The organism is Streptomyces sp. CA-146814 (assembly GCF_050942385.1).
Taxonomy (GTDB): Bacteria; Actinomycetota; Actinomycetes; order Streptomycetales; family Streptomycetaceae; genus Streptomyces.
Genome location: NZ_CP192068.1, coordinates 2,445,917 through 2,503,414, shown reverse-complemented (window position 1 = coordinate 2,503,414; position 57,498 = coordinate 2,445,917). Strand labels below are relative to the sequence as shown.

The following is a 57,498-nucleotide window of genomic DNA, read 5'->3' as shown; positions in this document are numbered from 1 at the left end:
GAGGAGGTCCGCTGGCCGGGGATTCGCTCACCCGCGGAAGTCTTGCATCCGGCACTGACAATCGGGGACTTCACGGGCTCGGAGGCGGTACGCACGGTGGCGTAGGCGGTCCGCAGCCGCCCCTTCACCCGGTCGGCCAGCCGGATGACCGGCCTGGTCAGCAGGGCTCCGAGCCCCATCACGGCGGCGCCGGCCACCGCGTCCAGGAAATAGTGGTTGGCGGTGCCCATGACGACGATCGTGGTGATCAGCGGGTACGCGACGCCGGCGGCCCGGAGCAGCGGGTGCTTGGCGTGGCGCCACAGCAGGACGCCGCACCACAGGGACCAGCCGACGTGCAGGCTCGGCATGGCCGCGTACTGGTTGGTCATCCCGCTCAGCCCGCGCGGGGCGCTCGCGCCGGCGCCCCACCACCCGTACGCGCTGTACTGCGCCATCGTGTCCACGAAGCCGTGACCGGCGTCCAGCAGCCGGGGCGGGCAGGTCGGCACCAGGGTGAAGCCGATCAGACCGAGCAGGGTCGAGTTCATCAGCCAGACCCGGGCCGCCCGGTACGCGGCCGACCTGCGCCGGAACATCCAGATGAGGATCGCCGGAGTGACCAGGTAGTGCAGGGACGCGTACGCGAAGTCGGCGGGTATGCCGATGGACGGGGTGCTGGTGAAGAGACGGTTCAGCGGGTGTTCGGCGTTGAGGTACAGCGCCTGTTCGAAGCGGAGGATCGCCAGGCCGTTGTCGACGGCCGTCGACACGTCTCCGCGCACCAGGAGGCGGCCCAGCGAGTACAGGCCGTAGACCACCGCGATGAGTGGGAGCTCCGTCCACCAGCGGGGCCGGTGACCGGTCGCGGGCAGGGCGGTGGCGTGCGGCATCCGGTGGCTCCCCCATGTTCATGCGGCCGACGGCGGACGTTCAACCGTAAGGCGGCGGTCGGCCGCCCGCTCCCCCGGGGCCCCCTTGCCGGACGCCCTCCACGCAGCCTGCCCCGTCACGGCTCCGGTACCGCGGCGGAGGGCTGCGCAGAGAGGGACGCCGGCCTGGCCCCGGAGGTTGCCTGCCGGTGCGGTACGGGATGATGGACGGCCCAGCACCACCGTTCCAGGGAGAGCCTCCATGGCACCGCGCATCCTGCTCGCTCGGCATGGCCAGACCCAGTGGTCGGTCCAGGGCAACCACACCGGCAGGACGGACATCCCGCTCCTGGACACCGGTCGTGAGGGCGCGAAGCTGCTCGGCGAACGGCTGCACCGGGCGCCGTGGGCCGGACTGCCCGGCGTCGAGGTTCGCACCAGTCCGCTGGTCCGGGCCTCCGAGACCTGCGAGCTGGCCGGGTTCGGGGAGCGGGCCGAGGCGTGGGACGCGCTGATGGAGTGGGACTACGGGGCGTACGAGGGGCTGACCCCGGCGCAGATCAAGGCGGACCGGCCGGACTGGCTGATCTGGCGCGACGGGGTCCCGGAGGGGGAGTCCCTCGCCGAGGTCACCGCCCGGGCGGACGAGGTGGTCGCCTGGGCGCGCTCGGCCGACCGTGACGTGCTGGTCTTCGCCCACGGCCACATCCTGCGCGTGCTCGCGGCGCGCTGGCTGGGCGAGGACATCGCCTTCGGCGCCCGCCTGCGCCTGGAGCCGACGTCGCTGTCGGTGCTGGGGTGGGCGTACGGCGCGCCGGCGATGGAACGCTGGAACGACACGGGGCACCTGGAACGCTGACCCGCGCCTACCTCAGCCCGTCCGGTGCTCCTGTATGCGGCGAAGGCCGTGCACTATGCCAGCCCGTCCGGTGGTCCTGTACGCGGCGGAGGCCGTGCACTATGCCAGCCCGTCCGGCGTTTGAGGACGGAACCGTCGAGCACGTTCCGGGTGCAGGCATGGGTCTCCCGCGCCACGGGATCCGAAAGGGTGCCCACTCACCCGGGCAAGGGTTCCGTCCTCAAACGCCGGACGGGCTGAAGATGCGCACCCGGGCAAGGGTTCCGTCCTCAGACGCCGGACGGGCTGAAGATGCCCACCCCGGCAAGGGTTCCGTCCTCAGACGCCGGACCGGCTGGGGGCGCCCCCGGACTCCCGGTGGCGGGCCAGGAAGGTCGATGCCGCCGACCCCCCACCCGGCCGGGCCCCCAGCACCCGTGCCGCCCCCGCCACCATCCCCCGGATCCGCGAGGACTGGACCCGGTCCAGCAGGTCCAGCACCTGGTGGCCCGTGGCCGCCGCCTCCTCCACCCGCCCCGCCCGCGCCAGATCCCCCGTCAGCTGTGCCCGGTACAGCGCCAGGTTCCGGGTGAAGTGCGCGTCCTGGAGCGCCGCCGCCCGCCGCCCGTGCCGCGCCGCCCGGGACCAGTCGCCCAGCGCCGACCAGCACTGCGCCTCCAGCAGCTCCAGCTCCGCCTCCCGGAAGAAGCTCATCCACTCCGGGTCGCCACCCGCCGGCCCCCGCTCGAACGCCGCCCGCGCCCGCCCGATCGCCCGGTCGCACCCCGTACGGTCCCCGAGCCCCGCCCGGCCCCCCGCCTCCCGCAGCGCGAGCAGCGCCAGCAGCCGGGGCGAGCCGAGCGTGCGGGCCGCCCGCTGTCCGGCCTCGGCCGCCCGTACCGCCTCACGCGGCCGCCCCGCGTCCCGGGCCAGGAACGACGTGTTGCAGAAGGCGTGCGCCTCAAGACCCGCGTCGCCCGCCAGCCGCGCCGTCGCCAGCGCCTCCGCGTAGTGCGAGCGGGCGTCGTCGAACCGCCCGGAGTCATGGGCCAGCCATCCCACCGAGATGGCCAGCTCGCCCGCGCCCGCGTGCAGCCGGTCCGCCGTCGCCCGGCGCGTCGTGGTCCCGGCGTCCAGCAGCTCGTACGCCGCCTTCAACGGCCGCGCCGCCTGCCGGTAGAGCCCGTCTCCGCCGTGCCGGTCGTCCAGTACGCGGATCCGCCGTACCGCCTGCTCGACGGCGTCCACCTCGCTCTCGCCGACCCGGCGCTGCGCGGGCAGGGAGATCCTGGCGGCGGAGGCGGGCGTTCCGCCGAGCCCCAGGGAAGCGGCGGCCACCGTGGCCGTACCGCCCATCATGAACACGCGACGCAGCACGTCGCTCTCCTCGTCGGTGTGGTGGGACCCGTCAGGCGCAGGGGGCACGGCGGGCTCGGAGACGACCCGCGCCCCCCGTCCCCGTACGCTCTCGCGGGCCGAGAACCCCAGGTCGGCCAGGGAGGTGCCGGGGAACATGTGCAGGAAGACCCGTTCGTACGCGTAGTTGGGACAGCGGATCTCGCCGGACTCCACGCGTCCGATGTACCGGGCGTCGCACGCGACCTGCTCACCGATCTCGCGCGCCGCTCTGCGGACGGCGGCGGCGAACTCTCCCGCCGAGCGCTGTCCGCGCAGCTGGCGGAAGACGAGGTTGGGAACTGCCCCTGTCGACACCATGGCCGGCCCCTCTCTGGTGCAAGCGGTGCAAGTGGTGCATGCGGTGCAAGCTGTGCGAGTCGCGCGAGCCGGGTCCTGCTCTCCGGTGTCCCGGCGGAGCAAGAACGTACCTGCTGTGACCGGGAACACACGCGGCGATTCCTCGCATATATGTACATCTCGCCCGCGATCCGCCATGAACTGCCACCCTTTGCGGCGGTCCGTTCCCGTAGCCCTTGACGCTCCGCCACCGTTGGTCCATGTGGAGACGGAGTGTGGCTCCGTTCGGCGATGAGAGGAGGGGTTCCCTTGCTGCACATCGGCATGGAGACCGGCTCACGGACGACCGCGACGAACCCGACGACGACCACGACCCCCACCCCCACCAAGGACCTGGCACCGGCGCCCGCGCCGGTCGAGCAGTCCTGCGACCTCGTCACCGTCCCCGCCCGCCAGGGGCTGGAGGCCGTCGACATCCTCCGCCGCGGCCGGGACCAGGAGGCCGTCGGCCCGGTCCTGCACAACGGCGCCTGCGACACCCTCGGCTTCCTCGTCCCGCCCGGCACCGCCGACGCCTGGGACGTGCCGGGCAGCGCCTGTACGCGGACCGACGGCCGAGGCCTGCGCCTCCCGGCGGGCCCGCCGCCCGCCGCCGGTTCCGGCTGGCTGCTCCCACCCGCCGAGGACGCCCCGGTCACCGACCCCGCCGCACTCCGCGCCGCCCTCGACCTGGCGGCCCGCCTGCTGGAGGCGGCCGACGGCTGCAACTGAGCCGGCACCCGCCACCGGAGCCCATAATGGCCGTACGGGCGGAACCTCCGCCGCTGCCGGTATCCCGGGCCCCCACCAGCAAGGACCAGCGCACGTGGCACGTCGAGGAGCGCCGGCCGGAGGCAGGAAGCAGCAGCAGGACCGCCGAGGCGGCCGGAGCGAGCGGGAACCTTTCTCCGGCCCCGTCGACAGTGGCCGCGCCGAGCTCGTACCGGACCGGGAGCGGCCCGACGGCTGGGCGTTGCTGCTCGACGGTGCCCCGCAGTCCCACGTGGACCTCGGCGACCCGGCGCACCTCTCCTTCGCCTACCAGCGCCGGCTCGGCCACAGCATCGACCTCGCCGCGCCCCCGCTCCAGCCCCTGCACGTCCTGCACCTCGGCGGTGGCGCCTTCACCCTCGCCCGGTACACCGCCGCCACCCGCCCCCGCTCCACCCAGCAGGTCGTGGAGGTCGACGCGGCGCTCGTCCAGCTCGTCCGCGACCGGCTCCCGCTGGACCCGCAGGCCCGCGTCCGGGTCCGGGCGATGGACGCCCGCGCGGGGCTCGCCAAGCTGCCGGACGGCTGGGCGGACCTGGTCATCGCGGACGTCTTCAGCGGCGCCCGCACTCCGGCGCACCTGACCACCGCCGAATTCCTCACCGACGTACGCCGGGTGCTGAAGCCGAGCGGCCAGTACGCCGCCAACCTCGCCGACGGTCCGCCGCTGGCCCATCTGCGCGGCCAGGTGGCCACCGCCGCCGCCGTCTTCCCGGAACTGGCGCTCGCCGCCGACCCCGTGGTCTGGCGCGGCCGCCGCTTCGGCAACGCGGTCCTGCTCGCCTCCGCGCTGCCGCTACCCGTCGCCGAGTTCACCCGCCGGGTGGCGAGCGACCCACACCCGGGCCGGGTCGAACACGGGCGGGCGCTCACGGACTTCACCGGCGGCGCGGCGGTCGTCACGGACGCGGCGGCCAAACCGTCACCGGCACCGCCGCCGTCCGTCTTCGAGAACCCCTGAGCGAACGGCTTACGGCTCCACGACCTGCACCGTCGGCGGCGTCCCGTTCCAGGTGCAGAAGACCGAGTACGTCTTCCCGTCCACTCCGCCACCGTCGCTGAAGTCGACCCGGATCCAGGCGTCGTTCGTCCACACCTGCATCGACCAGCCCGGCTCCGGCGTCGCCGAGACCAGCTTCGCCGAGCTCTTCCCCAGCTCGAACACCACCCGGCCGCCGTCGGTCCGGTATCCCTTCACCTCACCGGAGCTCGCGGCCGCCGTGGAGGGCGCGGGCTGCTTCGGCGGGGCGCTCGACGGCGTGGGGGAGGGGCGCGCGGCGGACGGTGAAGGGCTCGGACTGCTGCTGCGCGCCGAGGGGGAGGGCGAGGGGGAGGGCGGTGGCGGGGTGCGGTACGTGGACGAGACGAGCGGCTCCTCGGTGGACTGCCCGATCCGCTGCGGGGCGCCGCCGCCCACCGAGATCGGCACGGCCCGCGGCGGGTCGTACGCCGTCCCCGTCATGACCGTGTGCACACCCCACCACGACAGCGTGACCGCCGCGCCGGTGGCGAGCGACCACGCGAGCGCGTGTACGAGTCCTCGTTGCATCGGGCACATCCTGCACCACGCGCCCCTGGACTGTCCCCCTCCGGTACCCCTTGTTCCGTTTCCGTTCCGGCCTTTGCGGAGGATTCCGGCGAGGTGGGACGGGGCGGGGACCGGGCCCGGCCGGATGGCGTACGGTGCCGCCCATGGCAAGTGTGCTCGTGGTCGAGGACGACCAGTTCGTACGTTCCGCCCTCATCCGGCACCTCAGTGAGGCCTCCCACACGGTACGGAGCGTGGGCACCGCGCTCGAAGCGCTGCGCGAGGTCGCGCACTTCCGCTTCGACGTGGTCATCCTCGATCTCGGGCTGCCCGACCTGGACGGCGCCGAGGCACTCAAGATGCTGCGGTCCATCACCGACGTCCCGGTCATCATCGCCACGGCCCGGGACGACGAGAGCGAGATCGTCCGGCTCCTCAACGACGGCGCCGACGACTACCTGACCAAACCTTTCTCCGTCGAGCACCTCTCCGCCCGCATGGCCGCCGTGCTGCGCCGCTCGCGCGCGGCCGGGGACCAGGCGCCGCCGCCCCGGGTCATCCGCGTCGGCGGCCTCGCCATCGACCCGCTGCGCCGCCGCGCCGAACTGGACGGCGCCGAACTCGATCTGACCCGCCGCGAGTTCGACCTGCTGACCTTCCTCGCCGGACGCCCCGGCGTGGTCGTCGCCCGCAAGGAGCTGCTGGCCGAGGTCTGGCAGCAGTCGTACGGCGACGACCAGACCATCGACGTCCACCTCTCCTGGCTCCGCCGCAAGCTCGGTGAGACCGCCGCCCGGCCGCGCTATCTGCACACCCTGCGCGGCGTCGGCGTGAAGCTCCAGCCGCCCGCCGAAGCCCCGGCCGTGGAGCCACCCGCATGAGATGGGCCCTGGTCAAGGTGTGTCTGGCGGTCACCGCGATGGTCGTCATCGCCTTCGCCGTACCGCTCGGGCTCGTGATCCGGGAGATGGCCAGCGACCGGGCCTTCTCCGATGCCGAACGTCAGGCCGCGATGATCGCCCCGGCGCTCTCCATCACCACCGACCGCGAGGAGCTGACCCGGGCCGTCCTCTCCACCGAACCGGGGGACCAGGGCCGGCTCGCCGTCCACGTCCCGGCGCCGGACAAGGCGGCGGACGGAACCGTGGGCGAGGCGCTGGACATCGGCACCCGGCGGGCGAGCCCGAAGGACGTCGAGACCGTACGGAAGGCCGGCCGCGCCTCGATCACCGAGGCCACCGGCGGCTTCGCGCTGCTCCAGCCCACCGCGCTCTCCACCGGTGACATCGCGGTGGTGGAGGTCTTCGTCCCAGAGGGCGAGGTCTCCAACGGGGTCGCCACCGCCTGGCTGATCCTGGCGGGCGTCGGTGTGGCGCTGATCGTCGGCTCGGTGGCGGTCGCGGACCGGCTCGGCGTACGGATGGTCCAGCCCGCCCAGCGCCTCGCGGGCGCCGCCCAGGACCTGGGGGAGGGGCGGCTGGCCACCCGGGTGCCGGAGGAGGGCCCCACCGAACTCCGGTCCGCCGCCGTCGCGTTCAACTCCATGGCCGACCAGGTCGTCCAGCTCCTGGCCAACGAGCGCGAGCTGGCCGCCGACCTCTCGCACCGCCTGCGCACCCCGCTCACCGTCCTCCGGCTCAACGCGGCGTCGCTCGGCGAGGGCCCGGCGGCCGACCAGACCCGGGCGGCGGTCGAGCAGCTGGAGCACGAGGTGGACACGATCATCCGGACCGCCCGGGAACAGCGCCCGCAGACCCAGGGCGTGCAGACGGGCGCCGGATGCGACGCCTCCGAGGTGATCCGGGAGCGCATGGGCTTCTGGTCGGCGCTGGCGGAGGACGAGGGCCGGAAGGTGCGGCTCGCGGGAGTGGACCGTACGGTACGCATCCCCGTCGCCCGACCCGAACTGGCCGCCGCCCTGGACGCGTTGCTCGGCAACGTCTTCCGCCACACCCCCGAGGGCACCGCCTTCGCGGTCGACGTCCACCACAGCGGCGACGCGGTCATCGTCCTCGTCTCGGACGCGGGCCCCGGCATCGCCGACCCGGAGGCGGCCCTGGCCCGAGGCGCCACCAAGCCGGGCGCGGTCGGCTCCACCGGCCTCGGCCTGGACATCGTGCGCCGGGTCGCCGAGTCCACCGGCGGCGACCTGCGCATCGGCCGCTCCGTGCTCGGCGGCACGGAGGTCCGGATCTGGATCGGCCTGCACGGCAGCAGCCCGGAACGCGGCCGCCGCGGCCACGGCCGCCGGGTCACCCGCCGCTTCGGCCGCCCCCGCCGCAAGGAGCCCCGCACGGCGGCCGGCCCCGCCACCTCAGGGCCCTCTTAGCCGCACCTTAAGCGCGCCCTAAGAACATCAACTCCGGTCCGTAAAGCCCGCTTTGCCCGTTCCGCTGCCGCTAGCGTGCTCCTCGCAACCCCGAAAGAGATCCGGCAGGACTCGGCAGGGCACAGAGCACGTACACAGAGGCAGGCAGGGCACGTTGATGGGTTCCCGTACACACCGCCGCACGGCGAGCGCGCGCACCAAGACGGTCGGTGCGATCGTTGCCGCGGCCGTCATCGGCGGGACGGTCTTCGCCCTGACCGGTACGGCGCAGGCGGCGGCGGTCGGGGCCGCGTACACCCGGACCAGTGACTGGACCGGCGGCTACACGGGCCAGTACGTCGTCACCAACGAGACCGACAAGACCCTCACCGACTGGACGCTCCAGTTCGAGCTTCCGGCCGGCACGAAGATCGGCTCGCTCTGGAACGGCGAGCACACGGTGCGGGGCAACCGCGTCACCGTGAAGCCCGCGAGCTGGGACAAGGAGCTGGCCCCCGGCGCGTTCGTGACCGTCGGCTTCGTCACCTCGGCCACCTCCGCCACCGGCACCGCGGGCGACCCGGCCTCCTGTCTCATCAACAACGCCACCTGCTCCGCCGGCGGCCCGGCCCCCACCCCCAGCGGCCGCCCGACGGATTCCCCCACGACCGGACCCACGCCCACCCCCACCTCCTCCGCCTCTCCCACCGCGTCCGCGTCCCCCAGTGCGAGCGCATCGACCCCCACGCCGGCCCCCACCGCCACCGGTCGCCCCGGTGGCGGCGGGGAAACCGGCTCCCGATTCGCCCCCTACATCGACACCTCGCTCTACCCGGCCTACGACCTCCTCGACACCGCCACCAAGACCGGGGTCGACGAGTTCCACCTCGCCTTCATCACCTCCGGCGGCAGCTGCGCCCCGCTCTGGGGCGGCGTCACCGGGCTCGGTGACGACCAAGTGGCCAAGCAGATAGGCGCGTTGAGGGCCAAGGGAGGTGACGTCCGGGTCTCCTTCGGTGGCGCGGCCGGTGCCGAACTCGCCCTGAACTGCGCCTCGTCCGCCGATCTCGCCGCCGCGTACGGCAAGGTCGTCGACGCCTACGACCTCACCAAGGTCGACTTCGACATCGAAGGCGCCGCGCTCCCCGACGCGGCCGCCAACACCCGCCGCGCCCAGGCCATCGCGCAGCTCCAGAAGACGTACCCGGACCTGGATGTCGCCTTCACCCTGCCCGTCATGCCCGAAGGGCTGACCCAGCCCGGCATCGACCTGCTCGCCGACGCGAAGAAGAACGGCGTCCGGGTCGACGCGGTCAACATCATGGCCATGGACTACGGGCCCGCCTACAGCGACGACATGGGCGCGTACGCCATCCAGGCGGCGACCGCCACGCAGGCCCAGATCAAGGGCGTGCTCGGGCTCTCCGAGGCCGCCGCGTGGCAGGCCGTCGCCGTCACCCCGATGATCGGCGTGAACGACGTGGTCACCGAGATCTTCACGGTCGAGGACGCCACCCAGGTCGTGAAGTTCGCCCAGGAGAAGGGCATCGGCCGCCTGGCCATGTGGTCCGGCACCCGGGACAAGGCGTGCCCGGGTGGACCGAAGCCGGCCGCCGACGCCACGTGCAGCTCGATCGACCAGGAGCCGCTGGCCTTCACGAAGGCGTTCGCCGCCTTCGGATAGCCCCGCAGACCACCCCGTACCCCCCACACGCGCGCCCCGGCCTGGTCACCCCACCACTGGCCGGGGCGTGCCCCTTTCCGTGCCGAAAAGACGTCCTCACACGCCGGACGGGCTGGTGGATGTGTCACCCGCCCGCCACTCCTCCGCGTACGCGTCGAAGATCGCCCGCAGATGGTGGCCGATCTTCAGGTAGTCCAGGTCGTCCAGGTTGGCCAGCGACACCCGCACCGACCACTCCGGTCCGTCGAAGCCGCCGCCGTTCAGCAGGACCACCGACGTCTGCTCGGCCAGCCGGAACAGCGGGTCCACCGGCTCGTAGTTCGCCTCCAGGAAGTCGGCGAACGGCTTCCCGTGCACGCGTTCCGCCTCGGCCAGCAGGTCCAGCTCGATGTAGTACGCGGCCCGCTTCGGGTCCTCCGAGACCTTCATGTGGACGCCCTCCAGCAGGAGTTCGAGCCGCTGCTGCACGATGGCCCGGATGCGGTGCTTGTACGCCTGGCCCTCGTCCAGCATGTCGAAGAGCGAGAACAGCGCCATCATCACCTGCTGCGGCAGCGAGAGCCCGGCGGTGTGGTTCAGCGCCACCTGCCGGGAGTCGGCCACCATGCGGTCGATGAACCTCATCTTCTCCGGCTCCAACGACAGCGTTCCGTAACGCCGGTTGAGCCGCTCCTTCGTCTCCGCGTCCTGCTCCTTCAGCATCGCGTCGATCACGTTGTCGTCGTGCAGCGCGATCACCCCGAGCCGCCAGCCGGTTGCCCCGTAGTGCTTGGAGTAGGAGTAGACGAGCAGCGTGTTGCGCGGCAGGTCGGCGGCGAGCGAACGGAAGCCCTCGACGAACGTCCCGTACACGTCGTCGGTCACGATGACCAGGTTCGGGTTCTGCTCGGCGACGATGGAGGCGATCTGCTCGCTGACCCGTGAAGAGAGCGCCAGCGAGGGCGGGTTGCTCGGGTTGACGCAGCAGACCATCTTCACCGACGGGTCCGCCAGCTTGGCGACCTCCTCCTCCGGGTAGCGCCACTGCCGCACCCCGGTCTCGGTGAACAGGTTCGCCTCCACATGGACCACGTCGAAGCCGTACGTGTCCAGCTCGGGGATCTCCAGGTACGGGGTGAACACCGGGACCATCAGGGCGATCCGGTCGCCCTTCTTCAGGATCCCGTTCCTCATCAGCGAGTCGAAGATGTAGCACATCGCCGCCGTGCCGCCCTCGGTCGCGAACAGGCTCAGCGTCTGCCCCTCCGGCGGCCGGTGGTCGAACATCTCGTCCGCGAGGTAGCCGCGCACGATCTCCTCGGTGTGGCGCAGGATCCGGTCCGGTACCGGGTAGTTGTCGCCGATCGAGGAGTCCGCCAGCTCGTGCACGAACGCGTCCCGGTCGAAGCCGAACCGCTTCACCGCCAGGTCCACGCTCGCCTTCAGCAGCTCGATGCCGGGCAGCTCCGGGTGCGTACGGACGAAGTGCTCGAACCGCTCCGCGCACCCGGCCTCCTCCGGCATCCCGCCGAGGTTGTCCGCCGTCCAGACCCGGCGGGACTCGGAGATCGCGAAGTAGCCGAGCGCGTGGTACGCCTCACGCGGGCCGGTGGCGGTCCAATTGGGGTTGCCCCGGCCCGCGTTGAGCATCGCCCGGGTCGTCTTCCCCTTCTGGCCCGGCTTGTCGCTCTGCGCCTCCGTCGCGATCTGGATGAACTTGTCCTTCAGCTCGAAGGGCGAGAGCTGGGCGAAGGACCGGATCTCTTCCCGGCTGAGCTTGGTCTTGGGCATGGTGGTGTCCGCTCCCGTGCAGGGTCAGTGGTTGAGGATGACGATCACGGCGCCCCACACCGTCAGCAGGACGTTGCCGACGGCGTACGGAATCGTGTAACCGAGGGTGGGGATCTGCGACTTCGAGGTCTCGTTGACGGCGCCGATCGCCGCCGTGGTGGTCTGGCCGCCCGCCAGGACGCCCATCAGGACCGGGAACCGGATCTTCTGGACGTAGTGGCCGACGAGGAACCCCACGATCAGCGGGACCACGGTGGCGACCGCGCCGAAGACCAGCAGCCCCCAGCCGGCCGTGGAGAGGCCGCTGGTGAAGCTCGGGCCCGCGTTGATGCCGACGACGGCGACGAAGAGGCAGAGGCCGAGGGTGTCCATGAACCACTGGGCGCCCGGCGGCACGTTCCCGTACGTCGGGTATTTCCCGCGGATCCAGCCGAAGACCAGACCCATGATCAGCCCGCCGCCCGAGGTGGAGAGCGAGATCGGCACCCCGCCCGCCGTCAGCGCCGGGATGCCGATGCAGCCGCCGAGGAAGATGCCGAGCCCCACCCAGACCATGTCGGTCGCGAAACTGGTCGGTACCGGTTTGCCGAGCGTCTTCGCCGCCGGACCGACCAGGCGCTCCGGGCCGGTGAGGATCAACGTGTCGCCGCGCTCCAGCGGGGTGGAGAGCCGGTACGGGAACTCCGCGCCCGCCCGGTACAGCTTGTCGATGTAGACGCCGACCATGAACGGCTCCCGGCGCACCTCCGCGACCGTCCGCCCGAGGTGCGCCTTCTCCGAGGCGACGACGTGCAGCGTCTCGGTGCGGTAGCCCAGCAACTCGACGTCGTCGGCCTCGGCGCCGATGTGCGTGACGGGGTCGAAGTCGACCAGGTCGCCACGGATCGCGCTGACCGCGACGGTGTCGCCGAGGCGGAGCGTACGGGACTGGTCGTGCTCCAGGACCGTCCCGTCCCGGCGCACGCCGGTGAGGTAGACCCGGCGGCCCAACCCCCTCTGCTGCTCCTCGAAGTCCGCCACCGAGCGGCCCACCAGGTCCGGGCGGTCCACGCGGTAGGCGCGCAGCACCACCTCGTAGTAGCCCGCCCCCTCGTCCGGGCTCTCGTCCGGCGCGTCCAGCTCGGCGGCGAGGGCGGCGCTCTCCTTCGCCAGGTCCCTGCGGTACAGCTTGGGCAGCACGTTGGCCAGGAGCATCGCGCAGAGGATGGTGCCGAGCGGGTACGTCACCGCGTAGCCGACGGCCACCAGGTTCGCCTGGGTCTTCGCCTCGTCGGCCGACAGCCCCGGCAGCGTACCGATGGCGTCCTGCGCGACCCCGATCGCGGCCGACTGGGTGAGGGCCCCGCTCATCAGGCCGGCGCCGAGCCCGGGACCGTAACCGAGCAGGCTCGCGAAGAGCCAGGAGACCAGCAGCCCGGTCACACAGACCACGACCGCGTTGACCACCTGCGGCAGGCCGTCCTTCTTCAGCCCCCGGAAGAACTGCGGTCCCACCCGGTAGCCCAGCGCGAACAGGAACATGATGAAGAACAGGTTCTTCACCGTGTCGTCGATCTCCACCTTGAACTGCGCGCCCAGCACCAGCCCCGCCACCAGGCACCCCGTCACCGCGCCCAGCGCGATCGCCCGGTAGCGGACCTTGCCCAGCAGGAAGCCGAGCGCGATGACGAGGAAGACGAGCAGTTCGGGGTGGGGCTGGAAGATGTTCCGGTTGAGGAAGTCGATCACGTCAGGCCCCCAGTACGCCGACGAGGATGGGGCCGGTCAGCGGGAGCAGGAAGTTGGAGAGCGTGTACGTGATCGTGTAGCCGAGCAGCGGTACGGAGCTCTGGGCCACCTGGGTGATGGAGGTGATCGCCGGGGTCGAGCACTGCTGTCCGGCGATGGCGCCGATCAGCAGCGGCTTCTCGATCTTCAGCAGCTTGCGCCCGACGATCAGGGAGATCGTGGCGGGCACCAGGACCATGGCGATCCCGGCGAACGGCAGCAGCGCCCCGTACTCCTTGAGCAGCGGCCAGGCCTGCGGTCCCGCCGCCAGTCCCGTACAGGCGATGAAGACGGCCAGGCCCATGTCCTTGAGCGTGCTCGCGGCCTGCGGCGGGAAGGCGCCGAAGGTCTGTTTGCGGGAGCGGAACCAGCCGAAGAGCAGGCCGGAGATCAGGCAGCCGCCGCCGGTGCCGAGCGACATCGGGACGTCGCCGAGCTTGACCACGATCTGGCCGAGCAGTGAGCCGGCGACGATGCCGAAGCCGATGTAGACGAAGTCGGTGGAGTCGTTCTTCACGACCGCGCCGATCTTGGCGACCAGCTTGTTCAGCCCGCCGCGCGCGCCGACCAGGGTGAGGACGTCGCCGCGCTGGAGGACGGTCTCGCCGCTGGCCGGGAGGTGCTGGTCGTTGCGGAGGACGTCGGTGATGTAGACGCCGTCCGCGCGGAACTCCGGGTGGTTCTTCTCCAGCCGGTCGATGGTCGAACCGGCGGTGGCCTTCTCGGTGACGGCGACCTGGCTGGTGGCCAGCGGCGCGTCGAGCCCCGGGACGGCCGGGGTCTCCGGGCCGATCTCCCGGCCCGCCTCGATGATCGCCGAGCGCCGGCCGACGACCTGGATCAGGTCGCTGAGCGTCAGTTCCAGCTCCGGGGAGGGCGTCAGCAGCTTGCTGCCGCGCTTGACGCCCTCGACCGTGATGTGGCCGCCGAGCGCGTTCTCCAGGTCGCCGACCGTACGTCCGTCGGCATGGGTGACCAGGTAGGTGCGGCCGACCATGCCCGGCAGCGCCTCACGCTCGTCGGACTCCAGACCGGCCTGGCCGCCGCGCATCTTCTCCCACAGCTCGCGGGAGGCGTCGGCCAGGTTGATGCGGAGCAGCATCGGCATGATCTGGCTGGTGAAGAGGACGATGGTGATCAGGCCGAACAGGTAGCAGACCGTGTAGGCGGTCGCCACGTGCCCCTGGTACTGGGTGATCTGCTCGGAGGTCAGGTCGCTGAGCTTGCCGATCGCCTCGGTGGCCGTACCCACGACGGCGGACTCGGTGGCCGCGCCCGCCAGGATGCCGGACGCCGTGCCGACGTCCAGGTCGAAGGCCTTGGCGAGCCCGTAGGCGATCCCGAGGACACAGACCAGCTCGATCAGGCAGAGCGTGAAGAAGCGCAGGCTGGAGCGGTTGAGGTTGGCGAAGAACTGCGGCCCGGCCATGTAGCCGAGCGAGAAGATGAACAGCGCGAAGAAGACGGTCTTGACGTCGTCGTCGACGCTGACGTTCCGGGTGCCGATCAGCAGCGACACGATCAGCGTGCCGCAGATACCGCCGAGCGTGATCGGGCCGACGCGGAGCTTGCCGACCAGGTAGCCGGCGGCGAGACAGAAGAAGAGGGCCAGTTCGGGATGGTCGCGCAGTACGCCCATCCCGCGTCACCCACCGGTTCCGGTGTCGACGGCACGCGTGATCAAAGGGGACATAAGGGCGAAATTAACAGGGGTGGGACCTCCCGGCACTTCACCCCGCTCCGGCAACCCCCGTTCACCTCTCGACGGGTGGCCGGGTCCGGAGCCCTCGCGTGACGCGCTGGACATCCTTCGGCAACGGAATCGTCTTCAACTCTTGACACCCACCCCCTTGAGGCAGGAACCTTCCGGCATCGGCGCATGGGAGCGCTCCCACGAATACGGGGAGGGGATCCCGCGCGCTTCCTTCCCGCAGGACTTCCCTGTCCTTTCACCAGGACTTCCCCGCACCAAGGAGCAGTGGAATGCGCATCACCCGCAGCGTTGCCGGTCGACGCCGGAGAACCGCGATCGTGGCCACCTCGGGCCTCACGGTCACCGCCCTGCTGCTCACCGGCTGCGGCGGCTCGTCCGACTCCGGAAGCAAGGGAGCCGACGCCGACGGCAACATCACGCTGACCGTGGCCGACTTCGGCCAGTTCGGGTACAAGGAGGCCGGGCTCTTCGAGAAGTACCACGAGCTCAACCCGAAGATCACGGTCAAGGAGGACACCACCGCCGAGGAGAAGAACTACTACCCGAAGCTGCTCCAGCAGCTGAACTCGGGCAGTGGCCTCGCCGACGTCCACGGCATCGAGGTCGGCCGGATCAAGGAGATCGTCGACACCAAGGCGGACTCGTTCGCCGACCTCTCCAAGGTGATCGACGTCGACCAGTGGGTCTCCTGGAAGGCCAAGCAGGCCACCGCCCCCAGCGGCGCGGTGATCGGCGCGGGCACCGACATCGGCCCCATGTCGCTCTGCTACAACCGTGAGCTGTTCGAGAAGGCCGGCCTGCCCACCGACCGCGCCGAGGTCGCCAAGCGGACGGCCGGCGGCTGGGAGGACTTCCTCGCGCTCGGCGAGGAGTACAAGAAGAAGGCGCCCCAAGGCACGTACTTCATGGACTCCGCCAGCGCCATGTTCAACGCGGTCGTCAGCTCCAGCCCCGAGCAGTACTACGACGCGAGCGGCAAGCCGGTCTACAAGGAGAGCGCCAGCGTCAGCAAGGGCTGGGACCTGGCCGCCGAGGCCGCGTCCAAGAAGCTGACGCAGGGCCTGGCCCAGTTCGAGGACCAGTGGCAGGCGGCCCTGCGCAAGAGCACCGTCGCCACCGTGGTCTGCCCGGCCTGGATGGCCGGCCAGATCTCCACGTACGCCGGTGACGCCAACAAGGGCAAGTGGGACATCACCAGCGCACCCGGCGCCACCTCCGCCAACTGGGGCGGCTCCTTCCTCGCCGTACCGAAGTCCGGCAAGAACGTGGACGAGGCCACCAAGCTCGTCAAGTGGCTGACCGCGCCCGAGCAGCAGGCCGCCGTCTTCAAGGCGATCGGGGTCTTCCCGTCCAACCAGGGCGCCTACGAGCTGCCGGACGTGAAGAGCGCCACCCTGCCGTACTTCAACAACGCGCCCATCGGCCAGATCTACGCGGACGGCGCGAAGTCCATCCCCGAGGCGGTGCTCGGCCCGAAGGACGGCGTGATCAAGGACTCGATCTCCACGCAGATCAACAACATGGAGCAGCGCGGTACGAAGCCGGACGCGGCCTGGGACGTCGCGGTCCGCACGATCGACAAGGCGATCGGCTGAGCTGAACCGGCCGCCCGCGGCGCGACCTGAACCGACGCCGCGCGGACCCGGCGCCGGGGCGGGCGGGCGACTCCTGCCGCGCCCGCCCGCCCCGGCCGCCCGTCACCGGCCCGCCCACTCCATGACTCAGCCGCCCGCCGGCGCCCCCAGGGAAGGACTCCCGCCCGTGGCAACCTCGACCCCCACCCGGGACGCGTACGCATCCCCGCCCCGCGAACCGCAGAAGGAACCACCGTCCGAGCGGCGGCAGTTGTGGCGCAGCCGGCTGTGGCGGTTCGACGACAAGGCGTCCCCGTACGCCTACATAGCGCCGTTCTTCCTGATCTTCGGGGCCTTCGGCCTCTACCCGCTCCTCTACACCGGCTGGATCGCCCTGCACCGGGTCTCGATGACCGGCCTGGACTCGATGGAGTGGGTGGGCTGGGAGAACTTCGACAAGATCCTGCACGACCCGGAGTTCTGGACCTCGGTCAGCAACACCTTCCTGATCGGTGTCATCTCGACCGTCCCGCAGCTCCTGGTGGCGCTCGGCCTCGCGCATCTGCTCAACTACCGCCTGCGCGCCAGCACGTTCTGGCGCACGATCATCCTCACGCCGTACGCGACCTCCGTCGCCTCCGCCGCCCTCGTCTTCGCGCTGGTCTTCAGGGCGGACGGCGGACTGCTCAACTGGACGCTCGGCCTCGTCGGCTTCGACCCGGTCAACTGGGCGAACGGACACTGGACTTCGAAGCTCGCCATCTCGATCATCGTGATCTGGCGGTGGACCGGCTACAACGCGCTGATCTACCTCGCGGCCATGCAGGCGGTCCCCAACGACCTCTACGAAGCAGCCTCGTTGGACGGCGCCTCGCGCTGGCAGCAGTTCCGCAAGGTGACCATCCCCTCGCTGCGGCCGACGATCCTGTTCACCATCGTCATCTCGACGATCGGGTCCATGCAGCTGTTCGGTGAGCCGCTGCTGCTGGAGGGCGGCGCGATGGGCGCCACCGGCGGCAACGAGAACCAGTACGAGACGCTCAGCATCTACCTCTACAACTACGGCTGGAACCTCGGACATCTGGGTCCGGCGGCCGCCGTGGCCTGGGCGATGCTCGCGCTCCTGCTCATCATCGCCGCGGTCAACTGGTTCATCGGCCGCTACGTCCGCAAGTCCGCGGTCTGACCGGGAGCGATTCCATGACCATGACCAGCACCACACCCACCGCCCCGGTGAAGCCCGCACCGTCGCCGAAGGGCAGCGCCCCGCACCGCCCCAGCCGCTTCAGGATGGGCGCGGGCCAGCAGATGAAGGGCGGCCCGTTCGCGTACATCGCGCTCGCCGTCGTCGGCTTCGGCTCGCTGCTGCCGCTGTACTGGACCCTGGTGGCGGCCTCCCGCACCCAGGACGAAGTCCTCGCCTCCACACCGCCGTTCCTGCCGGGCGGCAGGCTGGTGGAGAACCTCCAGACGGCCTGGGAGCAGGCCAGCCTCGGCAAGGCGATCGTCAACAGCATCATCGTCTCGTCGTCCATCACCGCCGCGACGCTCTTCTTCTGCACGCTCGCCGGCTACGCGTTCGCCAAGATGCGCTTCCGGGGCCGGGGCTGGCTGATGACCGCCGTCATCGCCACGCTCACGATCCCGCCGCAGCTCAGCGTGGTCCCGCTCTTCATGATGATGTCCGGCCTCGGCTGGGGCGGGCAGCTCGAATCGGTGATCTTCCCGACGCTGGTGAGCGCGTTCGGCGTGTTCTTCATGCGCCAGTACCTGATCGAGGCGCTGCCGTACGAGCTGATCGAGGCGGCCAAGATCGACGGGGCGAACAACTTCCGCATCGTGGTGAGCGTGGTGCTGCCGGTCGCCCGCCCCGCGATGATGGTGCTCGGGATGCTCACCTTCGTCCAGGCGTGGAACGACTTCTTCTGGCCCTACCTCGCCCTCAACCAGCAGAACCCGACCCTTCAGGTGGCGCTCGGCCAGCTCAGCGCCTCGTACACGCCCGACCAGTCCATCGTCATGGCGGGCGCGCTGATCAGCACGCTGCCGCTGCTGGTGGTGTTCGTGGTCTTCGGCAAGAAGATCGTGGGCGGGATCATGTCGGGCGCGGTCAAGGGCTGACGTCATCCGCGGTGCGGCCGGCCCCGGCCGCGCCGCCCCTCCACCTCATCCTCCACTACCCCCATGGGAGCGCTCCCGCATGACTGTCGTACGATCCGACACCGCCCCGCAGCAGGCCCCCACGGCCCCCGCCCCCTTCCCGACGGGCTTCGTCTGGGGCGCCGCCACCGCCGCGTACCAGGTGGAAGGGGCAGCCGCCGAGAACGGCCGCACCCCCTCCATCTGGGACACCTTCAGCCACACCCCCGGCAAGGTCCTGAACGGCGACACCGGAGACGTGGCCGCCGACCACTTCCACCGCTACCGCGACGACGTGGCGCTGATGAAGCGGCTCGGCCTCCAGGCGTACCGCTTCTCCGTCTCCTGGTCCCGCGTCCAGCCCACCGGCCGCGGCCCCGCCGTCGAACGCGGCCTGGACTTCTACCGCTCGCTCGTCGACGAGCTGCTCGCGGCCGGCATCACGCCCGTCGCCACGCTCTACCACTGGGACCTGCCCCAGGAGTTGGAGGACGCGGGCGGCTGGCCCGAGCGCGCGACGGCCGAGCGGTTCGCCGACTACGCGGCCATCATGGCGCGCGCGCTCGGCGACCGGGTCGGGATGTGGACGACGCTCAACGAGCCCTGGTGCACGGCCTTCCTCGGTTACGGCTCCGGGGTCCACGCCCCCGGCCGCACCGAACCGGCCGCCGCGCTGCGGGCCGCCCACCATCTCAACCTGGCCCACGGCCGGGCGACCGAGGCGCTGCGCGCCAACCTCCCCGCCGCCGCGCAGACCTCGGTCACCCTCAACCTCCACCAGGTGCGCCCGCTCACCGGCAGCGACGCGGACGCGGACGCGGCGCGCCGGATCGACGCGGTGGGCAACCGGATCTTCACCGGCCCGATGCTGCGGGGCGCGTACCCGGAAGACCTGCTCGCCGACACCGAACGCATCGTGAGCTGGCCGGAGTTGATCCGCGAAGGCGACCTCGCCGCCATCGCCGCCCCGATCGACGTGCTCGGCGTCAACTACTACACGCCCACGATCGTCTCCACGCCCGCCTCCGGCGCCGGGGACACCCGCAACGACGGCCACGGCAGCAGCGACCACTCCCCGTGGCCGGGCTCGGAGCACGTCGCCTTCCACCTCGCCGAAGGCAAGCCGCGTACGGCCATGAACTGGTCGGTCGACCCGAACGGCCTGTACGCCCTCCTCATGGACGTCGCCCGCGAGAACCCGGGCCTCCCGCTGATGGTCACCGAGAACGGCGCGGCCTTCGAGGACACCGTCGACGCGGACGGCCAGGTCCACGACCCGGAGCGGATCGCCTACCTGCACGGCCATCTCGCCGCCGTACAGCGGGCGGTGGCCGACGGCGCCGACGTACGCGGCTACTTCCTCTGGTCGCTGATGGACAACTTCGAGTGGGGATACGGCTACTCGAAGCGGTTCGGCGCGGTCCACATCGACTACGCGACCCAGCTCCGCACCCCCAAGGCGAGCGCGCACTGGTACGGCGAGGTGATCGCACGCCACGGACTGCCGCCGGAGGCGTGACGCGCTGAGCGCCGTGGGCCCCGGTGGCGACAGACCGGGGCCCACACCTCGACCCGGCTTTGGGAGCGCTCCCAATACACTGTCCGTACGCTCGTCGGAGTGATCGATCCAGGACTTGGATTGACTGTACGGCTGTGAGAAATTGACCGGGAACGGGGAGGCAGCCATGGCGGCAGCGCGAGTACGGAACGGCGGGCGGCCCACGCTCGAAGAGGTGGCGGCCCGGGCCGGAGTCGGCCGCGGCACCGCCTCCCGCGTCATCAACGGCTCACCCCGGGTCAGCGAAGCGACCCGCGAGGCGGTCGAGGCGGCCGTCGCCGAACTGGGCTACGTCCCCAACCGCGCCGCCCGCGCCCTCGCCGGCAACCGCACCGACGCCATCGCGCTGGTGGTGCCGGAGCCGGAGACCCGCTTCTTCGCCGAACCGTACTTCTCCGCCATAGTGCGCGGCGTGGGAGCGGCCCTGGCCGACACCGAGATGCAGCTTCTCCTCACCCTCGCGGGCAACGACCGCGAGCGCCGCCGGCTGGCGCAGTACCTGACCGCGCACCGGGTCGACGGCGTCCTGCTGGTCGCGGTGCACGCCGACGACCCGCTGCCGGAGCTGCTGGAACAGCTCGGCATGCCGTGCGTGATCAGCGGCGCGAGGCACGCGAACGAGCCTCTCGCCTCGGTCGACTCGGACAACTTCGAAGGCGCGCGGGCCGCCGTCGACCACCTGATCACCCGGGGCCGCCGGTCGATCGCCACGATCACCGGCCGCCTGGAGGTCTACGGTGCCCAGCGCCGCCTGGACGGCTACCGCGCCGCCCTCGCCGCCGCGGGCCTGCCCCCGGACGAACGCCTCATCGCCCCGGCCGACTTCACCGAGGAGGGCGGCGCGCGGGCCATGCGCGAACTCCTCGCCCGCCGCCCCGACCTGGACGCGGTCTTCGCGGCCTCCGACGTGATGGCGGCCGGCGCCCGCCAGGTCCTGCGCGAGGCCGACCGCCGCATCCCCGAGGACGTGGCCCTGATCGGCTTCGACGACTCGGTGGTCGCCCGCCACATGCACCCGGCCCTCACCAGCGTCCGCCAGCCGATCGAGGAGATGGGCCGCCGGATGGCCGAACTGCTCCTGGAGGAGATCGCGGGACGCGTGGGCGAGGAGCGGCCGTCGGTGGTGCTGCCGACGCAGCTGGTGGTGCGCGACTCGTCGTGACGGCCCTCGCGGCACGTCGTTGCGGTAGCCGGGCCTCCGGATTTCACCAGTTCTTCACGCGTCTCCGCTCCGACGGCTAATGTTCGCTGCGTACGACGAATGTGTGACGCACCACACACGTCACGCAGCGGGCTGCCGGGTGCGCTCCGAGCGGCCGTGCATCTGGGGGGCCTCGTGCACGAGATGGTCAAGGGCGCCAACGTCGGTCTCACGGCGCTGAGCGAGAACGTCGGCTCGGTGATGGTGGGCCTGGGCTGGAGCAGCGCTACGGGGGAGGGCGACGCGGACGTCTCCGTCCTCCTGCTCGACGGCGACGGCAAGGTCCGCAGCGACGACGACTTCTGCTTCTACAACAACCCCGTGGCCGGCAACGGAAGCGTGCAGTTGCTCGGCAAGACGCCCACGGCCGACGGCAGCGAGGACCGGATCAGCTTCGATCTGGACGCCGTGCCGCAGGAGATCGACACGGTGGTCGTCGCCGCCAGCCGCTACGGCGGATCCCGCTTCGGCGAGCTGGACGACCTCCGCCTCACCCTCGCGGACGGCGCGGGCGACGGCCTGGTCCGGTTCGCGGTCGAAGAGGCCGACGAGGTCAGCGCGGTGATCTTCGGTGAGCTGTACCGGCGTTCGGGGGAGTGGAAGTTCCGGGCCGTCGGCCAGGGGTACGCGTCGGGGCTCGCCGGGCTGGCGACCGACTACGGCGTCGACATCGACGACGACGCGGCGGAGGAGGCGGAGGAGGAGGCGGAGGGCCTGGTCGAAGAGGCGCCGAGCGCCGAAGCGGAGCCGCCGCCGCAGCCCGCCGCCGCCCCGAAGGCCCGGGTCCCCGCCCACGCCACCGCCGACCGCGCCGACGACGCGGCTCCCGCCGCCCCGGCCCCGGACCCGGTCACCCCGCCCAAGCCCGCACGCCGTCCCCGTACCGCCAAGAAGAAGGTCACCCTCCCCCGTACGGTCAGGAAGAGCCTCGCCGACAACGAGTCCTGGCGCTCCGCCCGGCTGTTCCCGGTGTCCGCGCTCAAGAGCGACCGCGAGCGCGAGACGCGGGCCACCTCCGTCGTCCTGTCCGTGATGGCGCAGGTGCCGGAGTTCGGCCGCCGCCTCACCGCCGGGTTCGGCGCGCCGGCCGGCCGGATGGAGACGTACACCGAGGTGACGCTGCCGCACGGCGAGTCGCCGCGGCGGCCGGACGGGGTGATCCGGGTCGAGCGGGCGGGCAAGCTGTGGACGGCGCTCGTCGAGACCAAGACCAACGGGAACGCGCTCAAGCCCGACCAGGTGCAGGCGTACATGGACATCGCCGCCCGGCGCGGGTACGAGGCGGTGATCACGCTCTCCAACGACGTGGCGCTGGAGGGCAGCCCGCTCGTCGACGTACGGATCGACGGCCGCCGCAAGCACAAGGTGGCCCTCTGGCACCTGTCCTGGGCCGAGGTCGTGCACCAGGCGCAGATGCTGATCCGCCACGAGGGCGTCGGCAACGCGGCCCACGCCTGGCTGCTCCAGGAACTGCTGCACTACCTCCAGCACGAGAACTCCGGCTGCCACGGCTTCCAGAACATGGGCGCCGCCTGGGTCCCGGTCCGCCGGGGCATCGACGACGAGACCCTGTGCCAGGGCGACGCCCGGGCCCTGGAGGTCATCGAGAACTGGGAGCGCCTGGTCCGCCAGGTCTGCCTGCGCCTCGGCGGTGAGCTGGGACAGAAGGTCCTGCCGGTCCAGCGCACCCGGCGCGGCTCCGACCCGCGGACCCGCCGCACCGAGCTCGCCGACCACCTCTGCGAGCAGGGGCGGCTCAACGCGGAGATCCGGATCGAGGGCACGCCGGGCGTCCTGGCCATCACCGCCGACCTGCGCACCGGCAAGCTCCGTACGTCGATCGAGATCCCGTCCGCCGAGCCCGGCTACCCCCTCAGCCGGGTCAAGCGGCTGATCCGGCGGCTGGCCGAGGCACCGGCCGACCTGCACATCGAGACGCTCGTCGACGGCCCGTCCCCCGGCCCGCGCGGCACGCTGGAGCGGCTGCGCCCGGAGCCCGCCGACATCGTCCCGAAGGGCGGGGCGCAGATCACCGGCTTCCGGCTCTCGCTGTTCAAGGGCATGGGCAACGGCCGGGGCGCCGCCGAGACGGGCTTCATCCGCAGCGTCGACGAGGCCGTGGACCGCTTCCACGCCCAGGTCGTCGCCCAGGTGGAGGCCCCGGCCCGCCGCTCCCGGAGCGAGGAGCCGGCCGGCTGACGGCCTCCGCACACGAAGGCTGACCGGCCTCCGCACACGAAGAAGGGCCCCGGTCCGAAGACCGGGGCCCTTCTGTCAGGGTGAGTAACGGGACTTGAACCCGCGACATCCTGGACCACAACCAGGTGCTCTGCCAGCTGAGCTATACCCACCATGTCGCCCGGTCGTTTCCGACCGGCCGAGAAAAAGTGTACAGGGTCCGGGAGGGTGCTCGCGCCCCCGTTTCCCGGGGCCGGTCAGCAGCCGCTCGCACGGCCCTGACCAGCGGTTTTCTCCGGTGTGACGCGGACGGTTCGCTCCAGTGGGGCGGACGGTTCGCCACGGTGCGGCGCGGACGGTTCCTACGGTGCGGCGCGGATCACGTGACGCGCCGCGATCTCCTTGGCGCGCTCCGAGTCCGGGCCGGGCTGCGGAACGAAGACCGCCTCCCGGTAGTAGCGGAGCTCCGCGATGGAGTCGCGGATGTCCGCCAGCGCCCGGTGGTTGCCGTTCTTCTCCGGGCTGTTGAAGTACGCCCGCGGGTACCAGCGGCGGGCCAGCTCCTTGACCGAGGACACGTCCACGATCCGGTAGTGGAGGTAGCCCTCCAGCTCCCGCATGTCCCGCGCCAGGAAGCCGCGGTCGGTACCGACCGAGTTTCCGCAGAGCGGGGCCTTGCCCGGCTCCTTCACATGCTCGCGGACGTACGCCAAGACCTGCTCCTCGGCGTCGGCCAGGGTGGTGCCCCCGGCCAGCTCGTCGAGGAGGCCCGAGGCGGTGTGCATCTGCCGCACCACCTCGGGCATCGTCTCCAGGGCCGCGTCCGGCGGGCGGATCACGATGTCCACCCCGTCGCCGAGCACGTTCAACTCCGAGTCGGTGACCAGGGCGGCCACCTCGATCAGTGCGTCGTCCGTCAACGAGAGCCCGGTCATCTCGCAGTCGATCCACACCATGCGGTCGTTCATGCGCCCCACCCTACGGGGCGCTCCGCTGTCCCGGCAGGGCCGGGCGCCCGGGAGCGTACGCGTCGGGGACCGGCAGCGAGTGCTCCGAGGAGCCCGCCGAGGCCGACACGGAGACCGGAGTCGATGAGCCCATCGGGGCGCCCCTGCGGCCGGACGGCGAGCCCTGGCTGGGCACGACCGTCTCCAGCACCGTCGCGGCGCTCTCCGCCACCCCCTGCGGACGACGGGCCCGGTAGGCGGCCCGGTACGCGGCGGGGGAGGAGCCGAGCTGGCGGCGGAAGTGCCCGCGCAGCGCGACCGGTGAGCGGAAGCCGCAGCGTCCGGCGACCTCGTCGACCGAGTAGTCGGAGGTCTCCAGCAGCCGCTGTGCCTGGAGCACCCGCTGGGTGATCAGCCACTGGAGCGGTGCGCTCCCCGTGAGCGAGCGGAACCTGCGGTCGAAGGTCCGCCTGCTCATGTAGGCGCGCGCCGCGAGCGTCTCCACGTCGAACTGCTCGTGCAGATGCTCCAGCGCCCAGGCCACGACCTCGGCGAGCGGGTCGGAGCCGATCTCCTCGGGCAGCGACCTGTCCAGGTAGCGCTCCTGTCCGCCACTGCGCCGCGGCGGTACGACGAGCCTGCGGGCCAGTGCGCCCGCCGCCTCGGTGCCGTGGTCGGTGCGGACTATGTGGAGGCAGAGGTCGATACCCGCCGCCGTACCGGCGGAGGTCAGCACATCGCCGTCGTCCACGAAGAGTTCGCGCGGATCGACGTGCACCGACGGATAGCGCTTGGCCAGCGTCGGCGCGTACATCCAGTGCGTGGTGGCCGGCCGGCCGTCCAGCAGGCCGGCCGCCGCGAGCACGAAGGCTCCCGTGCACAGGCCGACGATGCGGGCGCCCTCCTCATGGGCGCGCCGCAGCGCGTCCAAGGCCTCGGCGGGCGGTGGTGAGGTGATCGAACGCCAGGCGGGCACCACCACGGTGCCTGCCCTGCTGATCGCCTCCAGGCCGTACGGCGTGGTCAGTTCGAGTCCACCCGTCGTGCGCAGCGGTCCGTCCTCGCCGCCGCAGACCAGCAGGCGGTAGCGGGGAACTCCCGCGTCCTGCCGGTCGATTCCGAAAACGGAGAGCGGGATGGAGCTCTCGAAGATAGGGCCGCCGCTGAACAGCAGCACGGCAACGACTTCCCGGCGTCGCCGCCCGGTCAGCTTGCGTGCGGCCTCCGTCGCGGTGGCGGAGTCCTGGCTCATGACGCTAAGCCCCCCTCGGTGTTCGCGTCTCCCTGGTCCTTACGGGCCTGCCGCTCCTGCACGTTTCCCCTCGGTTTCGCACGGTTCCCCAGCCCCCCGATTTTCAAGATCGAATCTACTTCGTCGCGTGGCCCCGCCGTGACACCTTCCCCCACCGGCTTTAAGTCGATAAGGAAACGTGGCGTGAAGCGTTCGATCACGAAGCGTTTCACCCGCGAAGCGCACAGGGAAGTGCCCTTCGCGAAGGTGGCCCGTCCGCGTCGGGTGAAAGCGTACCGCGCGGTCTCTTCCTGCCTGGTGGGCGGTGGGCTCTCCGGCCATTCCGCGAAGGGTTCGGCCAGGATGTGAAGTTGGCTGAAAATGAACGGTTGCGTGCGCGGGTTCCAGTCACGCCGGGCGCACAACTTCCGCCTGACGGCCGCCCCGGTGCGCTCCCTCGGTCCGGTGGCACGCGGCGGGTTCGGGCCACCGGTGCGGAACATGACGGTCTGACGGGGCTGGAGGGGCTCCTGAGGCGACGGCAACCGGATTACCGACCGATGGGCCGCGGGCGATCGGAATCAGCGGTGCGGTCCGCCGGCTCGCATCGCCCGCCGCGGCCGCGCCCTCCTGCTCCGTACCGCCGCCCGGAGCCCCGGAAAACAGGGCGTCCACCCTCGTCCCGCCCCGCCGAGGCCCGTGTACGACACACCTGGCATTGCCATACCGGACCGCCTCGGGCATGCTCCCTCCAACGTCACGCGTGCTTTTGCGGGGGTCTGGGCAGGGGAGGAGTGGCGTCGTACCCTTGGGGGTATGGGGTTGGGAAGATGATTCCCGGACAGAGCCGCATCTCCAGCTGAGCACCTCTCGAAACCGCTCCCTCCTCACGAGGACTCTCTTCGCCGAGACACCGATGGCCGGTCACGAAATCCCTGAACCCAAAGACCGCAAGCAGGTAGCCGACCCCAGGTCGGAGCCGCGGACGGTCGAAGAAGCGCGCCCCGCGTGCGATCCCGCCTTCCGGCACGGAGTGGTGGTCGGTTTCGACGGCTCCACCTCCAGCGAGCGGGCCCTCGCCTACGCGATCGGCATGGCTGGCAGATCGGGCTCGGGCCTGATCATCGTCCATGTGGCCAACCGGCTCCCGACCACGGTCTGGGCCGGCTGCGAGCCCCCCGTCTTCGTCGACGTCCCCGACCACCGCACCGAGGTCCTCGGCCTGGAGCTGGCCTGCGCGGACTACCTCTCCGAGGTCCCGTGGGTGCTGGTGGAGCGTGGCGGCGACATCTGCCACGAGCTGGAGGAGGTCGGCCGCGAGTATTCCGCCGACGCCATCGTCGTCGGCTCCACGCACGGCCTCGTCGGCCGGATCTTCGGCTCGGTGGCGGGCCGCCTCGCCCGCCGCGCCCAGCGCCCGGTCATCGTCATCCCCTGAGCGCGCCCAGGAGCCCTTGTCCTGCAACGAGTTGGGCCCCGCACCGTCGTCACGACGGTGCGGGGCCCAACTCGTTGTACTGCGGCCGACTACTCGACCGTCACCGACTTCGCCAGGTTCCGCGGCTTGTCGATGTCCCGGCCCATCGCGAGGGCCGTGTGGTACGCGAAGAGCTGGAGCGGGATGCCCATGAGGATCGGGTCCAGCTCGTTCTCGTTCTTCGGTACGACGATGGTGTGGTCGGCCTTCTCCTGGACCTGGTGCGCCACGGCGAGGATCCGGCCGCTGCGCGCCTTGATCTCCTCCATCGCGGCCCGGTTCTTCTCCAGCAGGTCGTCGTCCGGCACGATCGCCACGGTCGGCATCGCGGGCTCGATCAGCGCGAGCGGGCCGTGCTTCAGCTCGGAGGCCGGGTAGGCCTCGGCGTGGATGTACGAGACCTCCTTCAGCTTCAGCGAGGCCTCACGGGCCACCGGATAGCCGCGCACCCGGCCGATGAACATCATCGACTTGGCGTCCGCGTACTCCGCCGCCAGCCGCTTGATCTCGTCCTCGCCCGCCAGGATCTCGCTGATCTGCTCCGGGAGCTTCCGCAGCCCGTCGATGATCCGCTTGCCGTCGGCGACCGAGAGGTCACGGATGCGGCCCAGGTGCAGCGCGAGCAGCGCGAAGGCGACCACGGTGTTGGTGAAGCACTTGGTGGAGACCACGCAGACCTCCGGGCCCGCGTGGACGTACGTACCGCCGTCGGCCTCCCGCGCGATCGCGGAACCGACCACGTTCACCACACCGAGGACGCGCGCGCCCTTGCGCTTCAGCTCCTGGACGGCGGCGAGCACGTCGTACGTCTCGCCCGACTGGGAGACCGCCACGTACAGGGTGTCGGGGTCGACGACCGGGTTGCGGTAGCGGAACTCGGAGGCCGGCTCGGCGTCGGCGGGGATCCGGGCCAGCTCCTCGATGAGCTGGGCGCCGATCTGGCCCGCGTGGTACGAGGTGCCACAGCCGAGGATCTTGATCCGGCGCACCCCGCGCGCCTCGCGGGCGTCCAGGTTGAGGCCGCCCAGGTGCACGGTGGAGAACCGGTCGTCGATCCGGCCGCGCAGCACGCGGTCCACCGCGTCGGCCTGCTCGGAGATCTCCTTGTGCATGTACGTGTCGTGGCCGCCCATGTCGTACGACTCGGCCTCCCACTCCACGGTGGTCGGCGTCGCCGTCGTGGTCGAGCCCTCCGTCGTGTACGTACGGAAGTCGTCGGCCTTCAGGGTGGCCATCTCGCCGTCGTCCAGCGTGACGACCTGGCGGGTGTGGGCGACCAGCGCGGCGACGTCCGAGGCGACGAACATCTCCTTCTCGCCGATGCCGAGGACGACCGGCGAGCCGTTGCGGGCGACCACGATGCGGTCGTTGAAGTCGGCGTGCAGGACGGCGATGCCGTACGTGCCCTCGACGTGGCGCAGCGCCTCGCGGACCTTCTCCTCCAGCGTGTCCGCCTGCGCGCGGGCGATCAGGTGGACCAGCACCTCGGTGTCGGTCTCGGAGAGGAGGACGATGCCGTCGGCGGTGAGCTTGGCGCGCAGCTCCGAGGCGTTGTCGATGATCCCGTTGTGGACGACGGCGACCTTGTTGTCCGCGTCCATGTGCGGGTGCGCGTTCTCGTCGCTCGGGGCACCGTGGGTGGCCCAGCGGGTGTGCGCGATGCCGGTGGTGCCGGCGAACCGCTTGGGGACCTTGGCCTCCAGCTCGCGGACCCGGCCCTTGGCCTTGACCATCTTCAGCGCGCCCGGCTTGCCCGCCGCCGCCTTGCCGGTGATGACGATGCCCGCGGAGTCGTAACCCCGGTACTCCAGCCGCTGCAGGCCTTCCAGCAGCAGCGGTGCCACATCACGCTTCCCGATGTATCCGACGATCCCGCACATGGATTTTCTGCCCCTCCATCGACGTACACGTACACGTACTTGTCTGTGTCTGCCTGCGTGCCGCGCCCTCGCACGGGCGCCCGGCCCGCTCAGCCGTAGACGATGCGGCGCAGCTGGCGGAGCGAGAGCTCCGGCGGCGCCACGGCGCGGTGCGGCAGCTCGGCCGCGATCCGCTCGAAGATCTCCGTGTTGACCAGGCCGCCGGACTGCAGTTCGCGGTGGCGGCGCCGGACGAAGTCGTCGGTGCTCTCGTCGAAGTACGCCAGCACGTCGAGGATCACCCGGGCCGCTTCGCCGCGCTGGAGCGCGGTGGAGCGGACGAGGTGGTCGATGAGGTCGTCGTGCGACGAGCGGCGTTCAAGCACCCGTCGATATTGCTTGTCGAACCGCTCCTACGCAAGAAATCTGCCCGATATCGGGCAGGGCACCCCCCGGGAAGGTGCTCGAAACGGTCACATCCGGCTCAGGATCGCCTGCTTCGCCGTACTGAACTCCTCATCCGTGAGGACCCCGGCCCGGTGCAGCTCGCCCAGCTCCCGCAGCCGCCGCAGCAGCACGTCGTGATCGTCGGCGGGCGGTACGGCGGTGGGCGCGGGCTCGGGCGCCTTGGTGAGGGCCGGGGCCTCCACGGGCGCGTCCAGTGCCGTACGGGCCTGCGGCAGCCGGGCCAGGACCGCCGCCGCGACCACGACCGCCGTGTACTCCTTCTTGGACAGCCCCCACAGCTCCAGGGAGTACGGGTCGTACTTCGGCGGGGCCGAGACCGGCCCGTCCACCGGCTCGAACCGCAGGTAGCCGTTCTCCAGGCCGATCGACGGCAGCCAGCGCACACCCGCGATCCGCGCCAGCGGGAAGGTCGCCGGGCCGCTCGCGGTCTTGGACTCCTCCGCCTTCCAGTTCCAGGTGAGCCGCACGGTCTCGCCGTCGAAGGACGCCGTGCCGTCACCGCCCCCGCCGGAGACCGGCAGCGAGGGCCCCGGCAGCAGGAACCGGTCCACCGGGCCCTCGGGCACCTGCTCGATCAGCAGCGCGTTGCGGACCTCGTCGACGAAGTACTCCGCCACGCCCGTACGGTCCTTCTCCACGGTCAGGACGTACGGGTCGGCGCCGTCCTTCAGGCGGCCGTCGGCGGCCCGCAGCACCGGGCACGCGCCGCCGCGCAGCCGGAGCCGCAGCCGGCCGCCCTTGCGTTCCGGCTCGAACGAGACACCCGCCAAGGCCTGTACGGGAACGGCCAGTTCACCCAGCGCCAGCCGGACCGGATGCGCCTTGCCGCCCGGCACGATGCGTACCGTCTCCCCGTCGAACGTCCACGTTCCGTCGCGCTGGATGATTTCTGCCATACCCGCGATTCTGCCAGCCGGGCGTACGGGAGCGGGCCCGGTCCTTGACCCGTCCACCGCTCCGCGATACGCATGGTCGGCGCGTTCGGTTGCCCCGAGATCCACAGGTAGCACCCGTCGAAGGGACAGGCTTGTGCGACAGCGACAGCGACGTCCGATGGGGAAGGCCCGGCTTACGACCCCGAAGGCCCGGCGTACGACGCCGAAGGCCCGGCCCGGAACCCTCCCCAGGCTCCTCTCCACCCTCCTGCTCGTCGTGGCGGCCGCCTTCTCCGCCACCGCCGCCACCTCCTCGGTCGCGGCCGCCTCCGCACCCCGCCCGCTCGGCCAGCTCGTGCCCGTCCCCGCGCAGGTGGTGCCGGGCGGCTCCCCGTACGCCATCACTGCCACGACCCCGATCAGGGTCTCCGGCCACTCCGGCGAGGTCCGGCGGATCGGCACCTACCTGGCGGAGCTCCTGCGCCCCGCCACCGGCTACGCGCTGCCCGTCACCGACCGGCCGGGCCCCGGCGGCATCCGGCTGGAGCTGGGCTCGCGGGACCGCGGCCTCGGCGAGGAGGGGTACCGGCTGCGCTCCACGCCCGCCGCGCTCACCATCACCGCCCGCGCCCCGGCCGGGCTCTTCCACGGCGTCCAGACGCTGCGCCAGCTCCTCCCGGACCGGGTGGAGGCCGACAGCCGGCAGAAGGGGCCGTGGAAGGTCGCGGGCGGCACCATCACGGACGCGCCGCGCTACGGCTACCGGGGCGCGATGCTCGACGTCTCGCGCCACTTCTTCTCCGTCGCCGAGGTGAAGCGCTACATCGACCAGCTCGCCCTCTACAAGGTCAACAAGCTGCACCTCCACCTCTCCGACGACCAGGGCTGGCGGATCGCCATCGACTCCTGGCCCCGGCTCGCCACGTACGGCGGCTCCACCGAGGTCGGCGGCGGACCCGGCGGGTACTACACGAAGGCGCAGTACCGCGAGATCGTCCGGTACGCCGCCTCCCGCTATCTGGAGGTCGTCCCGGAGATCGACCTGCCCGGCCACACCAACGCCGCCCTCGCCTCCTACGCCGAGCTGAACTGCGACGGGATCGCGCCGCCGCTCTACACCGGGACCACGGTCGGCTTCAGCTCGCTCTGTGTCTCCAAGCCGGTGACGTACGACTTCGTGGACGACGTCCTCCGTGAACTCGCCGCCCTCACTCCGGGGCCGTACCTCCACATCGGAGGCGACGAGGCGCACGCCACCAGCCAGGAGGACTACGTGGCGTTCATGGCGAAGGCGCAGGCGGTCGTCGGGAAGTACGGCAAGACGGTGATGGGCTGGCACCAGCTGACCGGTGCGGTGCCGGTGAAGGGCGCGGTGGCGCAGTACTGGGGGTACGACCGGACGGGCGCCGCCGAGCGGAAGCAGGTGGCCGACGCGGCGAGGAGCGGCACCAGGCTGGTGCTCTCGCCGGCCGACCGGGTCTACCTGGACATGAAGTACACCAAGGACACACCGCTCGGCCTGAGTTGGGCCGGACTGGTCGAGGTGGAGCGGTCCTACGACTGGGACCCGGCGACCTACCTGGAAGGCGCCCCGCAGGAGGCCGTCCTCGGCGTCGAGGCGCCGCTGTGGACCGAGACGCTGACGGACAGCGCGGAGATCGAGGCGATGGCCTTCCCGCGGCTGCTGGGCGCCGCCGAGATCGGCTGGTCACCGGCGGCGGCCCGTGACTGGGACACGTACAAGGTGCGCCTCGCCGCGCAGGGGCCGCGGCTGACCGCGCTCGGGATCGGCTTCTACCGCTCGCCGCAGGTGGACTGGGACCGGTGAGGACAGAGGTGAGCGCCCGGGGGACCGTCCCCGGGCGCTCACCGGCTCATGCGGGCCGCTCAGAACTTGGCGATCGGGTTCTTCAGGCGGCCGACCAACTGCAGGGCACCCGCTGGGTCGTTGAGGTCGACCATCTGCTGGTTGTTGCGCAGCTGGAGGCGGTTGAGGCAGGAGAGCGCGAACTCCGGCTCGAACAGGTCGTACTGCGCGAACTTCTCCGCGAGATACGGCACCGACTCCTGGTAGCCGCGTACGCACTCGGCGACCGTCCGCCAGAAGGTGTCCTCGTCCAGGACCCCTTCGGTGGCCAGGCCCGCGCCGAGGAAGCGGAAGAAGCAGTCGAAGACGTCGGTGAAGACCGACAGCAGCTTCATGTCCTCGGGCACCTCGGCGCGGATCCGGTCGACCTTCGGCGGCAGCACCGCGTCCAGGTCCATGACCGCGATCTCCTCGGCGATGTCCTTGAAGACCGTGCGGGTGACGACCCCGTCCTCGACGACCAGGATCACGTTCTCGCCGTGCGGCATGTAGACCAGGTCGTAGGCGTAGAAGCTGTGCAGCACCGGCACCAGATAGGCGTCCAGGTAGTGCCGCAGCCACACCTGCGCGTCCAGCCCGGACTCCGCGATGAGGGCCGCGGCGACCGAGCGGCCCTCGTGGTCGGTGTGGAGCAGGGAGGCCATGGTGGCGACCCGCTCGCCCGGCTCCAGGCCCGCCACCGGGCTCTCGCGCCAGAGCGCGGCCAGCATCTTCAGATACGGCGAGCCCTTGGCGGTGGCCGCCTCGTACGCACGGTGGTGGTAGCCGATCGCGGCCCGCTCCCGGATGATCGAGAACCGGGCGGCGGTCAGCAGGCTGTCGCGCTCGATGAGCCCGGCCAGCCAGTCGTTGATGGCGGGCGTGGCCTCCATGTAGGCGGCGGAGAGGCCGCGCATGAAGCCCATGTTCAGGACGGACAGGGCCGTCTTGACGTAGTGCTTCTCGGGGTGGTCGGTGTTGAAGAACGTACGGATCGACTGCTGGGCCAGGTAGGCGTCCTCGCCCTCGCCGAGTACCACCAGATGGCGTTCGGCCAGCTCGCCGGCGAACGTCACGGCGAGCTTGTTCCACCACTGCCAGGGGTGGACGGGCAGCAGGAAGTACGCCTCCGGGTCCAGGCCGAGCGAGTGCAGCGTGGCGGCGAACCGCTCCCGGGTCGCCTCGCTCAGCTCGCCCTCGACCAGCGTGTGGTAGTCCAGTCCGGCGCCCGCGGTGAAGGTGGCCCGGTCGCGGCGGGCGGCCAGCCAGACCAGCCGGATCGGGGAGGCGGCCTCGGGGGCGTACGCGCGGTACTCGTCGACCCCGAAGCCGAGCCGGCCGTTGTTGGCCACGAAGCAGGGGTGGCCCTCGGTCATCCCGGTCTCGATGGCCTGGAAACCGGCGGCGACGAGCTGGCCGGAGGTGGCCGGTTCCTTGGTGAGTTTGTAGGCGGTTCCGGCCAGGGTGGAGGAGACCTCCTCCAGGTAGACCGGCAGGATCTCCTCGGAGAGCCCGAGCGCCACCCGCAGCTCGATGAAGAACTCCAGTGCGTCGAGCGGTACTTCGGCCCCGTGCCGGTGGCGTGTGATCGAGTCGGCCTCGACCTGCCAGTGGTCCAGCGCGAAGACGCGCGCGGTGAAACGGTACTCCGTGCCCGCGTCGTCGCTACGGAGGGTGTAGCGGTCCTCGCCGAGGGGGGCGGGCGTCAGCAGCCGTTCATGGCTGAATTCTGCCAGTGCTTTGCGGACCAGCAGTCGGTTTGCGGTGGCCCAGCGGTCCGGCGAGAGGTGGGCGACGCTGTCGGTGAGGGCGGTCGTCATCGGTCGGTTCCTCCGGTTGCTGCTTCGAACTGCTCGCGGGTGCAGGCGCTGAGCAGTGCGTCCTTCTCCGGTTTGGCGATCTCCCGCAGGACCTCGAAGCCGACGGCCTTGTTGAGGGCCTGGACGGCGCTGTTGGTCACGTCGGGTTCGACGACGACCCGGCGCACCGACGGATCGGCGAAGAGGAACTCCATCACGGAGGTGATCACGGCCCGGGTGAAGCCGTGTACCGGGGTGTCGGTCGGCGCGACCAGGAAGTGCATCCCGACATCGCCGGGCTCCGCCTCGTACAGCCCTTTCAGCTCGACCTCGGTGGGGTCGTACCGCTCGATCAGGAACGCGGGCTCGCCGTCGTGCAGACCGATGAACGCCTCGTGGTGCGGATGGGCGGCGATCGCCATGTACTCCCGCTCCACCTCCTCCAGTCTGGCCCCGCCCATCAGCCAGAACGCGGCTTTGGGGTGGGTCACCCAGCCGTGCACCAGCTCGGCGTCGGAGGCGGGGTCGAGCGGGCGGACGGTGAAGTCGCCGAGTTTCCCGGGGGTTTCGTTGCTGCGGGGGTGGTTCATATCGCGAACTCCTGGAAGGCGATGGACTTCTCGACCGGGTAGTACTCACGGCCGAGCAGTTCGCCGATGATGTACGCGTTGCGGTAGGCACCCATGCCCAGGTCGGGCGAGGTGATCGAGTGGGTGTGCACCCCGGCGTTCTGCAGGAAGATCCCGCGCCCGGTGGTGTCGATGCTGTAGTTGCGGGCCACGTCGAAGCGGCCCCGGCTGTCGTGGCGCAGCCGGCCGGTGACCGGGGCCAGGAAGGCCGGCGCCTCGTAGCGGTAACCGGTGGCGAGGATCAGGCCCTCGGTGGTGAGCTCGTACTCCTTGCCCTGCTCCTCCTGGCGCAGCCCCAGGCTGTACGCGCCGCCCTCCTCGTCGTAACGCGCACTGAGCAGCGCCGAGTTGGTGAGCAGCCGGGTCGGGACCGGGCCGGGCAGGTTCTTCTGGTAGAGCAGGTCGAAGATCGCGTCGATCAGCTCGCCGTCGATGCCCTTGAACAGCCCCTTCTGGCCGGTCTCCAGCCGGTAGCGGGTCTCCTCGGGCAGCGCGTGGAAGTAGTCGATGTACTCCGGGGAGGTCATCTCCAGCGTGAGCTTGGTGTACTCCAGCGGGAAGAACCGTGGGGAGCGCGTGACCCAGTTGAGCCGGTAGCCGTAGGTGTCGATCTCGGAGAGCAGGTCGTAGTAGATCTCCGCCGCGCTCTGCCCGCTGCCGACCAGGGTGATCGACTTCTTCTTCTGGAGCTCGGCTTTCCCCTCCAGATAGCGGGAGTTGTGCAGGAAGTCGCCGCCGAGACCGTGGCAGGCCTCGGGGATGTACGGCGGGGTCCCGGTGCCGAGGACGAGGTGGCGGGAGCGGAACTCCTCGCCGGACACGGTGCGCACGGTGTAGAGCTCGGTGCCCTCGTCGTACGTCACCGCCTCCACGGTCTCGTCGAACCGGATGCTGCTCAGCTTGGCGGCGGCCCAGCGGCAGTAGTCGTTGTACTCGGTCCGCAGCGGGTAGAAGTTCTCCCGGATGTAGAACGAGTAGAGCCTGCCGCGCTCCTTGAGGTAGTTGAGGAACGAGTACGGCGAGGTCGGGTCGGCCATGGTGACCAGGTCCGACATGAACGGCGTCTGGAGATGGGCCCCTTCGAGGAACATCCCGGAGTGCCACTCGAAGTCCGGCTTGGACTCCAGGAAGACACCGTTGAGTTCGTCGATCGGCTCGGTGAGGCAGGCAAGGCCGAGATTGAACGGGCCGAGCCCGATCCCGATGAAGTCGTGGGGGTCAGGAAGCGCGGTCAAGGGAGTCTCCCAGGTACTGCTCGGCGTGGCCGGAGATCAGGTCGAGGACCGTGGCCATGTCGGCCACGGTCGTTTCGGGGTTGAGGAGGGTGAACTTCAGGTACTGGCGGGCGCCGACCTTGGTGCCCGCCACGATCGCCTCGCCGGAGGCGAACAGCGCCTTGCGGGCGTGGAGGTTGGCGCGGTCGATCTCGTCCGGCGAGGTGACACCGGACGGGATGTAGCGGAAGACGAGCGTGGAGAGCTGCGGCTGCACCACCACGTCGAAGCGCGGGTCGGCGGCGAGCAGCTTCCAGCCTTCGGCGGCCAGGTCGCAGACCTCGTCGAAGAGTTCGCCGATGCCGTCGGCGCCCATGACGCGCAGCGTCATCCACAGCTTGAGCGCGTCGAACCGGCGGGTCGTCTGGAGGGACTTGTCGACCTGGTTGGGTATCCGCTCCTCGGCCATCCGGCGCGGGTTCAGATACTCCGCGTGGTACGTGGCGTGGCGCAGGGTCGCCCGGTCGCGGACCAGGAGCGCCGACGAACTCACGGGCTGGAAGAAGGACTTGTGGTAGTCCACGGTCACCGAGTCGGCGTGCGCGATGCCTTCGAGGAGGCCGCGCCGCTCGCGGGAGGCCAGCAGACCGCAGCCGTACGCGGCGTCCACGTGCATCCAGGTCGCGAACTGCTCGCAGAGCGCGGCGATCTCGGGCAGCGGGTCGATGGAGCCGAAGTCCGTGGTGCCGGCGGTCGCGACGACGGCCATGGGCACGGCACCCTCGGCGACGCACTGCTCCAGGGCGTGGGCGAGGGCCACGGCCTGCATGCGCTTGTTGCTGTCGACCGGGATGGAGACCACCGCGTCCGGGCCGAGGCCGAGCAGTTTGGCGGACTTCTGCACGCTGAAGTGGCTGCACTCGGAGGTGAAGATCCGCAGCCGGGTGTAGTGCTCGGGCCGGATCTTCGCCTCCTCGCGGGCCAGCAGCAGGGCCTGGAGGTTGGACTGCGTGCCGCCGCTGGTGAAGATGCCGTCGGCGGCCGGGCCGAGGCCGATGCGCTCGGTGGTCCAGTCGATCAGCCGGCGCTCGATGAGGGTGCCGCCCGCGCTCTGGTCCCAGGTGTCCAGGGAGGAGTTGATCGCGGAGAGCACGGCCTCGCCGAGCACGGCGGGGATGACGACCGGGCAGTTGAGGTGGCCGAGGTAGCGGGGGTGGTGGAAGTAGACGGCGTCGCGGAGGTAGACCTCGCCGAGCTCGTCGAGGGCGGCGGTGGCGTCGCCCAGCGGCCGGTCGAGGTCGATCGCGTCGACGACGGGGGAGAGCTCGTCGACACCGACCCCGCTGAAGGGGCGCTCGGTGGCGGCGAGTTTGGCCGCGACCCGTTCCACTCCTGCGGTGACGGTGCGCCGGTAGTGCTCCGCAGTCGTGTTGTTGAGCAGGTGCGAACGCATGAAGGGGTCCTCCCGGGTGAGGGGAACTTCATCGCGGCCCTCCGGGCAGGGGGGAAAGGGGGACGAGGGACGCGATGTCGAAGTGAGGTTAGCCTAACCTAACTCGATCACGGGCTCTTCTCCGGCCCCACCGGGTGCGGAGGTTGTCCGCTTTGGTTCCGGTTCGGCTACTCCACCGCTCCGGCGCGGGCGATCGTCTCCGCCCGCAGCTGCTCCTCGCTCAGCCCGCGCCGCCAGTACCCGACGAAGGTGACCCGCCTGCGGTCGAAGCCGCGCTCCTGGACGAGGTGGCGGCGGAGTGCGCGCACCTCGGACGACTCGCCCGCGATCCAGACGTACGGGGTGCCTTCCGGCAGCTCGGCGGCGCGGACGGCCTCCACGGCGGGCGGCGAGCCCTCGCTCCGGACGAGCCAGCTGATCCGGGCCTTGGCGGCGGTGTTGAGGGCCTGCCGGTCCTCGGTCTTCGGCACCTCCAGCCAGGCCCGCGTGGGCATCCCGGCGGGCAGCCACTCCAGCGCCGCGGAGGCGGCGGGCAGGGCCGTCTCGTCGGCCCAGATGAGCACCCAGTCGGTGTCCTCCGGGGGCCGGAAGTGGACGGAGGTGTTGTCCGCGACCGCCGGCCCCAGCACCTTGAGCCGGTCGCCCGACGCGGCCATGAGCGCCCAGCGGGAGGCCGGACCGCCGTCACCGTGGAGCGCGAAGTCGATGTCCACCTCGGTGGAGCCGTCGGCCCTCACGCGCTGGGCCCGCACGGTGTACGACCGCATCACCGCCCGTACGTCCTCGGGCAGCGCCCGCCACTTCGGGTACCAGGCCCCGTCCGCACCCTCCGGCACCACGGCCTCGCTCTGCCCCGGGTGCGGCAGGAAGAGGGAGAGGCTCTGGTCGCGCCCGCCGGCCCGGAACCCCTCGGCCCCGGGCCCGCCCAGCGTGATCCGGAGCATGGAGGGGCCGAGCCGCCGGACCCGCAGGACGGTCAGGTCGAAGAAGCGGAACGGGGCGACATGGGGCACGGCGGCGGTCGTCGTCAACGAGGGCTCCTCCGGAACGGGCAGGAGCGACGGGCGGACGGGCCCGGCTCCGGCGAGGGCAGTCCGAAGGAAGGAGCCTAACCTTGCTAGGTGGTCATGGTGTCGTGGGGGTGTGCCGCAGGCGGGCCGGCCCGAAACGACCGCCCGCCCCGACCCCGTACCGCTCCGACTCCGGCAGTTACGCCGCCACCCGCCGGAGGACCGGCGAACCCTTCGCCCTCCGGCGGCCCTACACCCCGAAGTCGCCCTCCAGCGGCTCTACACCCCGAAGTCGGCCCGGCAGGCGTCCAGCCCCTCCACGGTGACGTCGACGCTCCGGTGCTTCTCCCACCCGGCCCGGTCCAGCCGCAGCCGCTGCAGGGGAGCGGCCTCGCCGCGGATCACCTGGATCTGGAGGCCGTCGGGCTCGTACCCGAGCTTGCGCGAGACACCGAGCGAGCCCGCATTGTCCGTCCAGGCCTCGGAGACGGCGTACCGGGCGCCGAGCCCCGCGAAGGCCAGGTGGAGGGCGGCGGCCCGCATCTCCGTGCCGATGCCCTGCCGCTGGTGCGGGAGGCCGAGCCACGACCCGGACACCACCTCACGCCGTACGCCGAACTCCTTGCCCATCACGTCCTGCCGCCCCACGACCTGACCGTCGTGGAGGACCACCAGGGAGAGGTGCCACTCCTCGGGCGTCCACCCGGCGATGGTGCCCAGCACATGCTGGTAGGTGGCCCGGCCGACCTCGTCGGGCGTGCCGTCGGTCCACGGTACGAGGAAGGGCATCCGGTCCGCGGCGTGCACCCCGCCCGTGGCGACCGTGGCCAGCTGGTCGAGGAGCGCCTCGTCGGGCAGCCGCAGTTCGAGGCGGGGCGTACGGATCCGGAGCCCGCTGAGGGGCCAGTAACGGTGGCTCATGCAGGGACTTTGCCGGACGGGAGGCCGGCCTGTCGAACGGGATTCCCGGAGGCGGCGGCCCCGCCACCGGCCCGCCGCCGCAGCCCGAACGCGCTGACGGCGGTGGCGATCACGGCGGCGGCCAGCGGCACGACGAGCGCGGCCCGGTAGCCGTCGAGCAGAGCGGCCGGTGAAGTCCCTTCGGTGGCCGCGATGTTGACGGCGGCGACGGCGGAGAGGCCGAGCGCGGCGCCGAACTGGAAGGAGGTGTAGAGCAGCCCGCCCGCGACGCCCTGCTCCTCCTCGGCGATGCCGTCGGTGGCCGTGATCGTCAGCGGACCGTACGCCAGCGAGAACGACACGCCGATCAGGACCAGGCTCGGCAGCATCGCCAGGTACGTCCGGTCGGCGCCGAGCGGCAGGAACAGCGCGTACGCGAGGGAGGCCAGGAGCAGCCCGCCGACGATGACGCGCGCGTTGCCGAACCGGGCCACCAGCTTCGGCGTCAGCAGTGGCGAGAGCACCGCGTCCACGCCGATGACGATCAGCGCGAAGCTGGTCTGGAGGGACGACCAGCCGCGCAGCTCCTGGAGGTAGAGCACGGCGATGAACTGGAAGCCGAAGAAGCCCGCCGCGAAGAGCAGCCCGGACACATTGGCGCGGACCAGCGATCCGTTACGGAGGAGGCCCAGGCGTACCAGCGGCGAGGCCGAGCGGCGCTCGACGAGGACGAACGCGAGGAAGAGGAGGACCGCGGTACCGATCGTGCCGGCCGTCCAGGCGGCCGGGACGTGCGTGGCCCGCTCGACACCGAAGACGAGCAGCAGGATGCCGCCGGTGACGGTGACCGCTCCGGCCAGGTCCACGCCCTGCCCGGTCCGGTCCGTCCGCGGCGACCGGGGGACGAGCCGCAGCGCGGCGAGCAGGATGACGGCGGAGAGGATGACCGGCGCGAAGAACACCCAGCGCCAGTCGACGGCCGCGAGCAGACCGCCGACGACCAGCCCGACGGAGAAGCCGCCGGCGGCGGTGCCGGAGTAGACGAGCAGGGCCTTGTTGCGCTGCGGCCCTTGCGGGAAGCCGGTGGTGATGATCGACAGGCCGGCCGGGGTCATGAAGGCGGCGGAGACACCCGTCACGAACCGGGCGAGGATCAGCATCCACCCTTCGGTGGCCAGCCCGCCGAGGCCGGAGAAGAGCAGGAAGACCACGAGCCAGCCGATGAACATCCGCCGCCGCCCGAACAGATCCGCCGCCCGGCCGCCCAGCAGCATGAAGCCGCCGTAGCCGAGGACGTACGCGCTCATCACCCACTGGAGCGTGCCGGTGGAGAGCCCCAGGTCGGCGCGGATCGCGGGCAGCGCCACGTTCAGCATGGCCACGTCGATGCCTTCGAGGAAGATCGCGCCGCAGAGCACGAGGAGCACGCCCCAAGCGCGTCTGTTCATAGGGGGAGTTGGCAGTGGTGCGGACACGGAAGTCCTCCTCGGGCAGGAATGCGGGCATGGCGAACCGCCGCAACAGCGGTCGCGGGTAAGGAAGGTGGCGAAGCCGGGTTACGGGAGCGCCTGTCGGTTCCCTCTTGTAACCACTCGAAGCATGCGGCAGGCTGAGGAGCCATGGAAGAAGGCACTTTGAAGTCACCGAGTAACTCCGGCCATACCGGAGTTGAGCAGCGGCGCGAAGGGGCCGGGCAGGAACTCGGCCGAGGTGGGCAGGACTTCGACATCAGCAACTGGGACGTACGCGAGGGCTGCGAGGTCCGGCAGATCCTCGACCGGGTCGCGGACAAGTGGTCGCTGCTCGCCATAGCGCACCTGGAGCGCCGGACCCTGCGCTTCTCCGAGCTGCGCCGGCTGATCGACGGCATCAGCCAGCGCATGCTGACGGTGACCCTGCGCCAGCTCGAACGCGACGGCCTGGTGCGGCGCACGGTCTATCCGGTCGTCCCGCCGCGCGTGGAGTACGAGCTCACGCCGATGGGCGCGACCCTGCACACGACGATCCGGGCCCTGGTCGACTGGACCGAGGGCCACCAGCAGGAGATCGCGAAGGCGCGCGCGGAGTACGACAGCCGCCAGGACGAGGAGGCGGGGGCCTCCTGAGCCCGTAAGTCCGCCTCATATCCGCCGGGTTGGCGCGCGGTTAAGGTGGGCCGGTGACCTCATCTCAGGGAAGCGCCATGGCGCGCGTGGGCGAAGGTGACCGCGAGAGCGCCGTGCGGCGCGTGCGGGAGGCGTACGCCGAGGGGCACATCTCGCACGAGGAGATGGACGAGCGCCTCGGCCGGGTGCTCGCCGCCACGACGCACGCCGAGCTCGCGGCGGCCCTGGAGCAGCTCCCGGCGGAGGACCCGGGCACGACGGCGACGATCGCCGCGGCCGGGGGGCGGATCACGCGGCGGGGCGCGTGGCAGGTGCCCAGGGTCCTCAAGGTCGAGTCCGCCTTCGGGCGGGTGCGCCTGGACCTGTCCCGGGCGGTCATCGCGTACCCGGTCGTCGACATCGAGTTGAGCCTCGGCACCGGCAACGCGAGCATGACGGTGCCGCGCGACGCGATCGTCGAGGTCGGGGGGCTGGTGACGGGGTGGAAGGACCTGCGCTACCGGCCCCGGCAGCCGTCCCGCCCCGGCGCGCCGCGCATCCGCATCTCGGGGGCCCTGGGATACGGGCGGCTGAAGATCCGCCACGCCTGGCGTTGAGGCGCCCGCCGGGTGCGTGCGGCGGGTGCGCGCGGCGGGCGGCCTCGCGGACACGGCCTGTTGGCCAGGTCTTCCCATCGCGGCCCTCTCGGGGAAAACTGTGCCGAGCACTGTGGTGCACGCGCCCGGACGGGGTTTGGACAACGTTGTCATCACCCAGCCGGGGGCCACTCCTTCCGTCTCCCCCGAGAGGACCGCTCATGCGGGAACCCACCGCCGCCGCACACCCGCCGCCCCGGACGAGACGGGGGCGGCTGCGCGCCGTCGCCGTGGCCGCCCTCACGTCGGGCGCGCTCGTCGCGGGCCTGGTGCCGGCCACGGTCACCGCCACGGCGGCCGAGGCCGCCCCGCGCGCCTCCACCATCAGCGCGTACGACGCCGTCGACCCGTTCATCGGCACCGAGCTGGACCCGGCCCAGAACAAGGGCAACAGCGCCTACGGCAACACCTGGCCGGGCGCCACGACCCCGTTCGGCATGGTCCAGTCGAGCCCGACGACGTACCGCTCCTCGGACGGCGACCAGAAGGGTGGCTACGAGTACAGCGCCGACAAGCTCCGCGGCTTCGGCATGACCCGGCTCTCCGGAACCGGCTGCGAGGGCCGGTTCAGCGCCTTCGACTTCCCGGTGCTGCCGTACACGGGCCCGCTCACCGGGGGCGCGCTGCCGACCAGTCCCGGCACGAAGATCGACCCGTACTACCTGGACTTCGACCACCGCGACGAGACGGCGGCGCCCGGCCACTACACGGTCGGCCTCGGTAACGGCGTGGAGACGGAACTGACGGCGACGACGCGTACCGCCGTCAACCGGTACGAGTTCCCGGCCCGCAAGGACTCTGCCGCCCTCATCCTGGACGTGGCGGGCTCCAACAACCGGGTCTTCGGCAGCGAGGTGAAGGTCGAGGGCCGCACGGTCAGCGGCTGGGTCGAGACGGCGTCGGTGTGCGACGAGGGCGGCCGGTACCGCGCCTACTTCTCCGCGACCTTCGACCGCGACTTCACCTCGTACGGCACCTGGCAGGGCGGTACGGTCACCCCCGGCGCGGCGACCGCGCGCGGTGGCGAGGCCAGGCACGGCTCGGGGGCGTACCTGGTCTTCCCGAAGGGAGCGACGGTCACCGCGCGGACCGGCCTCAGCTACGTGAGCGTGGCGAACGCGGCCCGCAACGCGGAGGAGGAGACCGGCGGCCGCACCTTCGACCAGGTGCGGAAGGCGACGGCGAAGGTCTGGAAGGACACGCTGTCCACGGTGGCGGCGACCGGCGGCACGAAGTCGGAGCGGGTCAAGTTCTACACGGCGCTCTACCACTCCCTCCTCCACCCGAACGTCTCCGACGACGTGAACGGCCAGTACCCGGGCCACGACGGCAAGGTCCGGAAGGTGGCGCCGGGCCGGCACCACTACGTGACGTACGCGGGCTGGGACATGTACCGGGGCCAGGCGCAGCTCATCGCGCTGCTCTTCCCGAAGGTCGGCGACGACATCAACCAGTCGCTGGTGGACCTGGTGAAGCAGACGGGCGCGTGGCCCAACTGGCCGCATCTGAACCAGTCCCAGCAGAAGATGAGCGGTGACTCGCTCCAGGTGGTGCTGTCGTCGATCGACGCGTTCGGCAGTGTGGACTACGACCGCAAGGCGGCGCTCGCGTCGATGCGGAAGACGCAGTCGCTGCCGGCGGACACGACGAAGCGGGCGCACGCGCAGCAGTACTTCAGCGCCGGTTTCATCGACAACGGCAAGGGCGACTCGGCCACCTCCAAGACCCTTGAGTACGCGATCGACGACTTCGCGATCGCTCAACTGGCGTACCGGCTGGGCGAGAAGGCCACCCACGACCGGTTCATGACCCGCGCGCAGAACTGGCAGAACCTGCTCGACCCGGAGACGGACCGCATCCGTCCGCGCGGCCGCAACGGCTTCGACCGCTCCTTCAACCTCGGTGAGCGCGGCAACCAGTTCGAGCAGGCGACGGGCTACCAGTACGGCTGGATGGTCCCGCAGAACCTCGGCACGCTGATCGAGAAGCGAGGCGGCATCGAGCCGGTGACCCGCGACCTCGACGAGCACACCAAGTCGCTGGACGCGGGCGTCTACAACACCACGGGCGCCTACCTCTCCAACCAGCCGAGCTTCTCGATGCCGTACGTCTACAACTGGCTGCGCCAGCCGCACCGTACGTCGGAGGTGCTGCGCCGGGCGACGGACGAGATGTACGACACGACGCCGTCGGGCCTGCCGGGCAACGACGACCTGGGCTCACTCAGCGCCTGGTACGTGTGGGCGAACCTCGGGATGAACCCCACGGTGTACGGCACGGCCAACCTGGTGCTCAGCTCGCCGATGTTCGACCGGATCGTGATCGACAGCGCGGAGAGCGACCGCCGGATCACGATCAAGGCGGAGGGCGCGGCGTCGGACCGGCCGTACGTGACGGGGCTGAAGGTCAACGGCCGTTCCACGTCGGCATCCTGGCTGACCGAGGACTTCGCGCGGGCGGGCGGCGTGCTGACGTACACGATGGGCGAGGCGCCGGGCACCTGGGGCACGGGTGCGACCGATGTCCCACCCTCGTACACGGCAGGCTCCGATGCCCGCAACAACATCGGCTCGACGCCGGACGGCCAGGGCAAGCTGGGCTCGCTCGACCTCAGCGACAACTCCCTCTCCCGCGAGAAGCTGGCGGCGGCGGGCGCGGCACCGGGCGCGAAGCTGCCGCTCGGCGACACGGGCGTGACGTTCACCTGGCCGAAGACCAATGCGGGGCAGCCGGACAACTGGATCCCACACGGCCAGCGGGTGAACCTGACCGGCGGGAACGGCAAGGGCGTCAAGGCGACGGGCATCTCCTTCCTCGGCCTGGCGACGAACGGCCCGTCGCAGGGCCTGGCGAGCGTGGAGTACGAGGACGGCTCGACGCAGAACGTGGCGGTGCAGTTCACCGACTGGACGCCCGGCACCAACTACCTCTACGGCAACGCCCCGTTGGTGGCCACAGAGGGCCGCAACAAGGTGAACGGCACGTCGGACACGACGCGCACGGTGGTCTTCGGCACGGTCCCGCAGGTGCTGGACGGCAAGAAGCGGGTGCGCTCGGTGATCCTGCCGCAGGGCACGGACCGCGGCATCATGCACATCTTCGACGTGGCGCTGACGACCAACCCGGACCTGAAAACGCCGGGCGTGATCCCGGAGCGCATGGTCCTGACTCCCACGGAGACCCCCTCCACCTCCCAGGCGGTGACGTGGCGGACGGGCAGCGGCACGACGCAGGGTGAGGCGCAGTACCGCCAGGCGGGCTCCAACTCGGCCTGGAAGAAGGCGAAGGCGGTGACGAACGAGGAGCTGCTGAGCAGCGGAGTCCCGACGCGCACGCACTCGGCGGTGATGGAGGGCCTGAAGCCGGGGACGAGGTACGAGTACCGCGTGGGCACGGGCGACAAGCTGAGCGAGCGGTACGTGTTCACCTCGGCCGGCAAGCCGGGCGACGCGTTCACCTTCCTCTACTTCGGCGACGCCCAGAACGACCTGAAGGCGAAGTGGGCCCCGGTCGTCGACCAGGCGTACCAGCGCTTCCCGAAGGCGATCGGCAGCGTGAACGCGGGCGACCTGGTGGACTCGGGTGGCAACGCGGGCCAGTGGGACGAGTGGTTCGGCGCGATGAACGGCCGCAGCCAGACGACGAACGTGATCGCGGCACCGGGCAACCACGAGTACAACGCGGACCTGTTCCTGAAGACGTGGAAGTCGACGTTCGCCTACCCGACGAACGGCCCGAAGGCGACCCCGGCGAAGGACGACACCCCGGCGGAACGCCAACGGGCGGCGTACGAGACCCACATGGCGAAGTCGATCGGGGAAACGGCCTACTACGCGGACTACCAGAACGTCCGCTTCATCACCCTCAACGCGAGCACGCACGACGCCCGCGAGCTGATGACCCCGCCCGACCTGCCGCCCTGCTCGACCGGTTGCCCGGACCCGCAGAAACTCTGGCTGGACCTCCAGGCCCGCTGGCTCGACCACATCCTGGCGAACAACCCCAACAAGTGGTCGGTGGCCACCTTCCACCAGCCGGTCTTCTCGGCAGCGGTCGGCCGCGACGAGAAGCCGATCCGCGACGCGTGGCTGCCGGTCTTCCAGCGCAACGACATCGACCTGGTCCTGATGGGCCACGACCACGTGTACGCCCGTGGCTACGTGAACGCGGACGCGACGGACACCCCGGGCGTGACGACGGGCCCGGTCTACGCGGTGGCGATGGCAGGCCCGAAGTACTACGAGCTCTCCCCGGCCGACGACAACGTCTGGACCCGCAACGGCGCCACCCAGGTGGCCCGCGCGGCCCACACGTCGACGTTCCAGGGCATCACGGTCACCAAGGACACGATCCGCTACGAGGCGGTGGTGGCGGCCAAGTGGGACGACCGGTCGACGACGGACAAGGAGGTGGGGGAGACCCTGGACGCCTTCACGATCACGAAGAACGACGCCGGCGTGAAGCACGTGACGGAGGACGGGGTGGGGGTGCCTAGGGGCCGTTAGGCCCGGTTCGGACGGGGGTGCGGCCGCCTTGCGTCGGGCGGCCGCACCACCCGGTCCGACCGGCGGGGGTCACCTACATTCCCCATCGCTACCCAGGGCATCGGCATGATGCATGGTGTAACAAGGTGCTACCGCTGCCTAGGCGATCAGCCGACCCGTGAACCCGGCCCCGACCAGCCGCTCGTACGCCGCCACGACCGCGTCCGGCACCGGCTGCTCGATCATGAAGCCCTGCGCCGGATAGACGAGCAGCCGCTGCAACGCCCCCACGAGCATGTCGATCACCATCCGGTCGTCCCCGACCGACTCCACATACGCCTCGAAGGTCAGTGCACGGCCTCGCCGCGCGGCATCCGGTCCCGGGTGGTGGGGCTGGTCGAGCCGGTGAACACGACGACCGGGGCCAGCCCGCGCAGGTAGAACCCCGCCGCCGCATCGGCCACCCCCAGGTCATGGCTGCCGAGCCCGACGATGACCGAGCAGGGGCGGGGGGTGTGGTGCATCAGGTGGTGGTCCCACACCTGCCGGGCGTCGGACCAGTCGCGGCCGGACGTCATGGTGCCTCGTCCTTCCGCCATAGGTCGGCCCCGATACGGGGTGTGCGGGGCGTTGAGTGTGACGATGGCTGGGGGCCGGGTGTCAGTCGTGGTCCCACGTCGTCGGCGCCGGGCCGAATGCGCGACGAGCGGCCCTCACCGCGAATGCCCCCATGGCAGCGTTGGCACCACCACCGATCACAGCACCGATTCCGAACGGGGCCACGCGCCCGAGAACGATGATTCCCTGCTTGGTCCCGAACTTGGTGACGAAGTTCTTCCCAAGGACCCTGTTGATCTGCCGCAACGTCTCGACCGGAACCTTGGCGACGACCTGGCGCCCCCAGTGCTGTCCCGTACGCTCGGCGACTTTCGTGATGGTGGCCGAGCCGCTCCCGCCGAGCATGACCCCCATGACGATCGTGCGACGGCGCTCATCTCCAAGGACGTGAGGGTCTCGCCTGCCGACAGCGCCAGGGCGATTCCCGTGCCGACGCCGGGTGCGGCCGCCCCGGTTGCCGTGAAGCAGTTCACAGCAACCGGGGCGGTGGTCAGATCATCGTGGGGCTCAGCCCGGCAGCCCCAACTCCCTTGCGATCAGCATCCGCTGGACCTCGCTCGTCCCCTCGCCGATCTCCAGGATCTTCGAGTCGCGCCACATCCGCGCCACCGGGTACTCGTTCATGAAGCCGTAGCCGCCGTGGATCTGCGTGGCGTCCCGGGCGTTGTCCACCGCCACCGTCGAGGAGTACAGCTTCGCGATCGCCGCCTCCTTCTTGAAGGGTTCGCCGGCCACCAGGCGGGAGGCCGCGTCACGCCAGCCCACGCGGGACATGTGGGCGCGCATCTCCATGTCGGCGATCTTGAACTGGATCGCCTGGTTGGCGCCGATCGGCTTGCCGAAGGCGTGGCGCTCCGCCGCGTACTTCACCGACTCGTCCACGCAGCCCTGCGCCAGGCCCGTCGCCAGGGCGGAGATCGCGACCCGGCCCTCGTCGAGGATGCGCAGGAACTGCGCGTAGCCGCGGCCCTCCTCGCCGAGGAGGTTGGCCGCCGGGACGCGGACGTCGGTGAAGGACAGTTCGCGGGTGTCCGAGGCGTTCCAGCCGACCTTGGAATAGGGGGCCGCGACCGTGAAGCCGGGGGTGCCGGAGGGGACGATGATCGCGGAGATCCTCGGGCGGCCGTCCTCCTTGCGGCCCGTCACCGCAGTGACCGTGACCAACTCCGTGATGTCCGTACCCGAGTTGGTGATGAAGCACTTCGAGCCGTTGATGACCCACTCGTTCGTCGCCTCGTCCAGCACCGCCGTCGTCCGCGTGCCGCCCGCGTCCGAGCCGCCGTCCGGCTCGGTCAGGCCGAACGCGCCCAGCGCCTCACCCGCGCACAGCTTCGGCAGCCACTGCCGCTTCTGCTCCTCCGTGCCGAACAGGTGCAGCGGCATCGCGCCCAGCGAGACCCCGGCCTCCAGCGTGATCGCCACCGACGAGTCGACCCGGGCCAGCTCCTCCAAGGCGATCCCGAGAGCCAGGTAGTCGCCGCCCATCCCGCCGTACTCCTCCGGGAACGGCAGCCCGAACAGGCCCATCCGGCCCATCTCGCGCACGATCTCGTACGGGAATTCATGGCGCTCGTAGAGGTCGCCGATCTTCGGCGCGATCACGTCGTGCGCGAACTCCTCGACCGTGCGGCGCAGTTCCTCGTGTTCGGCGGTCAGCCGGTGGTCCAGGGACATGGGGTCACTCACTCCTTGTGGGAGAGGAAGAAGAAGGGGGAGGGGTCAGGGCGCGGACCGTGCGGGATGGGCTCGGTCGGCCCAGGTGTCCGGCCAACCAGGCGCTGGTGGCCGTGAGTTCGGGCAGATCGACGCCCGTTTCGATGCCCAGGCCGTCGAGCATCCAGACCAGGTCCTCGGTGGCCAGGTTGCCCGTGGCGCTCTTCGCGTACGGGCAGCCGCCCAGGCCGCCCGCCGACGCGTCCACCGTCGTCACCCCGTGCTGGAGCGCCGCCAGGGTGTTGGACAGCGCCTGGCCATACGTGTCATGGAAGTGGACGCCGATCGCGGACGTCGGGACGGCGGACTCGTTGAGGGCGGTGAGTAGCGCCGTTACGTGCCCCGGCGTCGCCACCCCGATCGTGTCGCCCAGGGACAGCTCGTCGCAGCCCAGGTCCATCAGCGCCTTCGCGACCTTCACCACCTGCGCGACCGGCACCGCGCCCTCCCACGGGTCGCCGAAGCACATCGACAGGTAACCGCGCACGTGCAGGCTCTCCGCCTTCGCGCGGGCCACCACCGGCGCGAACATGGCCAGCGACTCGTCCACCGTCCGGTTCAGGTTGCGCGCGGCGAACGTCTCCGTGGCCGAGCCGAACACCGCGATCGACCGGGCTCCGAGCGCCAGCGCCCGGTCCAGGCCGCGTTCGTTCGGTACGAGGACGGGGAGCGAGACGTCGCCCACGTCCGCGATGTCCCCGAGGAGGGGGAACAGCTCCTCCGCGTCCGCCAGTTGGGGCACCCACTTCGGGTGCACGAAGCTCGTCGCCTCGATGGTCGTCAGCCCCGCCACGGCCAGGCGGCGGATGAACTCCGCCTTCACCTCCGTCGGGACCGTCTCCTTCTCGTTCTGGAGGCCGTCCCGCGCCCCTACTTCGTGGATGCGGACCCGGGCCGGCAGACCGGGCGCCGGCACTTTCATGGGAAGCGTGCTCATGACTCCTCCACGGGGACCACGACCGCCAGGATCTGGTCCATCGCCACCGTCGATCCCGCCGTGACGTCCAACTCGGTCACCGTTCCGGCGTGCGGCGCGGAGATCACGTGCTCCATCTTCATCGCCTCGACCACGAGCAGGCTCTGACCTGCCGCGACCTCGTCGCCCACGGCCACCTTCACCACCGTGACCGTGCCCGGCATCGGAGCCGCCAGCGTGTCCGCACCGCTCCGGCCCGCGCCGCTCAGGGACGCCTCCACCGGGTCGTGGTCCTGGACGTGCCAGGCGTCGCCGTCCCGGCCGAGCCAGTCGCCGGAGCGGTGGAAGTGGCCCACCATGCCGTCGAGTTCGACCGTGACCCGGTCGGCCGTCACCGTCGCGGAGACCGGTGCCTCGTACGTCACCGGGTCCGCGCCCGACACCCGCAGCGGGAACGCCACCGGCGCCCGCACACCCCCCGTACGCCACCCGCTCGGCACCGAGAACGGATCCGTCCAGCCCCCCGCGTCCGGCCGTGGCTCCAGCGCCTCCCGCCGTACCGCCGCAGCCGCCGCGTACACCTCGTCCGGAACGCCGTCCGGCACCAGGCCCTCCGCCTCGCGCTCCACCAGCCCCGTGTCCAGGTTTCCGGAGACCACGTCCGGGTGGGCCAGCAGGCGGCGCAGGAAGCCCGCGTTGGTCGGGACGCCGAGGATCACCGTGTCCGCGAGCGCCGCCCGCAGTTTGCGGATCGCGGTCGCGCGGTCGGGGCCGTACGCGATCACCTTCGACAGCATCGGGTCGTACAGGCTGCCCACCGGCACACCCTCGCTGAGCCCCGAGTCCGTCCGCACCCCGTCGCCCTGCGGCTCGCGCAGCGCCAGCACCGTACCGCCGGACGGCAGGAAGCCCCGGGACGGGTCCTCGGCGCAGACGCGGGCCTCGATCGCGTGGCCGGTGAAGGTGATGTCGGCCTGGGTAAAGGGGAGCCGCTCGCCTGCGGCGACGCGGATCTGCCACTCCACCAGGTCGAGCCCGGTGATGAGCTCTGTCACCGGGTGCTCGACTTGGAGGCGAGTGTTCATCTCCATGAATTGGCATCCACCCAGGGCGGGTGCCCCGGGATTGTCGGCTCCGACTGGTTGACGTTTCGCTGACTGCCTACCGGCGAGGTCTCCACGTCCTGCAACCGCATGCCCTGCGGCCGATCCGCGTGGTTGTTGCGGATAGCCGGAATGTAGCACGGCGGAGTCGGTTGACTCCAAAGCGAAGTTGGCGCCCGAGGCGATGAACTCGACGGTCCCGGCGCCCACATAGCCGCAGGCGCGCGCGACTTGAGCGGCGGCCTCCCCCAGTGCCGCCCGGGTGTCCGCATCCAGCAGGACGCTCGGGGCCTCCTCGATGATCTTCTGGTGGCGGCGCTGGAGCGAGCACTCGCGCTCGCCGAGGTGGATCACGTTGCCGTGCGCGTCGGCCAGCACCTGGATCTCGATGTGGCGCGGGCGGTCGATCCACCGCTCGACGAGCAGCGTGTCGTCGCCGAACGAGGCCCGTGCCTCACGCCTCGCCGCCGCGATCTCCTCCGCCAGCACCGCCGCGTCCCGGACCAGGCGCATGCCCTTGCCGCCGCCGCCGGCGGAGGGCTTGAGGAGGACCGGCGTACCGATCTCCCGTGCCGCCGCCTCCAGTTGGGCGTCCGTCAGGCCGCTGCCGGACGAGCCCGGAACCACCGGGACACCGGCCGCCGCGACCGTCTCCTTCGCCCGGATCTTGTCGCCCATGAGCGAGATCGCGGAGGCCGGCGGGCCGATGAAGACCAAGCCCGCTTCCGTGCACGCGGCGGCGAACTCCGCGTTCTCCGCGAGGAATCCGTAGCCGGGGTGGACCGCCTGCGCGCCCGTGCGGCGGGCCGCGTCGAGCAGCGCCGGAACCGACAGGTAGCTCTCGGACGCCGGCGGCGGGCCGATCCGTACCGCCGTGTCCGCCTCCCGTACGTGCCGGGCGTCCGCGTCCGCGTCGCTGAAGACCGCGACCGAGCGCACGCCCAGCTCGCGCAGGGTCCGGATCACCCGGACGGCGATCTCGCCGCGGTTGGCGACCAGCACGGTGTCGAACATCGTCACGGTGTCGAACGTCGTCGTCATCTGTTCCTCACATCCGGAAGACGCCGAAGCCGGGACCGGCCGGGTCCTTCTGCGGCAGCGGGGCGTTGGCGCAGGCCGTGAGGGCGAGGCCCAGCACCTGGCGGGTGTCCACGGGGTCGATCACGCCGTCGTCCCAGAGGCGGGCGGTGGCGTAGTACGCGTTGCCCTGGCTCTCGTACTGGGCGCGGATCGGGGCCTTGAACGTCTCTTCGTCCTCGGCGCTCCACTCGTCGCCGAGCTGGTCGCGCTTGACGGTGGCCAGCACGGAGGCCGCCTGCTCGCCGCCCATGACGGAGATCTTGGCGTTGGGCCACATCCACAGGAAGCGCGGGCTGTAGGCCCGGCCGCACATCGAGTAGTTGCCCGCTCCGTACGAACCGCCGACCACGACCGTCAGCTTCGGCACGCGGGTCGTGGCGACCGCGGTGACCATCTTGGCGCCGTGCTTGGCGATGCCGCCGTGTTCGTAGTCCTTGCCGACCATGAAGCCGGAGATGTTCTGGAGGAAGACGAGCGGGATGCCGCGCTGGTCGCACAGCTCGATGAAGTGCGCGCCCTTCTGGGCCGACTCGGCGAAGAGGATCCCGTTGTTCGCGACGATGCCGACGGGGTGGCCGTGGATGCGGGCGAAGCCGGTGATCAGCGTCGTACCGTACTCCGCCTTGAACTCCTGGAAGCGGGAGCCGTCGACCACGCGGGCGATGACCTCGCGTACGTCGTACGGCGTCCGGGAATCGACGGGCACGGCCCCGTACAGACCCGCCTGGTCGACCTTCGGCTCCTCGGCCGGCTCGACCGACCAGGGGAGCGGGGCGCGGTCCGGGAGGGTCGCGACGATGTTGCGGACGATGCGCAGGGCGTGCGCGTCATCCTCGGCGAGGTGGTCGGTCACGCCGGAGATCCGGGAGTGGACCTCGCCGCCGCCAAGTTCCTCCGCCGTGACGACCTCACCGGTCGCGGCCTTCACCAGCGGCGGGCCGCCGAGGAAGATCGTGCCCTGGTTGCGGACGATCACGGCCTCGTCGCTCATCGCCGGAACATACGCCCCGCCCGCCGTGCAGGAGCCCAGCACCGCCGCGATCTGCGGAATCCCGGCCGCCGACATCCGGGCCTGGTTGTAGAAGATCCGCCCGAAGTGGTCCCGGTCCGGAAACACCTCGTCCTGCATCGGCAGGAACGCGCCGCCCGAGTCGACCAGGTAGAGGCAGGGGAGCCGGTTCTCCAGGGCCACCTCCTGCGCGCGCAGGTGCTTCTTCACGGTCATCGGGTAGTACGTACCGCCCTTGACGGTCGCGTCATTGGCGACGATCACGCACTCACGGCCCGAGACCCGCCCGATCCCGGCGATGACACCGGCCGCCGGGGCCTGGTCCCCGTACATCCCGTTCGCCGCCAGCGGGGCCAGCTCCAGGAACGGCGAACCCGGGTCGAGCAGCGCGTCCACCCGGTCGCGGGGGAGCAGCTTGCCGCGCGCCTCGTGGCGGGCCCGCGCCTTCTCACCCCCGCCCAGCCGTGCCGTGGCGAGCCGAGCCGCCAGCTCGTCGGCGAGCGCGTGATGCGCCGCCTCGTTGGCCTGCCAGGCCTCCGAGGCGGGATCGGCCGCGCTCGCCAGGACCGGTGCCTGCTGCATCGTGTGGAGCCCCCTTGCCCGTACCGCAGTGGTGAAAGCGTTGACGTGCTGTTAATGAGCGTTAACGCGTTTCCCTCAGGTTAACGACCGCTAACGACCCTGTCTAGAATGAATCCTCATGAGCACCCATGCCGCCGCCCGCGTCGCGGCTCCCACCCGCCGCGAGCAGATCCTGCGGGAGGCCGCGCGCCTCTTCGCCGAGCGCGGCTTCCACGGTGTCGGCGTCGACGAGATAGGCGCCGCGGTCGGCATCAGCGGCCCCGGCCTCTACCGCCACTTCCCCGGCAAGGACGCGATGCTCGCCGAGCTGCTGGTCGGGATCAGTGAACGCCTCCTCGAAGGCGGCCGCCTGCGGGTGTCGGAGGACGCGGCCCGCGATGACGGCTCCCCGGAGGCGCTCCTGGACGCGCTCATCGCGGGCCACATCGACTTCGCCCTCGACGACCGCCCCCTCATCACCCTCCACGACCGCGAGCTGGACCGGCTGCGCGACACGGACCGCAAGCGGGTGCGGCGGCTTCAGCGGGAGTACGTGGAGGTCTGGGTCGGCGTCGTACGCGCGCTCTACCCGGCCCTGCCCGAGAACGAGGCCCGCGTCACCGTCCACGCCGTCTTCGGCCTGCTGAACTCCACGCCGCACCTGGCCCGCCCGGAGGCCCGCCCCGGTCGCGAGGCCACCGCCGCGCTGCTGCACCGGCTGGCGCGCGGGGCGTTCGCCGCGGCGGCCGCGGACCCCGCCTGAGCAGGAGTTTCCGTCGTCGGGCAACCCCGGTCGGGTTCTTCACGTCTGTCCGGTCGTACAGGACGAAGAGAACGGGGAATCCGACCATGGCCGTCTCGCTGGGCGAAGAGATCATGCTGCTGTCGCTGGACGACACGACCGGCGCGGCGAAGGGGGAGTCTGCGGCGCGCTGGGGCGTGGCCGCGGGCATGCTCCTGGAGCTGGTCATGGCGGGCCGCGTCACGGTGAAGGGCGGCCGCGTCGAGGTCTTCGACCCGTCGCCGACGGGTGACGCGCTCCTAGACGGCCGGCTCGACCGGGTGACGCGCTGGGTCCACGGGGCCTCCAGCAGCCGCAAGGTGGTCGACTGGCTGACCCGGGAGCACGTGAAGGGCTCGCAGGACGTCGTGGACAGCCTCTGCGCCCGCGGCCTGGTCACCGAGGAGCGGCACCGGGCCCTCGGCGTCTTCCCCGTACGCCGCTATCCGGAGGCCGACGGCTCCGTCGAACGCGAGCTGCGCGCCCGGCTGGCCTCGGTGGTGCTGCACGGGGCCGAGCCGGACGCCCGTACGAGCGCGCTGGTCGCGCTGGTCCACGCCACCGGGATGCACGCGCAGGCCTTCCCCGGCCTGCCGAAGAAGCAGCTGGCCCCGCGCATGGACGAGATCGCCGACGGCCACTGGGCGGGCGTGAGCGTCCGGGAGGCGATCCGCAACCTCCAGGCCGCGATCTCCACGGTGACGGTGGTGACGGTGCTCTCCGTGGTGCCTTAGCCGCTGCCGGACCTGCCGGACCTGCCGGACCTGCCGTGCTTCCGTGCCTGCTGTACGGAGGTGGCCGCCGCCCCGCCTCGGTCTGAGGCTGTTCCTCTCAGGCCCTCGTCAGGTGGGTCTGTGCCCAGGTGGCGAACGTGGTCACCGGAATGCCGAGCTCCAGGGCGAGTTCGGGGCGGGCGGGCTGGAGGGTGGCGTTGTTCCAGACGTGTCCGGCGCCCCAGGCCGGCATGCCTGCCGCGAGGGCCTCGTCGAGGGTCATCGTCGGCGCCTCCACCGGGACGCCCCACGCGGTGGACAGCACCCGGGCCACCTCCGTCATGGTGAGCAGCTCCCCGGCGAGCTCCAGCTCCACCTCGTGGAAGCGGTCGGGATCCAGGACGGCGTGGGTGGCGGCCGCGCCGATGTCCTCCGTCGCCACCAGCGCCAGCGTGGTGTCCGGCGACAGGACCGTGGCCAGGCCGCCTTCGGGGCCGTGGGGCGCCAGTTGGGGCAGGTTGTCCATGAAGAAGGCGGGCTTGATCACGGTCCAGCGGACGAAGCCCGCCCCGCGCACCCTCTCCATGATCGCCTGCTTGGTGGCGAAGTAGCCCTCCAAGGCCGCCCAGCGCCCTTCCGTCCAGCCCGGTGTCTCCGTGTGCCGGCCGACCCCGCTGGTCGACGACTGGACGAACTGGTCCACGCCCGCCGCCCGCGCCGCCTCCATCAGCTGGGTCGCCTGCGCCAGCTCCGCGTCGAAGTCCGGGCTCGCCTCGCTCATCGGCGGCATCTGCACCGAGAACACGGCACGGGCGCCCGCGCACGCGGGATCCAGCGAAGGACGGTCGGAGAGGTCTCCGGTGACCAGTTCGACGCCCAGTGCCTCGACCGCCTTCGCGCGGGGCGCGTCCGGGTCGCGTACCAGCGCGCGCACCGGCACACCGGCGGCCAGCAGCGCCCGGGCGACGGCCCCGCCCTGGCGTCCGGTGGCACCGGTGACCAGGACGGGGGCGGAACGTGTGGCTGCCATGGCGGTGTCTCCTCGGGGCAGGCGTCGGCGGGCACCGTGGACACAAAACGGCGGGGCCCGCCGTTTCGCCCTCGCTACGATATGGCGGGGCCCACCACTTAGCAAGAAGAGGGCAAGGAGAGAGGGAGACCCGTGACCGGTCAGCGCTCGGACGCCCGCCGCAACTACCGCCGCATCCTGGCCGTGGCCGAGGCGGAGGTCGCCCGGCACGGTGCCGCCGCCTCGCTCGAACAGGTCGCCCGCACCGCCGGCGTCGGCTCCGCCACCGTGCGCCGCCACTTCCCGACCCGCCAGGCCCTCCTCGAAGCCGTCTTCCAGGAGCGCGTCCAGGCCCTCTGCGAGCGCGCGGACCAGCTCGCCCGGGCCGACGACAGCCGGGCCGCGCTCCTGGACTGGCTCCACGACCTCGTGCGGTACGCGGTCTCCGCCCGAGGCCTCGCCGACGCCCTCACCTACGAGCCTCCCACCGACACCCCGGCCGACGCCGACGCGCAGCACTCCTGCGGCGCCGCGCTCGAAACCGCGGCCACGCCTCTGCTCCGCCGCGCCCTGTGCGACGAGGTGGTCAGCCCGGGCGTCACCTTCCACGACCTGCTCACCCTCGCCGTCGGCATCGCGCTGGCCACCGAGCACCACGCCGACCCGGCCGCCCAGGCCGACCGCCTCTTCACCCTCACCGTCGAAGGCCTCAGCCCGAGCCCGAGGGCCTGACCGGGTCCGTCCCCGCCTCCGCCAGCAGCCGTTCCAGCCTCGGAGTCAGTACGACGGCGGCCACGTTGGTCAGGTGCGCGTCGTCCCGGTAGAGCAGGATCCGCTCCCGGACCGCCGGGCAGGTCGGGCCGTCGCCCGGGCAGAGGACCTGGTTCACGCCGATGGCCCGTACGCCTGGCACCGCCCCCGCCGCGATCCTCCGCGCCAGCGGGTCGGCCGGCACCGCATCCGCCCGGTCGAACGCGCAGGCGGCCGCACCGTCCGGAGCGCCGGAGACACACGCCGGGATGTCCGACCCGGGTACGGGAGTGGCCTCGATGTACACGATCGGCGCACCGACCGCCCGCAGCGGCCTCAGCGTCTTCTCCCAGGCGGCGGCGAGGAGTTCGTCGTCCTCCGTGTACCGGTTGAGCGAGGCGATCACGATGAGCCGGGGCTTCGGGCCCGTACGGAGGCGGTCCAGGGCATCCGTACGCCAGACGTCGCACTCCCGGTAGGCGCGGCCCAGTTGCGGGCTGTCCACGTCCAACTCCGGCAGTGGGCAACCCTGCTTGACCAACTCCTGGAGTGCCCAGCCGCGTTGTGAGGCGATCGCCAGCATCGGCGAGAACCACTGGCCCGCGTGCGAGTCGCCGAGCAGCACGATCCGGTCCGGGCTGTCCACCGCGCCGAACAGGCACTCCGGGCTGCGGGTCACCTCCGGGGCGACCTGGCAG

The 57,498-nt window shown here is 71.3% G+C and carries 45 protein-coding genes, 1 tRNA gene and 2 pseudogenes (2 of these 48 only partly in view); 21 read left to right on the top strand and 27 right to left on the bottom strand.

The window, feature by feature from the left end; all coding sequences use genetic code 11:
• Positions 1-872, bottom strand: partial view of a phosphatase PAP2 family protein gene (locus ACQP09_RS10990; protein WP_433398006.1) — the 5' portion only. The gene continues 130 nt to the left of window position 1, outside the view; only the first 872 of its 1,002 coding nucleotides appear in the window; the start codon lies at positions 870-872; the stop codon falls past the left edge of the window.
• Between the two features lie 241 nt (positions 873-1,113).
• Here ACQP09_RS10990 and ACQP09_RS10985 point away from each other — a divergent pair, with 241 nt between their 5' ends.
• On the top strand, positions 1,114-1,710 hold the full coding sequence (locus tag ACQP09_RS10985) for a histidine phosphatase family protein (protein ID WP_433398005.1): 597 nt from the start codon (positions 1,114-1,116) through the stop codon (positions 1,708-1,710).
• Between the two features lie 318 nt (positions 1,711-2,028).
• Here the strand turns inward: ACQP09_RS10985 and ACQP09_RS10980 are convergent, their stop codons facing one another.
• Positions 2,029-3,405, bottom strand: coding sequence for a tetratricopeptide repeat protein (locus tag ACQP09_RS10980; protein ID WP_433398003.1), 1,377 nt, complete (start codon positions 3,403-3,405; stop codon positions 2,029-2,031).
• 288 nt (positions 3,406-3,693) lie between these two features.
• Between ACQP09_RS10980 and ACQP09_RS10975 the strand changes: the two genes are divergently transcribed.
• Together ACQP09_RS10975 and ACQP09_RS10970 are read left to right on the top strand one after the other, a co-directional pair.
• Positions 3,694-4,155, top strand: coding sequence for a hypothetical protein (locus tag ACQP09_RS10975; protein WP_433398002.1), 462 nt, complete (start codon positions 3,694-3,696; stop codon positions 4,153-4,155).
• A gap of 94 nt (positions 4,156-4,249) precedes the next feature.
• Positions 4,250-5,155 (top strand): spermidine synthase, encoded by a 906-nt coding sequence (locus tag ACQP09_RS10970; RefSeq protein ID WP_433398000.1) that lies wholly within the window; start codon positions 4,250-4,252, stop codon positions 5,153-5,155.
• A 9-nt stretch (positions 5,156-5,164) separates the two neighbouring features.
• Here ACQP09_RS10970 and ACQP09_RS10965 read toward each other — a convergent pair whose 3' ends face one another.
• Entirely contained in the window at positions 5,165-5,743 is a 579-nt protein-coding gene (locus tag ACQP09_RS10965; protein ID WP_433397998.1) for a hypothetical protein, read from the bottom strand.
• Between the two features lie 143 nt (positions 5,744-5,886).
• On the opposite strand from ACQP09_RS10965, the gene ACQP09_RS10960 reads away from it, so the two are divergent.
• From ACQP09_RS10960 to ACQP09_RS10950, 3 genes are all read left to right on the top strand, one after another.
• Positions 5,887-6,603, top strand: coding sequence for a response regulator transcription factor (locus ACQP09_RS10960; protein WP_433397996.1), 717 nt, complete (start codon positions 5,887-5,889; stop codon positions 6,601-6,603).
• The gene (locus tag ACQP09_RS10955) at positions 6,600-8,051 is read left to right on the top strand and encodes a sensor histidine kinase (RefSeq protein ID WP_433397994.1); all 1,452 of its coding nucleotides are present in this window, start codon (positions 6,600-6,602) and stop codon (positions 8,049-8,051) included. The genes ACQP09_RS10960 and ACQP09_RS10955 overlap by 4 nt, the downstream gene beginning before the upstream one ends.
• Positions 8,052-8,208: 157 nt before the next feature.
• Positions 8,209-9,714 carry a glycoside hydrolase family 18 protein gene (locus tag ACQP09_RS10950; RefSeq protein WP_433397992.1) on the top strand — a complete coding sequence of 502 codons (1,506 nt, stop codon included), beginning with the start codon at positions 8,209-8,211 and terminating at the stop codon, positions 9,712-9,714.
• Positions 9,715-9,810: 96 nt separating this feature from the next.
• On the opposite strand, the gene ACQP09_RS10945 is transcribed toward ACQP09_RS10950, so the two are convergent.
• The 3 genes from ACQP09_RS10945 to aspT (ACQP09_RS10935) are packed head-to-tail and all read right to left on the bottom strand — an operon-like array spanning position 9,811 to position 14,890.
• A complete protein-coding gene (locus ACQP09_RS10945) occupies positions 9,811-11,484 on the bottom strand; it encodes a bifunctional aspartate transaminase/aspartate 4-decarboxylase (protein ID WP_433397990.1) in 1,674 nt (557 codons plus the stop codon).
• Between the two features lie 24 nt (positions 11,485-11,508).
• Positions 11,509-13,212, bottom strand: a complete 1,704-nt coding sequence (gene aspT, locus ACQP09_RS10940; protein ID WP_433397988.1) for an aspartate-alanine antiporter — start codon at positions 13,210-13,212, stop codon at positions 11,509-11,511.
• Between the two features lies 1 nt (position 13,213).
• Positions 13,214-14,890, bottom strand: coding sequence for an aspartate-alanine antiporter (gene aspT / locus ACQP09_RS10935; protein WP_433397986.1), 1,677 nt, complete (start codon positions 14,888-14,890; stop codon positions 13,214-13,216).
• A 344-nt stretch (positions 14,891-15,234) separates the two neighbouring features.
• Between aspT (ACQP09_RS10935) and ACQP09_RS10930 the strand changes: the two genes are divergently transcribed.
• From ACQP09_RS10930 to ACQP09_RS10905, 6 genes are all read left to right on the top strand, one after another.
• Positions 15,235-16,560, top strand: coding sequence for an ABC transporter substrate-binding protein (locus ACQP09_RS10930; RefSeq protein WP_433397984.1), 1,326 nt, complete (start codon positions 15,235-15,237; stop codon positions 16,558-16,560).
• 166 nt (positions 16,561-16,726) lie between these two features.
• Positions 16,727-17,725 (top strand): carbohydrate ABC transporter permease, encoded by a 999-nt coding sequence (locus ACQP09_RS10925; protein ID WP_404058283.1) that lies wholly within the window; start codon positions 16,727-16,729, stop codon positions 17,723-17,725.
• Positions 17,726-17,739: 14 nt separating this feature from the next.
• Positions 17,740-18,660, top strand: a complete 921-nt coding sequence (locus ACQP09_RS10920; RefSeq protein ID WP_433397982.1) for a carbohydrate ABC transporter permease — start codon at positions 17,740-17,742, stop codon at positions 18,658-18,660.
• Between the two features lie 79 nt (positions 18,661-18,739).
• Positions 18,740-20,197 (top strand): GH1 family beta-glucosidase, encoded by a 1,458-nt coding sequence (locus ACQP09_RS10915; protein ID WP_433397980.1) that lies wholly within the window; start codon positions 18,740-18,742, stop codon positions 20,195-20,197.
• A gap of 166 nt (positions 20,198-20,363) precedes the next feature.
• A complete protein-coding gene (locus tag ACQP09_RS10910; RefSeq protein ID WP_433397978.1) occupies positions 20,364-21,398 on the top strand; it encodes a LacI family DNA-binding transcriptional regulator in 1,035 nt (344 codons plus the stop codon).
• Between the two features lie 183 nt (positions 21,399-21,581).
• Positions 21,582-23,636 (top strand): TerD family protein, encoded by a 2,055-nt coding sequence (locus ACQP09_RS10905; RefSeq protein WP_433406549.1) that lies wholly within the window; start codon positions 21,582-21,584, stop codon positions 23,634-23,636.
• A 79-nt stretch (positions 23,637-23,715) separates the two neighbouring features.
• On the opposite strand, the gene ACQP09_RS10900 is transcribed toward ACQP09_RS10905, so the two are convergent.
• The 3 genes from ACQP09_RS10900 to ACQP09_RS10890 form a co-directional block, all read right to left on the bottom strand.
• Positions 23,716-23,788: transfer RNA gene (locus ACQP09_RS10900), tRNA-His, on the bottom strand.
• 189 nt (positions 23,789-23,977) lie between these two features.
• A complete protein-coding gene (gene orn, locus ACQP09_RS10895; RefSeq protein ID WP_433397976.1) occupies positions 23,978-24,583 on the bottom strand; it encodes an oligoribonuclease in 606 nt (201 codons plus the stop codon).
• 10 nt (positions 24,584-24,593) lie between these two features.
• Positions 24,594-25,814: a helix-turn-helix domain-containing protein gene (locus ACQP09_RS10890; protein ID WP_433397974.1), complete on the bottom strand. Its 1,221-nt coding sequence runs from the start codon at positions 25,812-25,814 to the stop codon at positions 24,594-24,596.
• 183 nt (positions 25,815-25,997) lie between these two features.
• Here ACQP09_RS10890 and ACQP09_RS10885 point away from each other — a divergent pair, with 183 nt between their 5' ends.
• A complete protein-coding gene (locus tag ACQP09_RS10885) occupies positions 25,998-26,162 on the top strand; it encodes a hypothetical protein (RefSeq protein WP_366424329.1) in 165 nt (54 codons plus the stop codon).
• A gap of 547 nt (positions 26,163-26,709) precedes the next feature.
• On the top strand, positions 26,710-27,231 hold the full coding sequence (locus ACQP09_RS10880) for a universal stress protein (protein WP_432151953.1): 522 nt from the start codon (positions 26,710-26,712) through the stop codon (positions 27,229-27,231).
• Positions 27,232-27,320: 89 nt separating this feature from the next.
• On the opposite strand, the gene glmS is transcribed toward ACQP09_RS10880, so the two are convergent.
• The 3 genes from glmS to ACQP09_RS10865 all read right to left on the bottom strand — a co-directional run bounded on the left by glmS (position 27,321) and on the right by ACQP09_RS10865 (position 30,493).
• On the bottom strand, positions 27,321-29,150 hold the full coding sequence (gene glmS, locus ACQP09_RS10875; protein ID WP_433397972.1) for a glutamine--fructose-6-phosphate transaminase (isomerizing): 1,830 nt from the start codon (positions 29,148-29,150) through the stop codon (positions 27,321-27,323).
• Between the two features lie 89 nt (positions 29,151-29,239).
• Positions 29,240-29,515, bottom strand: coding sequence for a hypothetical protein (locus ACQP09_RS10870; protein WP_003968990.1), 276 nt, complete (start codon positions 29,513-29,515; stop codon positions 29,240-29,242).
• 87 nt (positions 29,516-29,602) lie between these two features.
• Entirely contained in the window at positions 29,603-30,493 is an 891-nt protein-coding gene (locus ACQP09_RS10865) for a DUF4429 domain-containing protein (protein ID WP_433397971.1), read from the bottom strand.
• Positions 30,494-30,650: 157 nt separating this feature from the next.
• Here ACQP09_RS10865 and ACQP09_RS10860 point away from each other — a divergent pair, with 157 nt between their 5' ends.
• On the top strand, positions 30,651-32,300 hold the full coding sequence (locus ACQP09_RS10860) for a beta-N-acetylhexosaminidase (protein ID WP_433397969.1): 1,650 nt from the start codon (positions 30,651-30,653) through the stop codon (positions 32,298-32,300).
• Positions 32,301-32,359: 59 nt separating this feature from the next.
• Here the strand turns inward: ACQP09_RS10860 and ACQP09_RS10855 are convergent, their stop codons facing one another.
• The 7 genes from ACQP09_RS10855 to ACQP09_RS10825 form a co-directional block, all read right to left on the bottom strand.
• Complete coding sequence (locus ACQP09_RS10855) at positions 32,360-34,138, bottom strand: IucA/IucC family protein (RefSeq protein ID WP_433397967.1); 1,779 nt, start codon at positions 34,136-34,138, stop codon at positions 32,360-32,362.
• Positions 34,135-34,707, bottom strand: a complete 573-nt coding sequence (locus ACQP09_RS10850; protein WP_433397965.1) for a GNAT family N-acetyltransferase — start codon at positions 34,705-34,707, stop codon at positions 34,135-34,137. The genes ACQP09_RS10855 and ACQP09_RS10850 overlap by 4 nt, the downstream gene beginning before the upstream one ends.
• Positions 34,704-35,981, bottom strand: coding sequence for a lysine N(6)-hydroxylase/L-ornithine N(5)-oxygenase family protein (locus ACQP09_RS10845; RefSeq protein WP_433397964.1), 1,278 nt, complete (start codon positions 35,979-35,981; stop codon positions 34,704-34,706). The genes ACQP09_RS10850 and ACQP09_RS10845 overlap by 4 nt, the downstream gene beginning before the upstream one ends.
• Positions 35,965-37,413 carry a pyridoxal phosphate-dependent decarboxylase family protein gene (locus tag ACQP09_RS10840; protein WP_433397962.1) on the bottom strand — a complete coding sequence of 483 codons (1,449 nt, stop codon included), beginning with the start codon at positions 37,411-37,413 and terminating at the stop codon, positions 35,965-35,967. The genes ACQP09_RS10845 and ACQP09_RS10840 overlap by 17 nt, the downstream gene beginning before the upstream one ends.
• 167 nt (positions 37,414-37,580) lie before the next feature.
• Positions 37,581-38,444 (bottom strand): siderophore-interacting protein, encoded by an 864-nt coding sequence (locus tag ACQP09_RS10835; protein ID WP_433397960.1) that lies wholly within the window; start codon positions 38,442-38,444, stop codon positions 37,581-37,583.
• 258 nt (positions 38,445-38,702) lie between these two features.
• On the bottom strand, positions 38,703-39,344 hold the full coding sequence (locus ACQP09_RS10830) for a GNAT family N-acetyltransferase (protein ID WP_433397958.1): 642 nt from the start codon (positions 39,342-39,344) through the stop codon (positions 38,703-38,705).
• On the bottom strand, positions 39,341-40,771 hold the full coding sequence (locus ACQP09_RS10825; RefSeq protein WP_433397956.1) for an MFS transporter: 1,431 nt from the start codon (positions 40,769-40,771) through the stop codon (positions 39,341-39,343). The genes ACQP09_RS10830 and ACQP09_RS10825 overlap by 4 nt, the downstream gene beginning before the upstream one ends.
• A gap of 171 nt (positions 40,772-40,942) precedes the next feature.
• Between ACQP09_RS10825 and ACQP09_RS10820 the strand changes: the two genes are divergently transcribed.
• From ACQP09_RS10820 to ACQP09_RS10810, 3 genes are all read left to right on the top strand, one after another.
• Complete coding sequence (locus tag ACQP09_RS10820) at positions 40,943-41,428, top strand: winged helix-turn-helix transcriptional regulator (RefSeq protein WP_433397954.1); 486 nt, start codon at positions 40,943-40,945, stop codon at positions 41,426-41,428.
• A gap of 53 nt (positions 41,429-41,481) precedes the next feature.
• Positions 41,482-42,024 (top strand): DUF1707 SHOCT-like domain-containing protein, encoded by a 543-nt coding sequence (locus tag ACQP09_RS10815; protein ID WP_433397952.1) that lies wholly within the window; start codon positions 41,482-41,484, stop codon positions 42,022-42,024.
• Positions 42,025-42,224: 200 nt separating this feature from the next.
• Entirely contained in the window at positions 42,225-46,568 is a 4,344-nt protein-coding gene (locus tag ACQP09_RS10810) for a GH92 family glycosyl hydrolase (RefSeq protein WP_433397951.1), read from the top strand.
• Positions 46,569-46,706: 138 nt separating this feature from the next.
• On the opposite strand, the pseudogene ACQP09_RS10805 reads toward ACQP09_RS10810, so the two are convergent.
• The 6 genes and pseudogenes from ACQP09_RS10805 to ACQP09_RS10780 form a co-directional block, all read right to left on the bottom strand.
• Positions 46,707-47,125 (bottom strand): annotated as a pseudogene (locus tag ACQP09_RS10805) (hypothetical protein).
• 82 nt (positions 47,126-47,207) lie between these two features.
• A complete protein-coding gene (locus tag ACQP09_RS10800) occupies positions 47,208-47,519 on the bottom strand; it encodes a hypothetical protein (RefSeq protein ID WP_433397949.1) in 312 nt (103 codons plus the stop codon).
• 153 nt (positions 47,520-47,672) lie between these two features.
• Positions 47,673-48,839 (bottom strand): acyl-CoA dehydrogenase family protein, encoded by a 1,167-nt coding sequence (locus ACQP09_RS10795; protein ID WP_433397947.1) that lies wholly within the window; start codon positions 48,837-48,839, stop codon positions 47,673-47,675.
• A 4-nt stretch (positions 48,840-48,843) separates the two neighbouring features.
• The gene (locus tag ACQP09_RS10790) at positions 48,844-49,800 is read right to left on the bottom strand and encodes a hydroxymethylglutaryl-CoA lyase (RefSeq protein ID WP_433406548.1); all 957 of its coding nucleotides are present in this window, start codon (positions 49,798-49,800) and stop codon (positions 48,844-48,846) included.
• 11 nt (positions 49,801-49,811) lie between these two features.
• Positions 49,812-51,911 (bottom strand): biotin carboxylase N-terminal domain-containing protein, encoded by a 2,100-nt coding sequence (locus ACQP09_RS10785; RefSeq protein ID WP_433406547.1) that lies wholly within the window; start codon positions 51,909-51,911, stop codon positions 49,812-49,814.
• A 34-nt stretch (positions 51,912-51,945) separates the two neighbouring features.
• Complete coding sequence (locus tag ACQP09_RS10780; protein ID WP_356751538.1) at positions 51,946-53,568, bottom strand: carboxyl transferase domain-containing protein; 1,623 nt, start codon at positions 53,566-53,568, stop codon at positions 51,946-51,948.
• Between the two features lie 118 nt (positions 53,569-53,686).
• Between ACQP09_RS10780 and ACQP09_RS10775 the strand changes: the two genes are divergently transcribed.
• Together ACQP09_RS10775 and ACQP09_RS10770 are read left to right on the top strand one after the other, a co-directional pair.
• Complete coding sequence (locus ACQP09_RS10775; RefSeq protein ID WP_433397945.1) at positions 53,687-54,310, top strand: SACE_7040 family transcriptional regulator; 624 nt, start codon at positions 53,687-53,689, stop codon at positions 54,308-54,310.
• Positions 54,311-54,396: 86 nt separating this feature from the next.
• The gene (locus ACQP09_RS10770; RefSeq protein WP_433397943.1) at positions 54,397-55,062 is read left to right on the top strand and encodes a GOLPH3/VPS74 family protein; all 666 of its coding nucleotides are present in this window, start codon (positions 54,397-54,399) and stop codon (positions 55,060-55,062) included.
• Between the two features lie 97 nt (positions 55,063-55,159).
• On the opposite strand, the gene ACQP09_RS10765 is transcribed toward ACQP09_RS10770, so the two are convergent.
• Positions 55,160-56,071: an NmrA family NAD(P)-binding protein gene (locus ACQP09_RS10765; protein ID WP_433397941.1), complete on the bottom strand. Its 912-nt coding sequence runs from the start codon at positions 56,069-56,071 to the stop codon at positions 55,160-55,162.
• Between the two features lie 132 nt (positions 56,072-56,203).
• Here ACQP09_RS10765 and ACQP09_RS10760 point away from each other — a divergent pair, with 132 nt between their 5' ends.
• Positions 56,204-56,782: a TetR/AcrR family transcriptional regulator gene (locus tag ACQP09_RS10760; RefSeq protein ID WP_433397939.1), complete on the top strand. Its 579-nt coding sequence runs from the start codon at positions 56,204-56,206 to the stop codon at positions 56,780-56,782.
• A gap of 1 nt (position 56,783) precedes the next feature.
• Here the strand turns inward: ACQP09_RS10760 and ACQP09_RS10755 are convergent.
• Positions 56,784-57,498 (bottom strand): annotated as a pseudogene (locus tag ACQP09_RS10755) (acyltransferase family protein); its annotated part runs 1,490 nt beyond the window's last position; the annotation flags it as partial.

Coding starts and splice junctions, on each gene's coding strand:
- ACQP09_RS10985 (WP_433398005.1), top strand. CDS start 1,114: ATGGCACCGCGCATCCTGCTCGCTCGGCATGGCCAGACCCAGTGGTCG.
- ACQP09_RS10930 (WP_433397984.1), top strand. CDS start 15,235: ATGCGCATCACCCGCAGCGTTGCCGGTCGACGCCGGAGAACCGCGATC.
- ACQP09_RS10800 (WP_433397949.1), bottom strand. CDS start 47,519: ATGGGGGTCATGCTCGGCGGGAGCGGCTCGGCCACCATCACGAAAGTC.
- ACQP09_RS10920 (WP_433397982.1), top strand. CDS start 17,740: ATGACCATGACCAGCACCACACCCACCGCCCCGGTGAAGCCCGCACCG.
- ACQP09_RS10820 (WP_433397954.1), top strand. CDS start 40,943: ATGGAAGAAGGCACTTTGAAGTCACCGAGTAACTCCGGCCATACCGGA.
- orn (WP_433397976.1), bottom strand. CDS start 24,583: ATGAACGACCGCATGGTGTGGATCGACTGCGAGATGACCGGGCTCTCG.
- ACQP09_RS10795 (WP_433397947.1), bottom strand. CDS start 48,839: ATGTCCCTGGACCACCGGCTGACCGCCGAACACGAGGAACTGCGCCGC.
- ACQP09_RS10770 (WP_433397943.1), top strand. CDS start 54,397: ATGGCCGTCTCGCTGGGCGAAGAGATCATGCTGCTGTCGCTGGACGAC.
- aspT (WP_433397986.1), bottom strand. CDS start 14,890: ATGGGCGTACTGCGCGACCATCCCGAACTGGCCCTCTTCTTCTGTCTC.
- ACQP09_RS10955 (WP_433397994.1), top strand. CDS start 6,600: ATGAGATGGGCCCTGGTCAAGGTGTGTCTGGCGGTCACCGCGATGGTC.
- ACQP09_RS10790 (WP_433406548.1), bottom strand. CDS start 49,800: ATGAAAGTGCCGGCGCCCGGTCTGCCGGCCCGGGTCCGCATCCACGAA.
- ACQP09_RS10880 (WP_432151953.1), top strand. CDS start 26,710: ATGGCCGGTCACGAAATCCCTGAACCCAAAGACCGCAAGCAGGTAGCC.
- ACQP09_RS10830 (WP_433397958.1), bottom strand. CDS start 39,344: ATGAGCCACCGTTACTGGCCCCTCAGCGGGCTCCGGATCCGTACGCCC.
- ACQP09_RS10910 (WP_433397978.1), top strand. CDS start 20,364: ATGGCGGCAGCGCGAGTACGGAACGGCGGGCGGCCCACGCTCGAAGAG.
- ACQP09_RS10840 (WP_433397962.1), bottom strand. CDS start 37,413: ATGCGTTCGCACCTGCTCAACAACACGACTGCGGAGCACTACCGGCGC.
- ACQP09_RS10950 (WP_433397992.1), top strand. CDS start 8,209: ATGGGTTCCCGTACACACCGCCGCACGGCGAGCGCGCGCACCAAGACG.
- ACQP09_RS10945 (WP_433397990.1), bottom strand. CDS start 11,484: ATGCCCAAGACCAAGCTCAGCCGGGAAGAGATCCGGTCCTTCGCCCAG.
- ACQP09_RS10860 (WP_433397969.1), top strand. CDS start 30,651: ATGGGGAAGGCCCGGCTTACGACCCCGAAGGCCCGGCGTACGACGCCG.
- ACQP09_RS10850 (WP_433397965.1), bottom strand. CDS start 34,707: ATGAACCACCCCCGCAGCAACGAAACCCCCGGGAAACTCGGCGACTTC.
- ACQP09_RS10810 (WP_433397951.1), top strand. CDS start 42,225: ATGCGGGAACCCACCGCCGCCGCACACCCGCCGCCCCGGACGAGACGG.
- ACQP09_RS10775 (WP_433397945.1), top strand. CDS start 53,687: ATGAGCACCCATGCCGCCGCCCGCGTCGCGGCTCCCACCCGCCGCGAG.
- ACQP09_RS10980 (WP_433398003.1), bottom strand. CDS start 3,405: ATGGTGTCGACAGGGGCAGTTCCCAACCTCGTCTTCCGCCAGCTGCGC.
- ACQP09_RS10965 (WP_433397998.1), bottom strand. CDS start 5,743: ATGCAACGAGGACTCGTACACGCGCTCGCGTGGTCGCTCGCCACCGGC.
- ACQP09_RS10915 (WP_433397980.1), top strand. CDS start 18,740: ATGACTGTCGTACGATCCGACACCGCCCCGCAGCAGGCCCCCACGGCC.
- ACQP09_RS10855 (WP_433397967.1), bottom strand. CDS start 34,138: ATGACGACCGCCCTCACCGACAGCGTCGCCCACCTCTCGCCGGACCGC.
- ACQP09_RS10960 (WP_433397996.1), top strand. CDS start 5,887: ATGGCAAGTGTGCTCGTGGTCGAGGACGACCAGTTCGTACGTTCCGCC.
- ACQP09_RS10780 (WP_356751538.1), bottom strand. CDS start 53,568: ATGCAGCAGGCACCGGTCCTGGCGAGCGCGGCCGATCCCGCCTCGGAG.
- ACQP09_RS10825 (WP_433397956.1), bottom strand. CDS start 40,771: ATGAACAGACGCGCTTGGGGCGTGCTCCTCGTGCTCTGCGGCGCGATC.
- ACQP09_RS10785 (WP_433406547.1), bottom strand. CDS start 51,911: ATGTTCGACACCGTGCTGGTCGCCAACCGCGGCGAGATCGCCGTCCGG.
- ACQP09_RS10765 (WP_433397941.1), bottom strand. CDS start 56,071: ATGGCAGCCACACGTTCCGCCCCCGTCCTGGTCACCGGTGCCACCGGA.
- glmS (WP_433397972.1), bottom strand. CDS start 29,150: ATGTGCGGGATCGTCGGATACATCGGGAAGCGTGATGTGGCACCGCTG.
- ACQP09_RS10905 (WP_433406549.1), top strand. CDS start 21,582: ATGGTCAAGGGCGCCAACGTCGGTCTCACGGCGCTGAGCGAGAACGTC.
- ACQP09_RS10890 (WP_433397974.1), bottom strand. CDS start 25,814: ATGAGCCAGGACTCCGCCACCGCGACGGAGGCCGCACGCAAGCTGACC.
- ACQP09_RS10865 (WP_433397971.1), bottom strand. CDS start 30,493: ATGGCAGAAATCATCCAGCGCGACGGAACGTGGACGTTCGACGGGGAG.